This window comes from Sphingomonas populi (assembly GCF_004208535.1).
GTDB lineage: Bacteria > Pseudomonadota > Alphaproteobacteria > Sphingomonadales > Sphingomonadaceae > Sphingomonas > Sphingomonas populi.
The window spans coordinates 1-51226 of record NZ_SGIS01000037.1 but is presented as its reverse complement, the minus strand read 5'-3'; the positions used below and the strand labels follow the sequence as shown (position 1 = coordinate 51226).

The following is a 51226-nucleotide window of genomic DNA, read 5'->3' as shown; positions in this document are numbered from 1 at the left end:
CCGCTTGCGTAGATCAACCGACAGCGCCCTGGGCATGTATCAACCTCCTTGCTCGAAGGCCGTACTGAATCAGATCGCAACCGATTTGGGAATCGCCCACGATTCAATCAGATCGATTTATGCTCTAATGGTCGGCGGCACGCTGGTCATCCTTTTCAACCTTCGTACGCGCATGATGTGAAGCCCGCGTCACCGAAATGCCAATGCGAATCGGTCCAGCTCCCGACGGCGACACTCGTCGCAAGCGAGAACAAAGCCTCCAAGGAAATTGATGGTACCTTTGATGGTATTAGATTGCCAAAATCATTATTTTATGTAATTATATCATGTATTTACATTGTAGGTTTCGCTTCCGTAGGTCACCAAGCGATTTCAAGCACGTACCGGTATATACTTCGCTGTTGCATCCGGGAACGCAGACCCTGGCAGCCGCGCTTAGCCAGGCGCTTAAGCGACTCGAAGCGGACCGCACCGCTCGGGTATAGGCCGGGCAAACCGCGAAGACAGACCGCCCTACCCTACCGGCTTCGATACCCCGGACAGCTTCGCTGCGCGGAGTTGATCGATCATCCTCTTCGCCTGCGGTGGTGCCGCTTGCATGAACAGTGCGAAAAGCTGATGATCGCTCATATCGTTGCTGACGCCCATCGGCAACGCCACGGGCTGCCGCATTCGAACGCCGGGCTGCGCTTCCACGATGATGCAGCGCCACGTCATGCCCACCGGCGCCGTGCCGATCTCCTCGCTGAACTCGCCGGCCACTGCATTGCGCATCCGCACGCGGTTGTCTGGATGCGCCGCAAACCAAGCGGCGTCGCCCTCGGTGACGATCGCGGTTAGCCGCTCGTTCAGGGTCTTGGTCTCCGCCACGATATACGTCCGCTCCTACACGTCGGCTTGCGTCTCGCGGCGTGGGATAGCTGAGGCGGTGACGAATGACGAGCGGCCTGCGGTGGTGGCGAGCAGCCATTCAGCCAGCAGGCTCGCTGCCATCTCCCAGGTGTAGCTGACGACCCTGCCGAAGGGAGTGCCATGCTTAAATTTTTCTATTGAACCAATCGGGAGCTCTGAAGGGCAGTGGAAAACAACTGCTGGAGCGCCGTTATGATGCTGTCGTTCGCGGTCACGGTCTGGACCAGGGGAGAACTGTTAGCACCAGGAGATGCACAGCTCTGCAGGCCGGCGAGTACCTGATCGCTGCTCCCTGCGTTGCCGGAGGGGTATGGCGACGGCGGCGCGGGAAGAAACGGCGCGACGTTCGACTGGGACCAGTCATCGCCAGCAAGGGATTCCGGCAGGTACTGGGTATACAGGATCGCAATCTTGATGCCTTTCGCCTTGATCGCGGTACACAGTGACAGATCGCTGCTCCGCAACGGCCCGAAATACCGGCCGCTGCCATTGGGCTGATCGAGCATGCCATCAGTAATGAGAAACAGTATCTTCTGGGGCGTCGCTCCGGGGGCGCCCGTCCCGGCCGTGGGAATCTTTGAGTTCATGATCGAGAGCATGTTACTGACCTCGGTCGAACGGTCGTTGTTGTCGGTTGAGCTGGTCGGTTTCGAATTTTTCCACCAATAGTCGTCGGCCGGAAAGAGCGACGCCGCCGAGAAGCCGCTACCGTACGACGCGACGTCCGTCAGATTGTTGAGGGTTTTGACCGGTGACGTGGTGCCGGGTTTCGTCCAGTCGAACGAGAACATCTGGGCCTGGTAGGTGACATGATATTGCGCCGCCTGATTGGCCGCGAAGGGGATCAACTGCGACGCTGCCGAAACCATGTCGTCCTTCCGCAGGACAATGCTGGAAGGGTTGTTGTAAATCTTGCCGTAATTGTGCGTAAGCCAATAGCCGTCAGCCCAATATCCTGTGTCATATACACTGGTAGTTGTTGTCGGATTTCCTGGAGTTGTTGTCGTTGTCGTCCTGCCATTGGATGTTGTGGTCTTGGTCGTGGTCGGGGTCGACGTCACCTGCTTATAGATCGTGACGAGACCATCGATGATATCGTTTGGTACGGTATATGTGGTGACTGTAACTGTCGTGGTAGAGCCAGAGGATGAATTCGCCGAGCCGGAGGTCGAACTCGTCGAAGACGTCATTGAATTTCCAGAACTATCATAAACGAGTTTGCTCGCCGAATCCCAGCGATAGTAAATGTTCTGTTTGGAAGACCCGGAGGTGTAATATCCCGTCGAAAGCAAAATATGCCGCAATTGGGTATCTTTAATATAGATCTTGTCGATCTTCGGCAGTTGCGTGTGGCAGGCGAATGCACAGCCATTTTTATTATTCGAATTTGTCGTCGCCGCGAGGATACTGCTGACGCCCCCGGACGTGGCGGGCAGCAGCATTGAGGGTGAATTGTCCATCGCCAGATAGAAATCCACGTTCGGTGGCTGCGCGGCGCTCGCCGTCGACGTGCCGGTGACGGTGAGCGTGGGCACGCCGAGCACGCCTGCGAAGATGTTGATTGACTGGGCCGTGTAACTCACCGTCACCTTGCGAAGATACCCGAGCGCACCGTTGCCGGTCGATGATGCCGCCGTTATAACCGGCGGCCTAAATGTCAGTCCCTGAAAACCCGTCACCAGCGACGCTTGCGCGTTGAACATATTCGTGGCGGCGGTGGCCGCCACCTCGTTCGATTGCAAAATGATCGACGGCGACACCGCCGCCAAAGCAGCCGCGTCCGCTGCGGCATTCAGATGCGTCTGGAGGCTCATCGCACGCGAATAATCGATGGCGAAGCCGGTGACGAAGGTCAGCGGAATCAGCGCGAACGCGGTAATCATCAGGACGCCGCCTTTCCGGTCGGCTTTCAGTCGCCTGGCGAAGCCACGCGCACCGTCCTTGATCCTGCGCAATACGGAACCGTTCGTCATTTTTCCGAGCCTAATACAGACGGGGGATCATGTAGATTGTGTGCTTCAGCGTCACGGGACCGAGGGCGAGGTAGCTGACCGAGGGTGTGAACGAATATGAGATCTTGCCCATGTACAGCCAGCCGCCGGCCGTCCCGACCTGGGTCTTGGTGGCGGTGCCGGGGGCGAGATTTTTACAGACATTCGATCCGTCGGGCGATGTCGGCACCATCGTCGAGATGACCATATTGGTGAGAATCGGAATGACCGTGTTGGCGGCCTGCGCCTGATTGGCCGGGAGCGTGCCGGCCGTCTGATCGGGCGTTGTGGCTCTCACGACGCTGCCGTCGACGTTCTGCGTCTGCGCCTGCGTCCAGACGACATAGGCATGGGTCGCGTCGCACACCCTGAGCAGCGAAACCTGCTCGGTCGCGGCGTCGAGTTTATACGGCGACAGGACGACGGCGCTCGCACTTAGATAGGATTTTGCATTGGCGCTTTGCGGGTCGTTATAGACGATCGTTGGGGACATCGTGCGCGCGACCAGATCGACAAGCGTGCGGGTCGCCGTCGTGACCTTTCTGTTGCACGCGAGCATGTCCGAAAGGCAGCATCCGCCGAGATACAGCAGCAAAAGCACTGGCAGACAAATGGCGAATTCGACCAGCGCCACGCCGCGCGTGTTCGTCGCAAGACGCCTCAGCATGACGATTGCGCCGAATTGCACGCATATTTTTCTGTCGTGAACACGGATGTCGCCACGATCATGCGGTTGCCATTCGGTTGATTGATGAGATTCAACCCGAGCGGGCCGCGTCCGGTCGGCCAAAGATAGATGAGCTGAAGAATGACGATGCGGTTCGTGCCGTCGCCATTCGACTGGTAATTATAGCCGGACCCCGTCGATGTCAGAACGCCCTTGCTGTCATAGGTAAATGTCGGCGCTGCGGAGTTGTTGACATTGTAGCTGGTCGCATTGGTGACGTTCACCGTCAGCCGCGAACAGGTCAGCATAGACGGCAGGAGGACGGGAATGGTGAAAGCCTGGCCATTGGCATCCTTGCCCGACGCGCCGTTGCAGATCGCGTTTTTGAAATCGCTCGCCGACATACCGACGTTGCCGTTTGCCATTTTGCTGGTTTGGACGGCACCGGTCAGCAACAGCCGGCCCGCGCTTTGCGCTGCGGTTTCCAGCATTTGCTGCGCCAGATAGATAGACATCGTGTAGAGAATGCCGAGCAGCAGCGCGATAAAGGCAGGTCCGACGATCGCGAACTCGATCGCGACCACGCCCTTGCGATCTCTTCGCAAGGTTGTGCAAAGGCGGCGAACAGTTTTCTGTCCCCACATGCTCTTGTCCCACAGCGCCACGCAATCAGCTCCCTCCTCGCAACGATATCGGAAAGGCGTTCAACTTTGGTAAACGAGAGTCCCGCTTATCGAAGGTTGCGCCGAACATCCGTTCTCAGCGGTCGGATCGGCGCGCGGATCACCCTCGCACCCTCTTGCCAGCACGAACGGTAAAGCCGCTATTGTGGCGCGATGCGGAAAAACGATCTCGTCGCGGGCCTGTGCGTCGCCGGGCTGATACTACCCGAGGCGGTAGCCTATGCCGGGATTGCCGGACTGCCAGCGCAGCGCGCGATCTTCGCGGCGATCGCGGGCTGCCTCGGCTACGCGATCGCCGGCCGCAGCCGGTTCGCGATCGTGTCGGCGACGTCCTCTTCGGCCGTGATCCTGGCGGCCACCCTGGCGGCGATACCCGTCGGTATGGGCGACAAAGCCGCGCTCGCCACGCTCGTCGTGATGATGACCGGCCTCTTGTTCTTGGCGGCCAGCGCCGCGCGGCTTGGCGCGATGACGAGCTTCATCTCGCGTCCTGTCCTGCACGGCTTCGCGTTCGGCATCGCGGTCACGATCATCCTGCACCAGTTGCCCATCGTCACCGGCGTCGCTGTCGCCGCGCCCGACGTCGCACGCTTTGCGATCGCGCTGATCGCCTCTGCACCATCGTGGAATCCCGTGAGCCTCCTCACCGGCGCGATTGCGCTGGCCGCGCTGCTGGCGCTGCGCCGCGTGCCGGCGGTTCCAGGCGCGCTGTGCGTGCTGCTGGCCGGCGTGGTGGCGTCGCATGTCTTCCAGCTCGACCGATATGGAGTCGCCCTGGTGGGGGCGATCGATGCGCGTATGGAATGGCCATCGCTCACCCAGCCCGGCTGGAGCACGCTAGCCCGGCTGGCGCAATATGCCGTCCCGCTGGTCCTGATCCTGTTCGCCGAATCCTGGGGCACGATCCGCACGCTTGCGCTGCACCATGGGGATATGGTCGATGCCAATCGCGAACTGGCCGGACTCGGCCTCGCCAATGTGGCGAGCGCACTCGTGCAAGGCATGCCGGTTGGTGCCGGCTTCTCAGCCGGTTCGGCGAGCGAGGCGGCGGGCGCCGGAAGCCGGGCAACTGGCGTGATTGCGGCAATCGGTCTGGCGATGATGATCCTGTTCGCCATGCCGGCGATCGCGCTTCTGCCGCAGCCAGTGCTGGCGGCTGTCGTGATCGCGGCACTCACCCACGCGCTCGACCCTGCGCCGTTGCTCCGGCTGTGGCGTCTGGATCGCGATCAATATGTCGCGTCGGGTGCGGCGCTCGGGGTGCTTGCGCTGGGCGTCCTCAACGGAATGCTGCTCGCGATCCTGCTATCGCTGGCGGCCCTGCTTCGGCGGATCGCCACGCCGACCTTGGCCCGTCTGGGGCGGCTCGGCGACGGCCACAATTACGTCGACATCGCACGCCACAGCGATGCCGTGGCGCCGCCCGATGTCGCGATCTGGCGCCCGACCGAGCCTTTGTTCTTCGCCAACGCCGAACGCATGTTGGCGCTGGTGCGGATGCGGACCAGCGCCAACCCAGCGCTTCGCGGGATCGTGCTTAGTCTCGAGGAGAGCTACGATCTCGACAGCACCGCGCTCGATGCACTGATCGAGTTCGACGGTGCGTTGCAAGCGGCGGGGGTTCCTCTCCAACTCGCGCGACTGCACGATCACGCCTATGATCTGTTGAAGATCGCCGGCGCCGTCGATCTGGATCGCCGCAGCAGCTACAGCGTCGATGATGCAGTCGTCGCGCTCGAGGCGAAGCTTTCGGGCACAAAGGATCGTGTATGAAAGAGGATTTCGCCCCCGTACTCCACCCGGTCGCAATCGCTGATCTCCGGCCCACCCAAATGACGGTTGGCCTGCGCGAGGTCGCGCGCAAGCGTGCGGACTGGCGCAAGCGGGTCGAAATCGACGGACCTGACTTTCTCGGCCGCCACATGATCCCCGCAATCCTTGGACCCAAGCACGTACCGTATCTGATCGATCACCATCATCTGGTCCGCGCCCTGCACGATGAGGGCGTGACGCAGGTCCTGGTCAGCATCGTCGCCGACCTGAGTAGCCTGAAGAAGCCGCTGTTCTGGACCTTCATGGACAATCGTAACTGGCTGCATCCGTTCGATGCCGAAGGCACACGGCAGCCGCACCGCACCTTACCGCGCAAGATCGGCGCGATGACGGACGATCCGTACCGTTCGCTCGCCGGCGCGCTGCGTCGCGAGGGCGGCTGCGCCAAAGATCCGACACCCTATTCGGAGTTCTTGTGGGCGGATTTCCTGCGATATCGAATCGGGCGCAAGCTCGTCGAGCATGATTTCGAACGTGCGCTCGCAAAAGCGGTCGATCTCGCGTCAGGCCATCATGCCAGCTACCTCCCGGGATGGTGCGGTCGTTCGGAAGACACTAATCGCTAGCAACACAACGCGCGCCGACACGCTCTATCGCCAACCCAACTTGCAGCCCCGGCGCTCATGGCGTCCCGGCCCGACGGCTGTCCCGCAGGCAGCGTCATCCAGGCGGGAGTTCGGCGAGCGCACGTCGGGCATCGGCCTTGTCCGGCTCGATCGCCAGTGCGCGCCGGAAGAAACTGGCAGCTTGAGCCACGTCGCGGGTCACTCCGGCGCCTGCCTGATAGGCCCGACCGAGATTGAGACAGCCGTCGGCGTCTTCGAGCATGCACGCCTTGCGAAACAGCTCGACGGCACGGATGGCATCCTTCCGGGTGCCATTGCCACTCTGCACCAGCGTCCCGAGATTGCCGCAGGCCGCGCCGTCATCCCGCTCGCAAGCGCCTTCGTAGAGCGAGGCTGCACGCGCCGGGTCCTTCCTTACGCCAAGCCCCTGATCGAAGACGACCCCGAGATTGTAGCATCCGCCCGGATCGTCGCCGTCGCATGCCTTCTGAAACAGGCGCCGTGCTCTTCCCGGATCGGCTTTGGTACCTACGCCCATCGAATAGGATGCTCCCAGGCTGGAGCAGGCAGCGGCATTGCCGCTCTCGCAAGCCGCATCAAAATAGCCGAATGCGCGTCCCACGTCCTTCGCCACGCCGTCCCCATTAACCAGCGCCAACCCGAAATTGGCGCAGTCCGATGGACCGCCGCTCTGGCAGGCCCGCGCGAAAGCATCCGCCGACCGCTCGGCATCGCGGGTCACGCCGGCGCCGGTATGATAGGCGATGCCAAGCAAGGTGCAACTGTCGGCATCGCCGCCGGCGCAGGCCTTTTCAAAGAAGCTCGCGGCGCGGGCCTCGTCCTTCGGGATGCCGTCGCCCCCGGCCAATCGGGTCGCTAGCAGCGCGCAGTCTGCGATCGTGCCGGACTTGCACGACGCTTCGAGCCGCGCAGCTTCCTCGGCGCCGTCTTCGGCGATGGCCTGCGCGCTATCGGCGCGGACTGCCACCACCTCTGGCACGACTTTCGGCTCGGCGCGTGGCGACGCGGCGGCCCCGGTCTGGCGTGCGATCATCGTTTCATGCAGGCCGTGCGCGTCGTTCGGCCTGTTGCCGCGCGCGATCAGCGCCTTCGCGAAGGTCACTTCATCGATCGCCAACGGAAACAGATCATTCGTCACCCGATAGCCGTCGTCGCCGCAGGCGAAGTGGAATTGCGTATCTCCGAGGCTGTCCGGCGGCACCGCCTGCATCGGCGCGGGATGCGCCGGCTCGTCGCCGATTTGCCGACCTGCTTCATCATACCGGAACATCTGGAGCGTGCCGAGCCGGCGCCTGCCGCAATCCGCACGCATATGCGCCTTCGTCATCACCTCCGGCTCGCCGGGCTGAATCACGGACATGGTCCAGTAGGTAACGATGTCGCCTTTGCGCGCGATCGACTGGGCATCGACGAAGAGCACGCGATTTGCGCCGCTGTTCACATACCACCATTCCGACGCCCGGGCGGGGAACGGAAGGAGGAACAGTGCGACTACCGCCGCCAAAGCGACATTCCGTGCAGGCCGCATCACCGTCTCCTTGGAACTCATGGCACTCCCACGGGGAAGCGACACGTCCGTGATAGCGAATGCAGTGTAGCATTAAGGGCGGGGTTTAGCTGCTTCTGTCGAATGCTTCGATGATATCGGCTCAAAGATCCTCAGCGGTCGGCGCGATCGTATAGACCGTTTCGCGCTGCTCCCGCGATTGAGATGATGGACGCAGTACCAATTAAGGCTTCAGTCCTCTCCAATGATCCTACCGGCGTCAGCCGGTAGGATCATTCAGCATCTATTTGAAGATAATCGGAGCGAAATCGTTCAGATATCTACGCCAATTTATCCAAGTATGACCCCCGGAACTTTCTTTGTATACATAGGGAATAGCGTAACGGTCCATGATACGCCGCATGGGCTTTGACGAATTGAAGATGAAATCATCTTTGCCGATTGCATAATAGACGAGCTTGAATTCCTTAGCGCCCCTGCGCAATGCAGCCGCGTTCGCATTTTCATACGCAGCGACCTCGGCTTGCGGGTTTTCGATACCGATACCCATCGAAAAGATACCAAGGTAACGGAACAAATCCGAATGCGGCAGACCGAAATTGATCGTATGTGCGCCGCCCATCGAAAGGCCTGCCATCGCTCGCGACGACGCGGTAGCAATCGTTCGATAGCTGCGATCAATCGTGGGTATCAAGTCGGTCAGAAAATCATTGCCGAAATCCTGATTGGTCAAGATGCTCTGCCCGGCTTTGTACGGCGTATGCCCTGTGGGCATCACGATGATCATCGGCTTGGCCTTTCCGGCCGCGATCAGATTATCGAGAATGTACTGTGCATGCCCGACGCTCGTCCAACTGCCGTCACTATCGCCCGCGCCGTGAACAAGATACAGGACGGGATACCGCGTCGTCCCCCGCATGTAGCCCGGTGGCGTGTAGACATGCGCGCGGCGCTTAATTCCGAGGCTCTTGGACCAATATTCCACCACGCTAACCGTACCGTGCCGGACCTTCTCATCATAGGTTTGGAAAGCCCCCTCCGGCCCGGGAACCTCGAACACCGACGTGACGCCATTGACCTGCTCGGACCAAGCCGTCCCGCGCGGGTCGGGAACAGGTGCGCCATCCACCTGAAAGGTAAAGCGATACGTATCAGCCGGAACCGGACGAGCGGTCGTCCAGCTCCACAGACCTGTGGCATCGCGCGTCATCACCGCGCCAGCGGCGATCCCGTCGGTCATGCCTGTGGGAACGATATCGGGAAGATCGGCGCTGACGAGCTTGGCGTCCTTGGCCAGCGGCGCACAGACGCGAAACGTGACGCGATTGTCCGCCTGGATTTCGACCGACTTGTAACTCGGTGGCGGATCACGCCAAGTCTTCTGGAGGCATGTGTTCGACGTCGCCGATTGCTGCGCGGAGGCGGGCGCGGCACAACCGCTACCCGCGCCCAGGATCGCCAGAATTGCGATACTATTGCAGTGTTTCATCTCGCTCCTCACCCTTCTTTTCGGGCGACTCTCATCGCTCCGCTCGCTTCAACGCTTTGCCGCGTCAGATCGGTTGCGCCGTCACCGCGAACATTGCGGCGGTCGCCTTATGATTGTCGACGAGCGCACCCTTACCGATCTGTCCGTAACAAATGGCGAGGCTGCTTTCGACAATGTACCGGCAGCGCTCAAAACGACGCGCCGCATACGCCGTGAAGGCGGATTCGGGCGTATCGGCCTTGGCGATTTCCTCAGCGAGTACGATGCTGTCCTCAATCGCCATCCCCGCCCCCTGCCCCAGATGCGGCGTCGTGGCGTGCACGGCGTCGCCCAGCAGAACCACACGCCCCTTGTGCCACGGCTGATCCAGCATCAGCACTTCGAGCGGACGATAGACGACACCTGAATCGTCGGTGATCTGCATCGCCAGTTCGCGGATCGCCGGGGCGGTGTTCGCCAGCTTTTCGCGCATCGCGGCGGCGAGGCCTGCGGTTGGGTAGGTCGGATTGCCCGGCTCCGGCGTGGTCGCGAACATATACATCAGGTCTGCGCTGATCGGCACCAGGCCAACCCCGGTCGGCCCGTTATAGACATGCAGATCGCGTAGATCATGCGGGCGTTTGAAATTGTAGCGCCATACCGCCTGCCCCGTGAATTCTGGACCCGGGGCATCCGGGAACAACGCCTTGCGCGTTTTGGAGTAAACGCCGTCCGCACCAACGACGATGTCGAAACGCTCCATCCCGCCGTCCGAGAAATGCGCGGTCACACCCGTGCCGTCATCGTCGAGCCGCTCGGCGGTAACCCCGAGACGGACAATTGCCCCCGCCGCGATCGTCCGATCACCCAGCACTTTGTGCAGCGCCGGCCGCCCGATGCCGACATTGGCCGGGACTCCGTCGACCAGCCGCGGCGAAGTGACCGTCGCGACGCGCGTTCCGTCGGGAGCGTGGATTGCGACGCCGTCGAAGCCGACGCCTGCCGCCAGATAATCCTGCAACAAGCCGAGCTGCTCCATCGCCCGCACGACGTTGGCCTGCTGAATGATCCCGACGCCATAGACCGACCATTTCGGATCGCGCTCGATCACGGTCACGGCATGGCCGTCGCGTCGGAGCGCGATCGCGGCGGTAAGGCCGCCAATCCCCCCGCCAATGACGAGAATGGAAAGCGCCGCATTGGTCATAGTCTCAAGCCTTTCGGTCGCGGTCTTGCAGGATCAGTTCAGCGGCACGCCACCCCAGCATCATGGCGGGGCCATTGGTGTTGCCCTTCGCGCCGTCTGCCGGTAGATAAGCGCACCGATGACATAGCCGACTGCCGTGAGCGCCTGGACAACCCCCGCGACGGCAGGCGACGTAACGCCAAGCAAGCTGAAGACCTGCGCGATATGGAGCGGCTCGACATAATAGATGAGCGATGCGACGAGGGTCAGCGCCCCAATCACCAAAGCCTCTCTCCACGGGAACGGCAGCTTGGCGATATCGCGCTCACGCGCCCGCGCGGTCTGCTCCGGTTCATCGATGTAGATGAGCGCGAGAATTAAAGCCGGAATGGCGAGGAGATAGATGAAGAATGGTCCGCGCCAGTTCCAATCGGCGAGAAACCCACCGGCGATCAGTAAAAGCGTGCCCGACGGAGAAATGACGATCCCGACCCACGAGGTCCATTTCTGCCGGTTTTCGCCGAAATAATCCCCGATCAACGCGCTCGACACCGTGACGGCCATAGCCTCGGCAAGCCCCAGCACGGCGCGGCTGATGACGATCACGAAGATGTCGGCGGTGAAGATCGGAACCAACCCGGCCGCGACATAGAGAAACATCCCCGACAGGAAGCTGGCGCGGCGCCCGAACCGGTCGGCTAACGCCCCCGCCACCGGCGCGAAGATCGCCACCATCAGCGCCGGGATCGTCAAGATCATCGGCACCAACAGCGCGGCGTGCGGAATGCCGCCGAACTGTTGAAACAGTTTCGGGATCGCCGGAAATAACGAGACTATCGCCATCACCGGCAGGATCTGGGCGGAAAGCAGCGCGATGCCCTTGCCATTTTCGTTTTTCACGGCAGGGCGCGACATGGATTGCGAAATATCGGTCACGCGCTGATCCCCATGAGACGGCGATTGAGCGCCCGGTCGGCACCGGAAGCGGCAAAATCGTCAAAGGCTTGATCGGTCACCCGAATGTCGCCGTCATCGGCTTGTCGCTGACCACCGGAAAACCTGCGATAAGCGCGGCACGTTTCACAGCGACAGCGTCTTGCTGTCGCTGTTGATCGCAGGGAATGGCAGATACGATATCCGCAGCTTTTGGCGCAGCGACACGTTATGTTCGCCCGGGGGAAATCCGCCCGGATACTCGACGATCAGCGTCGCTGTTTCACCGAACGCCCATCGCCGATCATAGGCTGTCGCCATCTGGTCGAGCGTCAGCGGCCCTTTTCCCTCATCGAACCGAACGGCATCGCGCGGCAGTTCGACACCGTCGATCGCGACGGCGATATCCTCGATCATCGACAGGCCGAGGCCGCGATAATATCCGAGCTTCGCCTCGAACGTGAAGCCTTCAGGCGCATCCGTCGGACCAGCGTTGCGCAGCGAATGCTCGCAAATCAGGTACTTGTCGAACATCAGTTCTGCTCCCCGGTACGCTGCGAAAGCAGACGTTCAAACATGCGGTGCTGACGGCGCACCTGTTCGCGGCTGTCGACAGGCTGCACGTCCTGCACCCAGCGATTGCCCTCATATTCACTCGACAGATACCCGCTCCAGCCGCCTGCGATCAGTTCGGCAACGACCTCATCATAGGCCAGCGACGGGTCGGTATCGTCTGTATTCATTTCGTAGAATTTGGCTTGAATATGCCGGAAGTAGGGAATGAAATCCCGGATGCGCTTGGGGTTCGAATAAGGCGAATGGCGCAGGGTTTCCGCCATGCGGACCTCCACGGGCGTGCCCTTCATCTTCACTGCGACCTCATAGATCGTATATTCCGCCATGATCTTGGCGTCATGCTGATCGACGATGAATTGCGCGACTTCGGGCCGCGCGCCTTCACGCTCGAAGCGGGCGCGCCACACCGGCGGATAGTGCTTCATGAAGATGCCCATGTCGGGCAGCAGTCCGAGGTGGCGGGTTCCCAGCCGATCAGCGACTTCGATCGTCCGCAGAATCCACGCATGCTCGATGTGCCACGGCGCATGGACTTCCACGCCCATGTGCACGTCCAGATCCTCCGCATAGGGCACGCACCGCTCGAGAATGTCCGGCCGCACGAACACCAGTACCCGCATGTTGCGGATGCCCAATGTGTTGCACAGGATCAGGTCGCGTCGGATCGATTCGACCTGTTCTTCGTCGGTCATCAAGCGATCGGACCGCAGCTTGGTGTCCAGAAACATGTCGTAACAGGTCATTTCGCAACCGTGCCGCGCCATCATGTCCTTCCACGCGCCCACCTCATGGTCGGTCACGTTCGGGAAGGACCGCATGTTTTGTTCAGGCAGGATTTCGATGCCCCGCGCACCGATCGACGCGGCGAAGGATACGCAGTCCTCGACCGTCATCTGCCCGAGGAAGAGTTCTTCCTGGAAGGAGTACAAACTGACGCCGCGTTTGATGTTGTGATCCATGTGTCCTCACCTACGTATTTTCTGTCGTGCCGGCCGTGTGGAAACCGCAACGGAGCGCTACGCTAACGGTCCAGCGGGTCGATCCCGTTCTTTCCGCTTGAAAAACAGCAGCTTTTTTCCCGCCGGTACGGCCCGTCTTCGCCAATCTAATCGATGCTTAGATTTCCACCGAGCCGCTTGTCAAGAGGCTGGCATAGGGGCTAGTCGCAAAACATGGCGCGAGGCGATGGTAGTTATCACAGGGAAGACCTGCGCAGCGAATTGCTCGCGGCCGCCCGTCAATTCGTCTCGGATCATGGCCACGAAGGCCTATCGGTCCGCAAACTCGCGCAGATCGTGGGCGTATCGGCAGGCGCTCCGTATCATCATTTCCCGGACCGGCGTTCGCTGCTGCTCGCGGTTGCCCTTGAGGGCTATGATGAAATGAATGCGCTGGGCAAACGAGCCAGCGACACCGCCGTACCGGGGCGCGATCAACTCTTTGCGATGTCTCATAGTTTCCTCGTTTTCGCGGCGCGCCACTCCCGGCTGTTCGAGCTGATGTATGAGAGCGAACTTACGCGGCCCAAGGTCGATCCCATGATCGGAATCGCCCAGCGCAAAGGCTTCGAGATTCTGCATGAAGGCGTCGTTACGACCCTCGGCGCGGACACCCAGGCCGATGTCGGCGTTCGGGTTGCCACGCTCTGGTCGACGATCTACGGCTTCGCCTTACTCCGCGACCGTCATATGATGGCGCCACATGATGAAATTAGCGAACCCCGTTCCGAACGGACCGCCGATGCGATCATTTGGCACGCCATCTCCAATATCTGACGGCCGATGGTCGAGGTCACGTTCTACCAGTACTTTTAAGCTGCAGTCAGACAGCATTTGCGCGGGCTATGCCCCCTAGGACGCCCGCGCTCGCCTTGGCGGTTCGGGCAAACGTCTTTCGATCGAAGCTGTGGAGCCCGAATTGTGGCTTGTAGCCGAAGCCCCATTCGAAATTGTCGATCAACGACCAGTGCATATAGCCCTTTACCGGCACGCCCTCAGCGATCGCCCTGTGCAAATGCCCCAGCGCGGCGGGGATGAGCCGCTGCCGAACCGTATCGTCCTGGCTGTTAACCCCATGCTCCGTGACGAATATCGGCACCTTGGCGACCGAATACGCATAGCGAACCGCGCCGGCGAGCGAGGCAGAATAGACCTCTCCCCCGGCAAAGTTCCGATCACCTTCCGGCGGCGGCGGCACCCTGCCCTTGTCGTCCCACAGCGCGCGCTCGTAATTCTGCACCCCGACGAAGTCGTCACGGCGCGCTGCCTGAAGCCAATCGACATAAAGCCCCTTGCGTACCGTGTCGCGGATACTGTTGGAGCCAACCGCCTGATCATCGATGATCGCCAGGCAAACGCCCACCGGCAGATCACCGCGCACGGCCTTGATCGCCTGCCGGCCCAAATCATGCCCTTTGAGCAAATTGGCCTGCAGCGTTGTGGGATCGGGATACCAAACGTTGTTGCCCGTCAGAAACAACGGGACGCCAAACGCCGCAGCAACCTTTTCCGACACAGCCCGGTCCGCCGGCAGCAGCCATTTGCTCACCGCTGGCGGTAGCACATCGGCCAAGCGACCCGCGAGATTGGGTTCGTTAAGCGTCGCGGCGACGGCGATGCCGTCAGATAGATGCGACGCCGCCATTGCGCAGAACCTGGCGAAGAGGGTCGGTGCGTCTGGATGTTGCCAGCCGCCACGCAGAGCGAACCACAAGGGCGTCGTGAAGTGGTTGAAGGTCACGAACGGCTTGAGTCCGCGCGCGTGACATCCTTCGATGATGCGCTTGTAGTGATCGAGCATGGCGACCGAGAATTCACCCGCGCGCGGCTCAATCCGGGCCCACTCCAGACTGAAGCGATAGCTGTTGAGGCCCATCGCCTTGGCCAGATCAAGGTCCGTCGGCCAAAGCTCGAAGCCATTGGCGGCATCGCCTGCGGGTTCGGCATAGGGTGTACCCGCGATGGCTTCGACCTGCCAGACATCAGAATTGATGTTGTTGCCTTCGATCTGATAGGCTGACGTCGCGGCGCCCCACAGAAATCCGTCAGGGAATTGCCGTGTGCGGCCAGCCAGCGCAGCGGCCGGCCACATCGACGCGGCGGTGCCGAGCATTGCCGCTCCTGCTGAAAACTGGCGGCGGGTGAGCGTGACCATGAGATTTCCTAGTTCGGAAGGTCCGACCGCGCCACCGCGACCGGACTTGATTTGGGAGGGCATCTGTCCTGTCCGGCACCATACCGTTCGTGCGCGTCTTTCGTGGACCACCCGTCAGGCGATCGCCCCCGCGATTGCCGCCCCTATCATGCCGCCAAACGGGCGCGAGGTTGAACCCGGCGCCCGTCACGCAGCGAAGCGACAGCAGATTCAGAAGTTGAACGTTCCACGCAGGCCAGCAGTTCGCACCGAATCGTAGCTCCATCGCTGCGCGAAGGTGAGGACGGGCGGCCCACTCGTCGGATTGGCATCGCCGCCATCCGCACCGATCGAAATCGGCCGAACCGAATTCGTGCAATTCTTGCAGAACAGCGTGAGGCTCCAATTGTGTGACTTCACTCCGAGACGTGCGTCGAGCGTGTCCCACGTCGGGATATCGAAGATCGTCCCCAACCCGGAAGTCTGCGGCGAGCGGTGATAATACCCAAGCCCGATCACACCATCGAGACCGCGCCCGATCGGCGCTTGGTAATCGGCGCCAAGCGTGGTCGTGAACTTGGCGGACAGCGGTAGCGGATAGCCGGCCGCATTGAATACGCCGACGAAGCCTGGATCGCTCGAATTGACGTTCGCCGCACAGCCATTGCTGGTCTGTCCAGGATTGCACTGTGCCCCGGGATAATCGTCGAACTTGGCATCGACATAGGAAGCCGAACCGGACAGCGTCAGCCGTGACGACACCCGTCCCTGAAGCGATAGCTCGACGCCCTTGGTGGTCGCGGTCGCCGCGTTGCTCAGAACGAACGTCCGAAGCGATTGCACGAACGATTGGACCTGCAGATCCGAAAAGCGCGTGTAGAAAGCCGAGAGGCTGAACGTCACGCGACGGTCGAGAAGGCGCCCTTTCAGGCCGATCTCCCCGCCTTTCGAGATTTCCGGGCGAACCGCCAGATTGGCGCCGGGGCTGGGAGAGGTATTGGAGAAGCCGGGGCCCTTATAGCCTTGTCCGTAGAATCCATAGACCAGAAGGTCCGGCGAAGCTTGCCAATCAGCGCCAATCTTGAAGCTAAAATTGGTCGCCTTGGTCGATTGCTTGGTAACGTTGTTGGGCACACCGAGCGTCACGAAATAGGACCCGGTATTCTCCACCATATCCAGCGATGCCTTGTCATGCGTGACGCGCCCGCCGCCGGTGATTTTCAGCGAGTCCGTGATCGCGTAACTCAACTGGCCAAATGCCGCATAGCTGTCCTGTTTCAGCGTGAAGCGGTAGTCCTGGCCCAGAAAGGAGGTGTTGCTTACCGGGCACGCCGGTGGTGGGCCAAGTACGGTCGGATTGATGCAAAACGGGAACCCCGATGTAACGAAGCTTGGCAGTCCGTTATTGCCACCGCGAAACCCGACCTCGGAATCGGAAGAGTGATAGTAATATAACCCAAACTGCCCGGAGATAGCATTTCCACTAGGCAATGACAGGCGCAGCTCTTGCGAGATTTGATCGAATTTTATGCGATTCTGATTGAAATCGAAGAAATTTATCGGCGTATTGTCAGAATCAAACTGATAGGACGTATTTAACTTTTTCCAGGCGGTGATGCTGCTCAGTTGCATCCCGTTCGCAAAGCTATAGCTTATATTTCCTTGAACGCCGCCGGTTTCAGAAACTCGATAATTTGGCGCGTCTGCGGTATAAACAAGATTATTGTTTCCCGCCTGCAGGCCATATGCAGGGTAGACGCTATTCTGGCCGAACTGGCGGAAGGTAGCATCGTAGCGGCCTGAAATCCCTCGGCTTTTGTTGTAATCGCCGATGATGTAGATCGAAAGATCGTTGGTAGGCTCGATCAGATATTTGGCCCGGACACCCCAGTTGAGCGTATTGAGATCGTTACGAACCGCACCATTCACCATCGGATAGGTGACAGAATCCTGGGTGCTGTACAGCGCGTTGATCCGCAACGCGCTATTGGTTGAGATTGGGATGTTGATCGTATCGCGAAGCTGAATCCCCTGCCCGTCTTTGACTGGGCGGTCACGATTGACCAGCTCGACATCGCCTTCCTCGCTGAATTTTCCTAGCTTTGGCCGAGTCGTCGTTATGTTGACCAATCCGGCGGAGGCGTTCTTACCGAACAGCAGCCCTTGCGGCCCGTTCAATACTTCGACGCGCTCGACATCGTAAAAGGCGTTGGTCGCGAATTCGCGATTGCCCAACACGACTTCGTCGATTACCTGCGAAACGCTCGATTCAACCGTCGAAGCGAACGTGCCGGTGCCGACGCCACGGACCGAAAACGTGTTATCTTGCGCGACCTGAAGGCTGGGCGCGAGCTTCGTCACTGCCATCAGGTCATTGATGCCCCGCTGCAGCAGTTGGTCGCCACTTACCACGGTCACGCTGACCGGCACCTTCAGGACATTCTCACTGCGGCGCTGCGCGGTGACGATGATATCGTCAACGTGTTCTGCATCCGCTGCAGGTGACCTCCCATTGACTTGCGTGAGAGCCTGCGCGCCACCGGGAACCGCGCTTTGCGCCTGAGCAAGCGCCGGTAAGGTGATGAGCACACTTGTTGACAGCAGCGCAGCCTTTTTGAAGTCCTTCATAGCGATAGTCCCCTCCTCATACGTCGACGCTCGACAAGTGGCGTCTTTGGCACGGTTCTTTTTTCACCCGGAATTTGCCGGGCGCTTACGCGCCGGTTCGGATGTTAACACCAGTCTAATCACTGATTAGATTGTGATAGAGCGCGTTTTCTCGATTGGCAAGCATTTGATGATCGCTGATGACGAGGAGCGGCGACCCTAGTCGAAACTATCGTGACCCTCCCCGACGATGCCGTGCTGATGTTTGACCAGAGCGGTGACCAGGCTGGGCCGGCACAACCGCATAGGAAATATCATCATCAAAATACCGCCCCTTGGGTTCGATCGGGCACACGGCGGCTGGCGCGTGTCCGCGAGGGCAAGCGCTGTGTTGTTTTACGGTTGCTGTCCCTCGCAACCCGGGCAGCGCTTAGGGGTGCCGAGCGACGATCTCGCTACGGCACCGCGACAGCTCGTGACACGGGGTTGCGCCTGAGGTCGCGCTATTCGGCGACGAACGCGGCGAACGCCGCCGCGTAGTCGGGATGCCAGCGCGACAGTGCCGGACGGTTGGCGATGATGTCGTCCATCGCCCAGCGCATCCGCTTTTCGTCGGTCGCGCGATCGACGTCGTTGTCGGGGCACAGGATGTAGAAATCGCCCTGCGCGATGCGGTCGAGCATGAAATCGGCGACCTGTTCGGCCGACCATGCCGCTGCGGGCTTTTCCGGCCGGCCGGTCATGCCGGTGAAGGTGAAGCCCGGGATGAGCAGATGCGCCGAAATGCGCTCGCCGGTCGCCTCGCGCAGCGCATGCGCCAGCGACTCGGTGTAGCTGCGCACGCCCGCCTTCGACAGGTTGTACGCGAAATTGCCCGGCGGGCTGGTGATCCCCTGTTTCGACCCGGTGTTGATGACGATGCCCGGCCGATCCTGCGCGAGCATCGCCGGCACGAACGCCTGGACGCCGTGCAGCACGCCCATCAGATTGATGTCGAGCAGCGCCTGCCACCCGGCGGCATTCTCCCACGGCAGGCCGGGATTGTGGCCGGTCGCGGCGTTGTTCATCAGCACGGAGACGAAGCCCCATTCCGCGAGCACCCGATCGCGCAGACGTTCGACGTCCTGCGGCGAAGATACGTCGGTCGGCACGACCAGCACCTCACCCGCTTCGGCAAGCGCCCTGCCCGCCGCATCAAGCGTCTCGCCGCCAAGATCGGCGAGCGCGACCTTGAGGCCCATCCCAAGCAACCGCGAGGCGACGGCGAAGCCGATCCCGCTGGCGGCGCCGGTGACGACAGCGGTCGATCCGGTCGAGAAGGCGGGGGGAAGCGAATGTGTCGACATGGGTAACTCCTTAACCCGGTGCGCAACGCCTGACGCACGCAGAAGAGCCGCGCCCGGCGATCACCCCTCTGACGGTTCGATCCGCACCAGCAACGTGCCTTCGCTCACCTGCCCGCCCTCGCGCGCGTTGAGTTCGGCGATGATGCCGTCGAACGGTGCGGTCAGGCTGTGCTCCATCTTCATCGCCTCGACGGTAACGAGCTTCTGCCCTTTGCGCACAGCATCCCCCGCTGCGACCGCGACAGCAATGACGCGTCCCGGCATCGGCGACAGGATCGCGCCGTCGCCCGCGCCCTGCCCGCCCGCGCCTTCGACGCGCCACGCCCGAAGCTGCCACGTCTGGCCGTGTTCGGTCAGCAGCGTGTCTTCCAGACCACCGGCGGCACGCGACGGATCGAACGCGACCGTAACAGGCACGCCGTTGAGCAGAAAGCCAGCGTCACGCCGCACGGGCGCATTGAGCCGAAAACCGACCGGGCCGGTCGATGGCGCGACCAGACGCTCGGCGGCACGCGCGAGCACATCATTACCCGGGCGCTCGGCCGGCATCAGCGCATCGCCTTCACGCGCGATCAGCCCGGTGTCGAGCTTGGCGGCGGCGAAGTCGGCATTGTCGAGCGCGCGCACGAGAAACGCGGCGTTGGTGCGTAGCGGCCAGATGACCGTATCGTCGAGCGCCGCCATCAGCGTGCGCCGTGCCGCATCGCGATCCGCGCCGTGGGCGATCACCTTGGCGATCATCGGATCATAGAACGGCGAAATCTCCGCGCCCTGCTCGACGCCGGTATCGACCCGACAATCACCGCCGATGCGGAACGTGTCGAGCCGCCCGATCGACGGCAGGAAACCTTTGGCCGGGTCTTCCGCGTAGAGCCGTGCTTCCATCGCCCAGCCATGGATCGCAAGCTCGTCCTGCCGCCGGGGCAAAGGCTCGCCCGAGGCGACGCGCAACTGCCATTCGACCAGATCCTGCCCGGTGATCGCCTCGGTGACGGGATGCTCGACCTGAAGCCGGGTGTTCATTTCCATGAACCAGATCCGGTCGGCGCGAAGCCCCTGCGAACCATCAGCGATGAACTCGATCGTGCCCGCGCCGACATAGTCGACCGCGCGCGCCGCCGCCACCGCCGCCGCGCACACCGCAGCGCGTGTCGTCGCGTCCATGTCCGGCGCCGGGGCTTCCTCAATCACCTTCTGGTGACGGCGCTGGAGCGAGCAATCGCGCTCGAACAGATGCACGACATTGCCGTGCGTGTCGCCGAACACCTGCACCTCGATATGGCGTGGGTTGGTGATCCACTTCTCCAGCAACACCTGCTGATTGCCGAAGCTCGACGCCGCCTCGCGCTGGCAGGACAGCAAGGCGTCGGCGAAGTCCTCCGCCACATCGACCTTGCGCATGCCCTTGCCGCCGCCGCCGGCGACCGCCTTGATGAGCACCGGATAGCCGATCGCATCGGCTTCCGCCCGCAGCCGCTCGGGCGATTGATCCTCGCCGAGATAGCCCGGCGTGGTCGGCACGCCCGCCGCCTGCATCAGCGTCTTGGCCGCGTCCTTGAGGCCCATCGCGGTGATCGAGGCCGGGTTGGGGCCGACCCAGATCAGCCCCGCCGCCTGCACCGCCTCGGCGAAAGCCGCATTCTCGGACAGGAAGCCATAGCCGGGGTGGATCGCCTCGGCGCCGCTCGCCTGCGCGGCGGCGATGATGCGGTCGCCAAGCAGATAGCTCTCGCGCGCCGGCGACGGGCCGATATGCACCGCCGCGTCCGCAAGCCGCACATGCAGCGCCTGCGCATCGGCGTCCGAATAGACCGCGATCGTGCGGATGCCGAGCCTGCGCGCGGTGCGAATGATCCGGCAGGCGATCTCGCCACGGTTGGCGATCAGGAGCGATTTCATCATGATATTACATCCTGAACACGCCGAACTGCGCTCGTTCGGGAACGGCGGCGTTCAGCGTCGCGGCAAAGGCGATCCCCAACACGTCGCGGGTCTGGGCGGGATCGATGATGCCATCGTCCCACAGCCGCGCGGTCGCGTAATAGGGGTTGCCCTCTTCCTCATATTTCGCGCGGATCGGCGCCTTGAAGGCTTCCGCCTGCTCGGGCGTCCAGGTCGCCGCGTCGCGGTGGACGGTCGCGAGCACGCTCGCCGCCTGCTCGCCGCCCATCACGCTGATCCGCGCATTGGGCCAGGCGAACAGGAAGCGCGGCTGGTACGCGCGTCCACACATGCCGTAATTACCCGCGCCGAAGCTGCCGCCGATCAGCACGGTGATCTTGGGCACCGATGCGGTGGCGACCGCCGTCACCAGCTTGGCGCCGTTCTTGGCGATACCCTCTGCCTCATATTTGCCGCCGACCATGAAACCCGAGATGTTCTGGAGGAACAGCAACGGGATACGCCGCTGGCACGCCAGCTCGATGAAATGTGCGCCCTTGATCGCGCTTTCGCTGAACAGCACGCCGTTGTTGGCGAGAATCGCGACCGGCATCCCCCAGATATGCGCGAACCCGCAGACCAAAGTGGTGCCGTAGAGCGGCTTGAACGCATGGAATTCGGACCCGTCAACCAGCCGCGCGATCACCTCATGCACGTCATAGGGCGCGCGCACGTCATCGGGGATCACGCCGTACAGCTCCTGCGGATCGAACGCGGGCGGGCGCGGCGCGCGCAGCGCCAGATCGGGCGTGCGGTCGGCCGCCAAAGTCGAGACGATATCGCGCACGATCGTCAGCGCGTGCGCGTCGTTCTCGGCGAGATGATCGACCACGCCCGAGCGGCGCGCGTGGAGATCGCCGCCACCAAGGTCTTCGGCCGAGATCACCTCGCCCGTCGCCGCCTGCACCAGCGGCGGCCCGGCGAGAAAGATGGTGCCCTGATTGCGCACGATCACCGATTCATCGGACATCGCCGGCACATAGGCGCCGCCGGCGGTGCAACTCCCCATCACGCAGGCGATCTGTGCGATCCCCCGCGCGCTCATATTGGCCTGGTTGAAGAAGATGCGGCCGAAATGCTCCTTGTCCGGGAACACTTCCGCCTGGTTAGGCAGGTTGGCGCCGCCCGAATCGACGAGGTAGATGCACGGCAGCCGGTTCTCGAGCGCGATCTCCTGCGCGCGGAGATGCTTCTTCACCGTCATCGGATAATAGGTGCCGCCCTTTACCGTCGCGTCGTTGCAGGCGATCATCACCTGCCGCCCCGACACGCGGCCGATGCCGGCGATCAGCCCGGCACCCGGAACCTCGTCGCCGTACAGCCCGTTGGCGGCAAGCTGCCCAACTTCCAGAAACGGCGAGCCCGGATCGAGCAGATGTTCGACCCGCTCGCGCGGCAGCAGCTTACCGCGCGCGACATGCTTGGCGCGCGCACTTTCCGACCCGCCTTGCGCAGCCGCTGCGACCTTCGCCCGCAACGTCTCGGCGAGCGCGCGGTTGTGCGCCGCGTTGGCGCGGAAGCCGTCGCTGTCGATCGCCAGCTTGGTGTCGAGGACGGGCGCGCTCACTGCGCGACCCGCTCAGGCGCGCCGATCAGTTCGCGGCCGATCAGCATGCGGCGAATCTCGTTGGTGCCGGCACCGATGTCGAGCAGTTTGGCGTCGCGCATGAAGCGCTCGACCGGCCAGTCCTTGGTATAACCCGCACCGCCGAGCGCCTGTACCGCCTCCAGCGCGGTCTTCATCGCATTCTCGCTCGCCAGCAGGATCGCGCCCGCCGCGTCGAACCGCGTCGTGCGGCCCGCGTCGCACGCCTTCGCCACCGCATACACATAGGCGCGCGCGCTGTTGAGCGCGACGTACATGTCGGCGATCTTCGCCTGCATAAGCTGGAACGCGCCGATCGGCTTGCCGAACTGCTGGCGCTCGCGAACATAGGGCAGCACCACATCAAGACACGCCTGCATGATGCCGAGCTGAATGCCCGCCAGCACGGTCCGCTCGTAATCCAGCCCCGACATCAACACCCCGACCCCGCCGTTGAGCGGCCCCATGATGTTCTCTTGCGGCACTTCGCAATCGTCGAACACCAGTTCCGCGGTCGGCGAACCGCGCATTCCCATCTTGTCGATCTTCTGCCCGATCGAGAAGCCCTTCATGTCCTTCTCGATCAGGAAGGTGGTGATGCCCTTCGATCCTTCGCCGGTCTTGGCGTAGACGACCAGAGTATCGGCATAGGTCGCGTTGGTGATCCAGAATTTGGTGCCGTTGAGGACGTAGCGATCGCCGCGCTTCTCGGCCCGGAGCTTCATCGAGACGACATCGGAACCGGCGCCGGCCTCCGACATGGCGAGACTGCCGACATGCTCGCCCGAGATCAGCTTGGGGAGATAGCGCGCCTTCTGTTCGGGCGAACCCCAGCGGCGGATCTGGTTGACACACAGGTTGGAATGCGCGCCATAGCTCAGCCCGATCGATGCCGAGGCGCGCGCCACCTCTTCCTGCGCGACGACGTGTTCGAGATAGCCGAGGCCAAGCCCGCCATCCTCCTCCGCCACGGTGATGCCGTGCAGCCCGAGCTCGCCCATCTGCGGCCATAGCTCGACGGGGAACCAGTCCTTCGCGTCGATCTCGGCGGCGAGTGGCGCGATTTTGTCCGCCGCAAACCGCGCCGTGCTCTCGCGGATCATGTCGGCGTTTTCGCCGAGGCCGAAATCGAATGTCGTCATATCTGCTCTCCTGCCCGGCAGCGTAGAAGATTTGCCAACGCGTGAGAAATTGAAAGCGGCGCAGATGGTGGATAGATGACATCTATGATCGAACGCTATCTCGTCCGCTATTTCCTCGCCGTCGTCGATCATGGCACCTTCTCGGCGGCGGCGCAGCATTGCCGGGTCACCCAGCCGACGCTCTCGGTCGGCATCGGCAAGCTCGAAGCGTTGCTGGAGGCTCCGCTGTTCGAACGGTCCAACCGCGCTGTGCGACTGACGGCTGCGGGCACGCGCTTCGTCGAACATGCCCGCCGCATCGAGAACGCCTTCAATCTGGCGAAATGCGCGGTACAGTTCGAACCTGATGCGGGCGCCGTCCGGCTCGGCGTGCTCAACAGCTTGCCCGGCCCGGAACTGGCGCGGATGACCGCCCTCGCGCTGGCGCGCGCACCCGCCGCCACGTTCGAGCTGGTTCCCGGCACCGCGCGCGAACTCCACGCCAAGCTCAATCAGGGGCGGATCGACGTAGCGCTGACCCTCACCGCGACGGGCACCGCAACCTTCCTCGAAAGCCCGCTGCGCACCGAGGGCTTCGGCCTGTTCCTGCCCGCGACCCACGCACTCGCCGGTCGCGATGTCATCGCGGCCGAAGAGGTCGCTCACGATGTCATGATCGTGCGGCGCCACTGCGAATCGCTTGCCGCGATCAGCCGCCACTTCACCGACAAGGACGTTCGCCCACATTTCGCCTTGCGCACCACCAACGACGACCGCGTTTTGCAGATGATCGCCGCCGGCCTTGGCATCACCGTGATGCCGACGAGCTTTACGGCGCCCGGCGTTCGCTCGGCGCGATTGCAGGGTTTCGATCTCCGGCGCACGATCGGTCTCGCCTTCGCGCCGGCCGCACATCCGCTGGAGCAAGCGCCGCCGGGGATCGTCCTCGCCGCGATCGAGACCTTCTCGTCGCCTGCGAGGCCGATCATCTGATCGCGCCCTAGACACGACAATACCGAAACCGGGCCGTTGTCGGAAAACACACTGATGCGGATCAAGTCGGCACCGTGCGGCCGGAACGCGGCTTTCATCGACTCGTTCAAGGCGTCGGATCGTATTTCTGACCCGCAAAGGAGCATCTCATGTCGGTCATTGACAAGCTGGTCGCCGCCGTAACCCCACCCGAGAGCGAAGAGGCGCGGGTCGAGGCGCGCAAGAAGGCGGAGGCCGTCGCCACGCCTGGCAGTTGGCTGTCCGAAATCCTGCGGCATCACCGCAAGATCGAGGCGCTGTTCGACGCGGTGAAGATCGCCGAGACCCCCGCCGGCCGTCAGCGCGCGCAGAAAGACCTCGCCCTGCTGTTGACCGCGCATTCGATCGCCGAAGAAGCGGCGGTCTATCCGGCACTCGCCGCCGACAAGCAGGTCGGCCACGCCGAACTCGCCTATCAGGAGCAGTCCGCCGCGAAGATGGAGATGGGCCTGCTCGAACGGCTCGATCCGATGAGCCAGGATTATCTCGACAAGCTCGAACATATCCGTGGCGCCGTCATGCACCACATCTATTCGGAAGAAGGGACGTGGTTCCTCCAACTCGCCGAGGATGTCGGTCCCGACGAGCAGGAGCGGATCACCGCGCGCTACCGAGAGGAGTTCGAGCGCTATACGCACGGCGCCGCCTGAACCGGTGCAGGTCCGGGTTCGCACCCGGACCTGTCCGCCGCAATGGCGCGTAGCATCCGATGGAAAAATCGCCGCGCGTGAGATAAGAGGTGCCGTAAGCCCCTTCTCTCAGGCAGGAACGACACAGCAATGAAGATGCGTCCAGCGCTCGGCGTCATCGCCGCCCTCTGCACCCTGCTTCCGACTGCGGCCTATTCCGATGATTCGAGCGACCTGCGGCAGAGCATCCTGCAGGGCTGCGAACTCGCCGCGTGGCAGTTCGCCGTTCGCATCGAAAAGGGCGGCGCCATCACCACACAAATCTCGCCCACGATCCCCGACGAGAAAAAGACGTGCGTGCGAAAGTTGCTCGAGGACTATCGCCGCAACGGCCTGAGCTAACCAGGAAAACGCCGGGCGGTGGGCGTCAAAACCAGCCGCGCACGCCAAACACCGCCGCCGCCCCGCCGCGCCCATCCCCGTCTCGGCGCGCATAGCCGGCGGTACGGCCGATCTTCCTGTCCCACGATAGGCCAAGATAGGGCGCGAACTCGCGACGAATCTCGTAGCGCAGGCGCAGGCCGAGTTCCGCTGTGGACAAGCCTTTGCCGATGCGCTGCTCGGGCACGTCCTGCGCGGCGAGGTTGAGTTCGAGACGGGGCTGGAGGACGAGGCGCTGGGTGATGCGCTGGTCGTACCACGCCTCAGCGCGGGCGAGCATATCGCCCTTGTCCGATACGAACAGCGTGCCTTCGGTCTCGAACCAATAGGGCGCCAGCCCCTCGACACCTATCGAAACATAGGTCCGGCGCACACCCGCGCCGATATCCTGCCGCACACCGCCCTGAAGATCGTAATAGGGGCCGATCGCGCGTGAATAGAGCCATTGCACTTCCGCTACGCGCGCGCCGTGACCGAACTGCGCTTCCCCCTCGCTTTTCACGACGAAGCGGTCGATGTCCCCGCCCCACCAGCCCTCGCCATCCCAGCGATACCCCTCGCGGCCGCGACGCACCTGCACTTCGGCGAGGTTGAACAGGATCTGGTGGAGCCGCATGCCGCCATGCTCGTGGTGCATCCGTTCGCGGGCCGGCGCCATGGCGGCCGCGCCCCATATCGCATCGGCGGCGTGATCGGCGGGCGGAGGCGGTGCCGGCGGCGCGGTATCGGACGGCGACTGGTCCGTACCCACCTTTTCGGCCGAAGCGGTCGAATGCGAAGCGGCGTCGCCAATCGGTGCCGGCATGTCCATACCGGGCATGGTCTGCGCATGAGCGGGAGCGGTCGCGATCAATGCCGCGATACACGTCAACGCCTTCATGCCGCCGCCGGACGCACGCTCACCACCTGCATCATGCCGGCGTGCATGTGGTAGAGCATGTGGCAGTGAAAGGCCCAGTCACCCACCGCATTCGCGGTGAGATCGAAGGTGACCATGCCGCCGGGCTGAACGTTGACGGTATGCTTGCGTGGCGCATGATCGCCGTGCCCGGTCACCAGTTCGAAGAAGTGGCCGTGGAGGTGGATCGGGTGGTTCATCATCGTGTCGTTGATGAGCGTGATCCGCACCCGCTCGCCGGCGGTGAACGGGATCGGGTCTCTCACCTCACTCAGTTTCTTGCCGTCGAACGCCCACATATAGCGTTCCATGTTGCCGGTGAGATGGATCTGCAGCTTGCGCGACGGCGCGCGCACGTCCGGGTTGCGATTGGCCGCCACCAGATCGGTATAGACCAATATCTTTCCGCCGACGTCGGCAAGTCCCTGCCCGGGCTCGGCGGTTCGATCGGCGGGCATGGGAGCGATCGTCTGCACGCCGGGGCCGAGCGGCAACCCCGGCGCGTTGCGCGAGTCGCGCATCCCCATGTGCATCGACGACATATCGACCATGTCGGGGTCCATCGCGGACATATCCATACCCATGTCCTTCATCGTCACCACCGGCCGGCGACCGAGCGGCGGCGCTACGGCGAGCAGGCCCGGGCGCGGCGCAAGTGTGGCGAACGCCATCCCCGACCGGTCGATCGCCTCGGCGACGAGACCATAGGCACGGTCGTCAACCGGAGTGACGATCACGTCGTAGGTTTCGGCATTGGCGATCTGGAACGCATCCACCGTCACGGGACGCACCGGCAACCCGTCGGTCGCCACCACCGACATCCGCAAGCCGGGGATACGCACGTTGAAAATCGTCATGGCAGACGCATTGACGAAGCGCAGCCGCACCCGTTCGCCCGGCCGGAACAGCGCGGTCCAGCCATCCGCAGGGCCACGGCCATTGACCAGATAGGTGTAGGTGGAGCCAGTTACATCGGAGATGTCGGTCGGGTCCATCCGCATCTTGCCCCAGGCGCGGCGCTCCGCCGGTGTCTGGTCGCGGCCGGCAAGCTGCCCGGCGAGCGTCTGCTTCTGGTAATTGAAATATCCGCCCTGCTGCTTCAGCCGCTGAAAGATCGTGTGCGGGTGGATCGCGCTGTGGTCCGACAGCACGATGACATGGTCGCGATCATACGCGATCGGATCGGCACCGGCGGGATCGATCACGATCGGGCCATAATGCCCCATCTGCTCCTGCAACCCGGAATGGCTATGATACCAATAGGTGCCCGATTGGCGGATCGGGAATTCATAGGTGAAGCGGCCACCAGCCTTGATGCCGGGAAAGCTGATGCCCGGCACGCCGTCCATCTGGAACGGCACCAGCAGCCCGTGCCAGTGGATCGACGTGTCCTCGTCCGGCAGATCGTTGATCACGGTGAGCCGGACGTCCTGCCCCTCGCGCAGGCGGAGCAGCGGGCCGGGCACGGTGCCGTTAATCCCGATCGCGTGCGTCTCGCGCCCGCCGATCCGCACCATGTGGTGCGCGATGCGCAGTTCGATGTCGGTGCCGCTTACGCCCGGTGGCGCGGTGGGCAGGCCCGGCGACACCGCCGCCGCCCAGCCCGGCCACCAGGCGGTAAGCGCGCCTGCGCCGCCGATCTTCAATATGTCCCGGCGCCGTGGCGTCATGATATCCTGTCCATCAGATTGATACGCGGCGAACCGGATCACCCCTCGCCGAGCATGGCGACGAGTTGCACGCGCGCCCGGTAGAGCCGGGTCTCGACCGCCTTTTCGCTGATCTTCAGCGCCTCAGCCGTCTCCATCTGGCTCAATCCGTTCACCGTGCGGAGCAGCAGTGTCTCGCGCAGCCGCTCGGGCAAACGGGTGATCGCAGCCCAGACGCGCTCCAGGTCGATCCGCGCTCCGGCGACGATATCGGGCAGCGGCGCCTCGTCTGGCACGGCCTCCTCCTCCCGACCAACACCGAACCCAACGAGCCGGCGCAATGCGCGGCGGCGGTGCCAGTCTCGCGCCCGGTTGATCGCGATGCGCGCGAGCCACGGCCGGAGCGGGCGTGATTGATCGAAACGACCGAGGTGGCGCCACGCGGTCGCAAAGCAATCCTGCACCAGATCGAGCGCCTCATCCGCATCGCCGACATGGCCGCGGACGAGCCGGTAGAGCGGATCGCGGTGGCGGCGCATGATCTCCCGGAACGCAACCTGCCGCCCGGCAATGGCGCGAGCGACCAGCGCCCCGTCGTCCAATGCCGCAAGATCGTCACTTGCCGCGTCTGCGGTCACTGCGTCGGATCGGTAAGCTTGTCCGCGATGGCCGCATCGAAGCTCGCCGCCTGATCGGGCCGCAGCACCTGCCGCATCGCGAAGACGTGCGCCAGCGTCTCTCGCTGAAGTGCGCCCATTGCCATGTGCGACGCATTCACCGCCGCCGCGACGCGCGGGCCATATCCGTGCTCCGCCTTGATCGCCCGCGCCAGCCGAGCATTGTCGGCGCGCATTTCGGCCTCGCGCGCGTCGCGACGCGCGGCGTAGCGCACCTCAAGCACCTCGATCCGCGCCATCTGCGCGGCGTCCAGATTCATGCGGTCGTGGAGCAGCCGGTGCAACGCCACGCCGGACGTCGGCGCGCCCGGCCAGATGAGCCGGCCAACCGCCACGCCGCCGATCGCCGCGATGAAGGCCAGCACCGTCGTCAGAATGAGCCACAGGCTGCGGCTCATCCCAAGTCACCCAGCAACGTTGAAGGCGCCAACGCGGTGTTTACCAGCATGACCGACGATTCCACACCCCGCGCCGCCGGAAGAGCCGCGCCGGCGGCGCCCGTGATCGTCGCGACACATATCGCGATCAGCATCCCCCGCCGCGCCTGCCGGCTGGCGCGTGCCGTCGCATCGATCCGCGAGAACACAATGCCGTCGATCGCGGCCAGCCCTGGATGGACGGTCGATCCGGCAAGTGCGTCCAACGTGTCCTGTATGGTCATAGATATCTCCCACGCAACCATACGCACCATGCTGCTCGACCCCTTACGGATTTCGCGAGTGCGATAAGGGATGCGGCGGCGGCACGCGTATTGTGGGAACGAGCACCGGTCCAGCAAAGGAGATCACATGCGCCGCCTCATCGTCCCGTTCGTCGTCGCAGCCCTGATCTCCGCGCCCGCGTTGGCGCATGCCGATGTCGTCTCCACCGCCCCGGCCGCCAACGCGACGGTGGCGCCGATCAGCCGCATGGAAGTGAGGTTCTCCGAAAAGCTCGTCACGCAGTCCATCCGCGCGTCGCTGGACATGATCGAGATGCCGGGAATGAAGATGAACACGCCGATGAAAATGAAGATCGCGACCAGCGTCGGCGCGGATGGCATGACCCTCATCGTCACCACGGCCAAGCCGCTGCCCAAAGGTAGCTACGAGCTTACCTATCATATCGTATCAGCCGATCCGCACCGTGCCGACGGTGTTCTCGGCTTCAAGGTTCAGTGAGGTGGCATGAGCGCTGCCGTGGATGAAGGCGCTCACCGACGCGCTGGGAAATAGGGTGCGGTTCAAGCGGATGCCGGGCCATCGATCTTGCCTCGGCCATCATCAACTGCCGATGAATCCCCACACGCCCTAGCGCGATGCGATACCGGCGCTGAGCAGTTCCGACTGCGCCGCGCGGAATTGCGCAACGAACACGGATTTCGCCATCAGCCGCTCCGCGATCAATAGCCCGAGCATTTGTCCCGCACTCACATCGCTGCGAAAATGCTGCTCGCAAACGATACGGCTCTGGCCATAACGTGCGGCGCGGGCGAGCAACGCTGGCGCTTTTTCGGGCACCAGCCGCGCCAGGGTTTCCGCCATTGCGAAGGCCATCGACGTGTGGCCGCTCGGGTAGCTGGACAGTGGATCGTCGTTGCGTTTGCAACTCCTGAGCGTCGGGTCGATCGCATAGGGGCGGGCACGTTTGAACGCGTCCTTGCCGCGATCGACCGCCGCCTTCTCGCTTGCGCGGACGAGATCGAGCAGCCGCTTGGTTTGCGGCAGATTGGCGAGATCGAACCGTGGTCCCAACACCTCGGCGAAGATCGACCCGTTCTTGGTCTCGCCGTCGAGCCGCGCGGCCGCTTCGTCGGCGGACGTGCGGACCGCCTCGATCGCATGCAGTTCGGCGAGTTCGGCCCGCACCTGCGGGCTGTCGGGCGCCGGCGGTGGTGGTAGCACCAGCGCAGGATCGATGTCCTGCGCCGTCAGAAGCAGAGCGGGCTTGTCGCCGACGGGCACGGCGGCACCGAGCGCCGCCGCGACCAGAAAGCCCGCCCAGAGCATCAGAACCGCACCGTCACGTCACCGGTAAAGGCGCGGCCGGTAGCGTAAGTATACTGATCGTACGCAACCGACTTGCCGGTGTTGATGTTGGTGACCTGCCTGGAGTCGAACAGATTGTTGACCTCGATACCGAACTGGACCGGCCCGACCTCGTAACGGGCCGACAAGATCGTCGTATTGTAGCCCTTGCTCCGATAGAAATTATAGGTCGGCAGCGTCGTGGCAATGTTGCTGGTCGTCACCGCGCTGGGGTCGGTGAACCACTGCTGCCCGGTGTATTTGTCGATCAGCGAGAAGCGGATCGGACCACGTTTGTAGAGGATGCCGCCGGCTGCGGTGAATTCGGGTGCGTTGGCGACCTGCAGATGCGGCGCGCCGGGATTGTCGGTCTTGGCATAGTTGCGCGACCCGTTGGCGAAGACCGCTAGGCCGTGCGGCAGCGCATAGGTGATCTGCCCCTCGACGCCCTTGTACTGGACCGATCCCTGATTGACGAACACCGTACCGATCGTCGGATCGGGCGAGGCGAACGAGGCAAACTTGTTGCTGAAATCGATCTTGTAGACGTCCGCGTCGATCGAGAGGTTGCCGCCGTGATAGACCGCACCCGCCTGATAATTGGTCGAACGTTCCGGCGCGACCGTCGAAAAGCCAGGATGATCGACATGCAGGACGCTGAGCGCTGGAGCGAGGAACCCGCGCGCATATTGGAAATAGGCGGCGAACTTCTCGTTCAGCGCGTAGTTGACCGTCGCGAACGGCAGGTTGGCCTGATAGTCGCTGCTCGTGCGCTGCGCATAGCGCGTCGTCTGGTTGTAGTTCGCATCGATCTTGCGGTTGAAATCGACGTGCTTGAAGCCGGGCGTGATCGTCATCCCCGGCAGCGGCCGCAGTTCGAGTTCGACGAATTCTTCAGTGTGATTGGTATGCGAGTTCTGATCGAACTTGATGTTGCGCGGCGTCGCTTCGCCCGTGACGGGATTCTTCACCGCCTTTTCGAGATAATTGGGCGCGCCGGTGACGAGATCGACATCGCGCTGCTGACGGTAGGTGTCCGACCATTCGAGCCACGCGCCTGCCGTGATCGCGCCGAAGCCGAAGTCGATCCGCGTCTTGGCGATATCGCCATACATCCGGTATTTGTTGGTCTTGGTATAGCCCGGCACGCCGAAGCTGGTCGTGCCGCCCTGCGTCAGCGTGACGACGTTGGCCTTGGTCACCGCCGCCGCGATCTGCGCTGCGGTGGTCGCGGTCGGCGTTGCGGTGCCGTAGATGGTGACGTCGTTGCCGCTCAGCGTCTCGTTGTCGTAGCTGTAGGTATAAGCGCGGTTCTCGAAGGTCGAGTTGGGCGCGATATTCGCCTCGAATTTGACGATCTCGAAATCCGTCGTCTTGTGGGTGTGATTGTACTTGTAGTAATTTTGCGTGTTCGGATCGTTGTTGAGGCTGAAATACTTGCCGTACAGCGCCGACTGGCCAAGCGTGACGCCGTCCTTGTCAGGCTGGTTGAAGTCGTTCTCGTTATAGGTGCCGAGGATGGTCAGCTTCGCGTCCGGGCCGATCGGGATCATGATCTTGCCGAACACGTTGTTGGAATCGAACGGGCTGTAGGTGCGCGCGCCCGAAGAATGGATGTGCTGTCCGCTCAGCACGATCTCCGCGCCGCCCAGCGCCTTGATCGCGCCACTCTGCACGAGGCCGCGCAGCAGATAGGTGTCGAAGCTGCCGTAGCTGCCCTTGAGTTCGACGCTCGGGTCTTCGCGGGTGGCGCGGCTGAACAGGTTGATATTGCCGCCGAACGTCGCCTGGCCGAGCTGGCTGGCGTTGCCTGGGCCACGATCGACGATCAGCGTCTCGATCGTGTTCGACGGGAAGAAGGTGTTCGAATGGTGGGTCGGATCGTTGGTGTCGCCGAAGGGAACGCCATCATAGGTGACGTTGTATTCGCCGTCCTGGAAGCCACGGATCTGCGCCTTGCTCTCCGACAGGCCATTGCCGTTGGCGTTGCCGTAACCCGACACGCTTGGGCTGATCAGCGCGATCTGGTTGAAGTCCGAGGTCGCCGGCAGCGAATCCTCGATGAACGAGCGCGAGATGATCGACTGCGGCTGCGTCGTCTTGAGCGAGGCGGTGACCGGCGCGATCTCGTTCGCCCTGGTGGCGGTGACGACGATGTCCGAACCCTCGGCAATGCCGGTCTGGTCGGTCTTGTCGGCATCGCTCGCCGCCGGCGCCGGCGCGGTTTCGGCGAAAGCCGGTCCCGCCAGCATCGCCACGAGGACGCACGCGCCCGCACCCAGCAAGCGCGTGCGCGCCCGGATCGAAATGGTCATGTCTTGAAAGTCCCCGCTCTTGATAGGCCGGCGGGTAAGGAGACTGCGTGACGGTTTGATTGCAGACGTGTTGCGGTTTCGATGATTGGCACGAATCAACCTGAGTGGGTCGTCAGGCGGGATCGACAACAAGAATGCGGAACGTGCCGGGAACGGGGGCAGGTTTGCCGCCGTTCGGGTTCGGCGTGAGATCGGCGACGGGCAAATAGACTTTGCCGGTCGCCGGGTCGCAGGCGCCGGTGCGCGCGCCCTTGGCGGTGCGGATCGTCTTCAGCAAGGTCACGCCGCTCGGGCGGTCCTCGAGTACGGCGAGCGTGCCGGTGTCGCCCGAGGGGATGTACAGACGGCCGCGCGCGGGGTCGCCGATCACCGCATCGGGGCCGGCGCCGATCGTGATCAACCCGGTGACCTTGCGCGTGGCGGGATCGAGCAGCGTCGCCACGCCGTCACACGACGAGACGATCCGCTTCGCCCTCGGCGCATACGCCATGCCGGTCGGCCCCTTGCAGCCGGGCAGCGGCACTCTCGCGAGGATTTTCGCCTTGGCGAGATCGACGATCGTCACGTCGTCATCATCCTCGTTGTTGACGTAAAGCAGCCCGCGCGGATCGATCGCCGCATACTCGAGGCCCGGTCGCAGCGTGATCGTCGCGGTGACCTTCGCGGTGATCGGATCGATCGCCATGATCGTGCCGGACCTCGCGTTCATCACGATCGCGCGCTTGAGCGCCGCGTCCCAGATCGCCGCGTCCGGCTTCTGCCCGGCGGGGATCGTCGCGCGCACCGTGCCCGTCACGGTGTCGATCAAGTCAGCCGTGGCGGTATCGCCGTTGGTGACGAGCAATTGCTTCAGATGCGGAATCGGCAGCACGGCATGCGCGTGATGCGCTGGGGCGAAGGACGTCACGCGGGTCGGATGGGCGAGGTCCACCACGCCGATACTGTTGCCGTGCGCGATGAACAGGCGATTGGTCTCGGGGTCGACCTGCGCATAGTCCCAGCCGCCGTCCGGCCCCGGGATCACTGCGGTAACGTCGGCGGCGGCTGCCGGGAGGGCGGCGCAGGCGAGCAGGGCGGCGGCAAGCGGATGCGATGTCATCGAACGGCTTCCTTTGGTGCGGAGGTTCACAGGTGCGGGGCGGTTGGCGCGGGCTGATCTTCGCGCGGCAAGGTCAGACGGACGAGCACCGGCATCGCGATCAACACGAGCGGATATTGCAGGAGCAACCCGGCGATGATCGCGATCGCCAGTGGCTGCTGGATGCCCGCCCCCTGCCCGATCGCCAGTGCGAGCGGCAGCAGCGTGAGGATCGCCGCCGATGTCGTCATGGTGATCGGCCGCAGCCGGTTGCGGCTCGCTTCGCGCACGGCCTCACGCGGACTCATGCGATGCGACAGGTCCTCCAACTCGGACATGTAGAAGATCGCCATCTCGGTGCTGATGCCGATAATCATCGTCATGCCCATCAGCGCGGTGATGTTGAGTTCTACGCCGGTCAGCCACAGCGCGGTGAACACGGCGGTGGTCGATAGCAAGGAACAGGCGATGATGATCGTCGGCCGCCAGAATTGGCGGTACAACACCAGCAACAGCACGAACTCGGCGACCAGCGCCGCACCGAACACCTTGGTCAGCCCGGCGAAAGCGATCTGCTGCTGTGCGTAAAGGCCGCCCAGTTCGTAACGGATGCCGGGGCCGAGCGTGCCGGGGGTGTCGAGATACGCCTTGACGTCCGCCACCGCCGCGCCAAGCCCCCGCCCCTCGATGCGGCCGGTGACGGCGACCATCGGTTCCAGATTCTCGCGCGAGATTTGCGGCTGGCCCGATTGCGGGGTGATGTCGGCGACGCGGTCGAGCGGAAAGACATGACCGTCGGCCGCGCGGATCGGCAGCTTCGCCAGTTCGGCTTGCGTGATCGTCATCATGTTGGGCAGGCGCACCCGCACGTCAACGATCTTGGTCGGTTGCGGCACGGAGGTCGCGACCACGCCCGTCAGTGCGGTGTTGAGCGCCGCCTCGACATCGGCGGGCGCGACGCCCTCGACCGCTGCGCGGATCGGATCGACATGCACATTGATCGCGTCGCCGGCGAGTTGCACGCCGCTCTTCACCTCGACCACGCCGTCGATCTTGCCGATTGCCGCCGCGACCTTCTCCGCCTGCGGGCCGAGCAGAGCATTGTCGGAGGCGTAGAGTTTGATCTCGATCGGCTGTGGCACAGCCGTGAGATCGCCGATCAGATCCTCCATCAACTGCGCGAGTTCGACCCGCACACCGGGCACCCGCTGCTCGACCAGCGCGCGCGTGTCCGACATGATCGCTTCCGTCGGCTTGGCGCGGCCGGGTTTGAGCTTGACGAAATAGTCGCCGTGATAGCTCTGGCCGAGATCGCCGCCGAGGCCGGTGCCCAGCCTGCGCGAGAATGTCGCGACATCCGGGTTGGCGTGCAGCAGCGCGTCGATCTGGCCGACCTCGCGGCTGCTCTCGTCGAGCGAGGTGCCGGGCGGGGTGTAATAATCCATCACGAAGCCGCCTTCGTCGACCTTCGGCATGAACCCGCTCGGCACGTTCGCATAGCCGAGATAGCCGATCACCAGCAGCGGCATGAGCAGCACCGCCAGCAGCCACGGCCGCCGGATCAATCCGTCGAGCGCGCCGTCATGCCGTCGCGCGAGCCAGCCTTCGCCGGCCGCACCGGGATCGCGCCAGGTATCGAAATTCACCAGCCGCCGCGTCAGTACCGGCACGACGAACGCGGTCATCGCCCAGGATATCGCCAGCGCCGTCGCCATCGTCACCGACAGCGCCTTGGAGAAAGCGCCGGTCACGCCGCTGAGGAAGGAGAGCGGCAGGAACACGATCAGCGTCGCGAGGCTCGATCCGGTCAGCGGCGCCATGAACTCGTGCGCGGCGGGCAGCACCGCCGCCGCCCCGCCCGCCTGACCGGCGCGGCGGGCGATATGTTCGACCATCACGATCACATCGTCGATCAGCAGCCCGACTGCCGCGGCGATGCCACCCAATGTCATGATGTTGAAGCTCATCCCCAACAGGCTCAACACCAGCACCGTGGCGGCGAGCGTGGCGGGCACGATGATGACGGCCACCAACGTGACGCGCCAACTCCGCAGGAAAAACAGCAGCACCGCCGCCGCCAGCACCAGCCCTATCAGCACCGCATCGCGCACGCTGTCGACCGACTGGGTGACAAGCTCGCTCTGGTCATACCAGGTGACTATCCGCACACCGGGCGGAAGCCTGAAGCCGGCGAGCGCGGCGGCGACCTGCCTGGAAATCTGCACGGCGTTGCCGTCCGGCTGTTCGTAAATCTGGAACAATACAGCCGGCTTGCCGTCCTCGACGATGCGCAGATAGTGCGGGACCACACCGTCCTGCACCGTGGCGAGATCGCGCACGCGGACGATGCCGGCGGGATCGGCGCGCACAACGATGTCGCCGATCTGCGCGGCGTTCACCGTGCTGCGGTCGGCGATCACCAGCGACAGCCGCCCGCGATCCTGCACCTGGCCGACCGCGCTCAGCACGTTGCCGTTCTTGATGGCGGCGGCGAGGTCGCTCATCGCCAGACCGTAACTGGCAAGGCGATTGGGATCGGCGAGAACCTCGATCTCCTGCGTCTCGCCGCCCTGCACCGCGACACGCGAGAGGCCGGAGATCGACGAGAGCAGCGGGGTGATCTGATACCGGGCGAGATCCTGTAGCGCGGCCGGCGACACGGTGTCCGATTCGAGCGCATAGGCGATGATCGGGAAGACCGTCGGGTCCATCCGCCGCACGGTGTAGCTGGTGCCCGCCGGCAGGCTGGTGAGCGCGCGCGCGATCGCGCTATCGACCAGCAACGTGCTCGCCACCATGTCGCGGCCCCAGCCGAAATCGATCGAAATTTGCGCAGAACCGCGCGTCGTCTCGGAGCGCACGTCCTCCACGCCGGGGATCGCGCGGACCGCTTCTTCGACCGGGCGTGTCGCCAGAAGCGCGGTCTGGTCGGCGGGGCGGCTGCCAGCGTCGAGATCGACGACGACGCGGGGGAAAGCAGCCTGCGGGAACAGACCGACCGGCAGCGACAGCGCGGCGACCATGCCGGCCAGCGCCACCGCCAACGCGATGACGACAAACGCGCGGGACTGGCGCCCGAGCAGCCGCTCGAACATCAGCGGCCAGCCCAACGCACGGCGGCGCCGTCGTCGACCTGAAAAGCACCATCGACGATCACCCGAACGCGCGGATCGAGCGCGCCCGCGATGACATCCGTGGTTTCGCCGGACAGCAGCAGTTTGACCGGCACGCTATGAGCCTTGCCGCCGACGATTTGGAAAATATGCGCCGGCCCGTTCGCGGTGACGACCGCCCGATGCGGCACCAGCCAGCCAGCGACCTCCGCAACCGCGATGTCACCGCGCAGCGCCTCGTTGGTGAGCAGCGCGCCGGCTGGAAAGGCGAGATCGACATCGACGAGCCGGGTCTTGGGGTTGAGCAGGCTGTCAACGCGGATCACATGACCGGCGATCGCCGCGCCTCCACTCAGCCGCACGATCCGCGCAGCCTGACCGATGCGGACGCGCGCGCTGTCGGCCGGATCGACCCCGACGGTGGCGACGATGCCGCCGCTGCGCGCGACGGTGACCAGCGGCGCACCGGGCTGGGTGCGGTCGCCTTGCGCCACCGGCACGGCGGTGACGATCCCGTCGAACGGCGCGGTGAGCGTCCGCTCCGGCTGGCCGGCACCCTGCCGACGCAAAGCCGCGAGCGATGCCTGCGCATCGGCGACGGCTTTCTCCGCCTGAACGAGCTGGTCGCGCGTCGCGAGCTGTTGTGTGAGCAATTGCGCGGTCGAGGCGCGCTGCTTCCGGGCGGCGGCGAGCGCCGTGTCGGCTTGCTGAAACGCGCTGACCGCCGATGGATCGGTGGCAAACACCACCAGCGCCTGGCCAGCGCGGACGCTCGCGCCCGGCGTCACCGCCAGTCGCGAGACCTGCCCGGCTTGCGCGGTGCTGAGCGTCTGCGTGCCATTGGTCGCGGGCGTGGCGCTGCCATAGGCCGTGACATAGTCCGGCGCGCTGCCGCGTTTCGCCTGCGTCAGCGATACCAGAACGCTTGGCGTCGATGTGGCGTCGGGCGCAGGCGTGCCGCCGCACGCGGCGAGCAGCGCGAGCGGCACGATGGCGAGGAATCGCCTCACTTGACCGCTCCCGGCAGCGTATCGACCGCAGGCAGCCCCGCGCCGATCAGCGTCAGCAACGCCACCTGCCGATCGAGCAGCGCGCGCTCCATCGTCATGACCTCTTGTTCCTTGGCGAAGCGATTGGTGACGAGATCGACGTAGCTGCGCTCGTCGAGGTTGGACGCGCCGAACGCGCCGGCGGCGCGCTGCGCGGCGAGGCGCGCGGCCGGCAGATCGCGCCGCACGACGGTGAGTTGTGCTTGCAACTGCTCCATCTCGGCGAGGGTCGCGCCGACCTGGCCGGTCGCAGTGGCAAGCCGCGCGGCGTACTCCGCATGAAGTTGCGCCCGGGTCGCCGTCGCGATGGCGATGTTACCCTGATTGCGATCGAAGATCGGCAGGCCGACGGTGACATTCGGGCCGCCGTTGATGACCTTGCTGTTGTCGCTGCTACCCGCCCCGCCAAGGACGAGATCGGGGAATTGCGACAGGATCGCGACGCGCAATGTGGCATCCTGCGACGCATACCCCAGCCGCAGCGCGAGCAGGTCCGGCCGGCGATCCGCCAGCGTGTCGAGGCTCGCGCGGATCGCAGTCATGTCGAGCGGCGGCAGGTCGATCACGGTGGCGAGCGGCACCACCGCGTCCGGCGTCAGGCCGAGCAATGCGTTCAACTGGTGCCGCAACGAAAGCTGACGCTGATCGAGCGCCTGCACCGAAGCCCGCGCGGCCTGCAGCGCCACCTGCGTCGGCGCCGCCGTCACCAGCGTGGCGTTGCCCGCCGCCAGCGCCTGCTGCAGCACGGTGCTGCGACGCTGGAGGAGATCGAACGCCTCCATCAGCAGCGGCCGACTGCGCTCGCCCGCGATCAGATCGACCGCGAGCTGGCGCGCCTGTCCCGCAACCTGCCATTCCTGCCACAGCACATCTGCGTAAACCTGCCGCGCGGCATATTCGGCCGCACGGCGCTTCGCGCGATAGGTGACGAGCGCCTTGATGTCCTGGGAGATGCCGATGCTCCATGCCGGCACCGTCCCGATCCCCGACAGCAGCGGCAGGACCGCGCCGTTCAACATGGGGTTGGGCAGAATGCCCGACTGGAGCAGTTGCGCGTCGGCGAGGCCATGTCTGGCCCGAACGGCACGCACATCGGGATCGCGCTCCAGCGCGAGCGCAGTGACCTGCGCCAGGCCAAGCGGCGTCTCCGGCAGCACCGTCAGCGCAGGTGCGAGCGGCGGCACACGATCGAGCGGCAGCGGCGTGTACGGCGCGCAACCCGGCGCCGCCACGAAGGCGATGGCAAGCGCGGCGCAACAAAGGGTCTTCGACGATCGATGCAACCGTGGCTCCTGCGTGAACGCTCGGTTCCCCGTGGCTCCTAGCTTCACGTAGCCTCGGCCCAACATTGGAAATTGCCAACGTGGCTGGCAGGCCGGGCCGCCAACCTCTATTGCGGTCACCGGGGACCGGAGCGCCGCACGACGATGAGGCTTTTGCTGCTTGAGGACGACGAGGCGACGCGAACCTATGTCGCGCGCGCGCTCACGGGCGCCGGCCATGTCGTCGATACGTGCGAAACCGGCACCGAAGCCACCGTGTCGGCGTCGAAGACCGAATACGCTGTGCTGATCTTCGATCGTATGGTGGCGGGTATCGATGGCCTCTCCGCGCTGCGCGAACTCCGCGCCGCCGGTGTCTCGACCCCGGCGATCCTGCTCACCGCGATGGACGGCGTGAGCGACCGGGTCGAAGGTCTGAATGGCGGCGCCGACGACTATCTCGTCAAGCCGTTCGCCGCCACCGAACTGATCGCGCGGGTGGCCGCGCTCGCCCGCCGCCCGGCCTCGATCGAAACGGTGACGACGTTGCGCGTCGCCGACCTCGAGATGGACCTGATCCGCCGTACCGTCACACGCGGGGGCCGCCGCATCGATTTGCAGGCGCAGGAGGCGAAGCTCCTCGAATATCTGATGCGGCACAAGGGCGAGATCGTCACCCGCACGATGATGCTGGAGACCGTCTGGTCGCTCCATTTCGACCCGCAAACCAACCTCATCGAAAGCCATATGAGCCGGCTTCGCGCGAAGATCGAACGCGGCGCGGACGTTCCGCTGATCCACACCGTTCGCGGCGCCGGGTATCGGATCGAAGCGCCAGCGGTGTGAGGCCAGCGGCATCGTTCAACAGCGGCGCGTTCCGCTTCGCGTTGATGATTGCGGCGCTGTTCGCGCTCGGATCGGTCGCGCTTCTGTTCGTCGTCGAACGCACGATCCGCAGCTATGCCGACGAGGCGACCGCCATCGGGCTCAAGTCCGAACTGGCAACGCTCGCCCACGCGCTGCCCGACACGGGCATGGCCGGGCTGGTCGACACGATTTCGCATCGGCAATCGACCGACTATGAGCAGCCGTTTCAGTATCTGCTCGTCGATGCGCGCGGGAAACGGCTTGCGGGCAACCTTCCGGCAAACGCCGCGCGGCTCGGCTGGGGGCAGTTGCAGTTCGCGGACGATCCGGGCGGGACTGGAGCGGCGGGCGGCGCCGAAACCTTCCAGAGCCTGGGAACACGGCTCGGCAACGGTGCGATCCTCGTCGTCGCGACCGACACGTTCGATGTCCAGAAGCTGCGCCAGCGGGTCGATGCCTTTACGATCTGGTCGGGCATCGGCATCACCATCATCGCGCTGATCGGCGGCTATGTCATCGGCAACCTTTTCCTGCGCCGTCTGGAACGGGTCAACGAAGCGGTCGCGCGGATTATGGCCGGCAGCCTGTCCGAACGCTTGCCGAGGATCGGCATGAGCCCGGAGTTCGACCATCTCTCGAAGAACCTCAACCTGATGCTCGACCGGATCGGCGAACTCATGGAAGGGCTGCGACAGGTCTCGACCGACATCGCCCATGATTTGCGGACACCGTTGACGCGGTTACGGCACCAACTGGAAGGGCTGCGAGACTATGATTCCCTCGACGCCTATCGAAACGGCGTCGCGGCCGCCCTGGATCAGACCGACGACATTCTCGCGATTTTTCGTGCCCTGCTGCGGATCGGCTCGATCGAAGGCGGCGCCGGACGGCAGTTGCTTGGCCCGATCGACCTTTCGGAAATCGCCGAGCGGGTCGCAAACCTCTATCGCCCGCTCGCGGAAGATCAGGGCAAGGCGTTCATCGTGCGTATCGAACCCGGCGTTGTCGTGGTCGGCGACGCAGAATTGATCGCGCAGGTTTTCGCGAACTTGCTCGACAACGCGCTCAAATACACACCGATCGGCGCGATCATCACGGTTTCCGTCGATGAGGCTGACAGGCTCCCCACTGCGATCATCGCTGACAATGGGCCTGGTGTCCCCGCGCTTGAACGCGACAAGATTTTACGCCGCTTTTACCGTGTCGATACGAGCCGTGGCCTGCCTGGTGCCGGCCTCGGACTATCTCTCGTGGCGGCGATCGCACGCATGCATCAGGCCGATGTGCGGATTGGGGATAACAACCCCGGGTTACACGTCCAATTGACGTTTCAGAAAGATGTGGACCTTTCCCGTAAGCGCGATGTGGAGTTTTGAAGGATGTACCGGGGTATTCCGGGTCCGCGATCGATAGCAAGCTTCATGGCTGCGATGGGGTGAAGATCAAGATCGAGGCAGCGGTGATCGACGGCAATTTCCCGCTTGCGGATCGTTCCGCGAAAGACGAAACGTGGGCATAAGCACTGGAGGCGGGGGCCGGCAGTGCCTGATCGAAACGTTCGGTAACGGCGAATGCGTTGGCGTTGATGCTCTCCAGCGGGTCGTCATGTGCGCGCGCCCGCACCTCGACGATATTGTCTTGCCGATCGCGGGGCAGTGCTTGCGGCGGGGTATCACCTCAGTGGCTTGACGCGCATAATCCTGCGGCTGCGCTCCTGTGGAAAATGGTCGCAATGTAGTGCGTAGGACGAACTGCGGTGGCGTCGCTTGACGGCGTCTTAGGAGCAGCCAGGGGGGGCGAGCCAGCGATGCACACTTCAAGTCTCGATCCGTGTCAACAATCCCTTCCGCGAAATAGGCTCGCCGATTTTCTCCCCCAGTCCGCAGCCGTTGCTCCCAAAGCCGCCATTGCACCGCCGCCCTTGATCACGCTGGTGCTGCCGTTCTTCAACGAGGCAGGCTATATCGAACGCACCATCGCCAGCCTTGCGCGCCAAAACGACCGGAGATTTGCGCTCCGTCTTGTCGATAATGCCTCGACTGACGACAGCGTCGCCCGTGCAGAAGCCGCCTGCGCGCAGCTTGTCGATGTCGAGGTTCGCTTCATGTCCGAAGCCACACCCGGCAAAATCCATGCTTTGGTGACGGGACTGGCGGACATCGAAACGCCCTTCCTTGCCACACTCGACGCCGATACCCTCTACCCCCCCGAGTATATCGGCACCTGCATCGCGCTGTTCCACGCGAACCCCGGGGCGGCGGCGGTCATGGCGATCGGCCTGTGCTGCACGCTTGGCCCGGCAGCGCGGCGGCGCGCGATCTGGCTCACGCGGCTGCGCTCGACGCTATTCCGATCCAAATGCCACAGCGGTGCCTACGCGCAATCGTTCCGAACCGCCGCTTACAAGGGGGCCGGTGGATACGATCTTTCGCTATGGGATTATGTTCTGGAAGATCACGAGATCGTCCACCGCATCAGCCGGTTCGGGCACCTCGTCTATGATACCGGCCATTCCTGCACCACGTCGGACCGCCGCACGGACCGCACGACGGTCAGTTGGTCGGTCGGCGAACGACTGCTGTATGCGGTGATACCGATTTCGATGATGCACTGGTACTTCGATGTATTCCTGCGCAATCGCTTCCAGCGCCGGGAATTGTTCAACCTGAATTTGCGCACGCTCGCGCCACGTCCCGCTCATGGTATGGAGGGCGACGTTGCAGCCTTCTGCACGACGCCGCAATACGGGAAGCCGGCCTCGGCGCCGAGCCCCAACACTACGGAACCGACAACGCACTGAGCGTAGAGCGGCCCCGGACGGTGACACGCGATCGCTGAAGCGGCGACGCGAGCGTCTATCCAAGCGTTGCGTGAAACAGATGGCCGGCCGCTGCGGTTATCGCCATCGCCACCGACCCCCACAGCACGACCCGCAGAACGCCAGGCGGAACCGATGCACCACCCGCCCGCGCACCAACGGCCCCCAAGGCTGCCAAGCTCAAGACGGCGACGATCGCTATCGCCCAAACAACCGTTGCCACAGGCGCCAGCACCGCAGCGGCAAGCGGTGGCAGGCCGCCTGCCAAAAACGACGCGGCCGATGCAATGGCTGCCTGGAGCGGGTTTGCCGTCGATGTGTCGGTGATGCCGAGTTCGTCGCGCGTGTGCGCCTCCAGCGCGTCATGCGCGGTCAGCGCCTCTACGACTTCGATGGCAAGCGCTTTTGGCAGGCCGCGATTGATGTAAATGCCGGTAAGCTCGCGCTTCTCGTGTTCGGGGTCGTCGCGCAACTCCAGACGCTCGCGCGCGATATCCGCTTTCTCGGAGTCAGCCTGTGAACTGACCGAGATAAACTCGCCCGCCGCCATCGACATCGCACCCGCGACGATCCCGGCGACACCGGTCAAGACGATCTGCGAAGACCCGGCTGCCGCAGCGGCGACGCCGACCATCAGGCTCGATGTCGAAAGAAGCCCGTCGTTCGCGCCGAGCACGGCAGCCCTCAGCCAGCCGATCCGCGTGACGAAATGCGCTTCGCGATGCGGCAGGTTGACGGGTCGATGCATCGCAAGCTCGCTCCTTCCAAATAGCATCTCGGATGTCCGATCGTGACGACAGTCAGATCATACATTGAAGTGTTCGATCCCGTACCACGACCGCATGATAGAGCGGCCAAAGGTGAGAGCCTTTCCTTGCCGCCAAAATCCTACGTGTAGCGCCAGGATTTCGTGCCGCTGGCGGCAACATGCAGATAGAAGCCGTGTCGGTCGGAAGGCTTGTACGGTTTGCCGCGCAGCAAAGCCGCGTTGATCGCTGCAAAGGAGAGAGGCATCGATACTCCGTTTTCGGATCTCGATACCCCGCCAAATGCCCCTGATTCGCGGGAAGCCATGATCGGGAGGGATGGTGGGCCCGGCAGCTACCGGATCGAGCGTGTTAAGTAATAGAAAAAGCTGAGTTTTTTTATCAGCGATTTCTGGCGATACCCCGAACGATACCCCGAAACCTCGAAGGTACTGATCAGGAGGGTCTTTTCCAACGAACCGACCCATACGCCACCCTCCCCCTTCCCTCCTTCCGTCGGAATACGTGGCATTTTCTGCATAACCGAGGGTGATCTCGTTGGACAGGCTCTGACGCGGCGAGCCTCGACTGGGTCGACCTCGTAGAACGGGGGTAGTCTAACCGGGCAGAAAATCCGCAGGGATCTCAGCCCCTCACCGATGCACGCGCTTAAACTTCTAGCCCGCGTCCCGTGTCGAAGGATACCATTTAGCATGCCTGGGAAAAGAGTGGATCTGATCGACAGGCATCGGCGCCTCGTGGGACATTCCAGGTAACTGCTCAGGTGGTTGGCCAAAGGGGCTTGTGCGGAGCGGCGGTGGGTGATTCAAGCTTCGGATGGCGCCACCCCCGCTTCATGTTCTGACGGAAGCCGAGAAGAACGAACTACTGCTTGCGCAGCACGAGATGATCGAGCGGATGGCGGCGCGGATTTCCGAGCTTGAGGCGCTGGTGGGCAGGCCGCGCAAGACGTCGAGCAATTCGCATATTCCGCCGTCGAAGGACGGGTTTGGCCGTGGCAAGGGGCGGCGCAAGGCGTCGGCAGGCAAGCGGCCACCACGGGAGGGGAAGTCGCGGCCTTTGGCGGATACGCCGGACAAGACCGAGCGCGTCATGGCCGATGCCTGCGGTCATTGCGGGACCGATGTGTCGGACGGGCTCCAGCGTTGCCGGCATCGCTACGACCATATCGATCTGCCGCCGATTGCGCCGATCGTGACCCGGGTGGAGCTTTTCGGTGGTCGCTGCCGGGGCTGCGGTCGACGCTACCGCGCGCAAGCGCCGGCAGGCATGCCGCCTGGCACGCCATTTGGCCCGGGTATCCGGTCGCTGCTGACCTATCTGCACCACAGCCATCATGTCAGCTTCGAGCGGCTGTCGCGGATCGCGGCCGAGCTGTTCGGGCTTGTCATTTCCGAGGGCGCCATTGCCAATATCTTCCGGCGCATGAGCCAGGACATGACCGCCGCCACCAAGGCGATCGGCGACAAGCTGCTCTCAGCCCGGATCATCGCTTCGGATGAGACGACGACCCGGACCAATGGCATCACCCAGTGGCAATGGGTGTTCATCTCGGACACGGCGGTCCTGCACAAGATCGCCCCACGCCGGGCCCGCAGCGTTGCCGAGGAGGTGCTCGGCGATCACCAGCCCGACGTGTGGGTGTCAGATCGCTATGCCGGGCAGCAGGAACTGGGCAAGGCGCATCAGGTCTGCCTCGCTCACGTGCTGCGCGACGTCCAATATGCCATCGACTGTGGTGACACGATCTTCGCCCCGAAAATCCGCGATCACCTCAGGTGGGCGATCCGGGTCGGCAAGCGACGACACCAGCTCAAACCCTCCACCCTAGCAAGCTACGCCGCCAGAGCTGACACGAAACTCTCTCAACTGATGCGCGCGCCGGTCGCCCATCCCGCCGGCAAGATCCTGCTCAGGCAGATCAAGGCCTGGAGGACGAAGTTCTTCGTGTTCCTCACCAACCGCGATGTGCCCGCCACCAACAACATCTCGGAACGCGAAATCCGACCCTCCGTCGTGTTCCGAAAGGTCACCAACGGCTTCCGGTCCGACTGGGGTGCCCAGATCCACGCCGGCTATCGTTCCGTCACCGGCACCGCGCGGCTCAGCGGCCAATCTGCTCTCGGCGCCATCCGCGACCTCGTCGACGGCACCTTCGCCGTCGCCTGAGCACCACACTCACCAACCACGTGAGCAGTTACCATTCCAGTCCTTCAAACCGGGTTTGCAGAACGACGGCTTCGGCCAGAACCGGTCATCCTTGGCAAAGCCAATGCCCGCCAGTGTCCGCAAAGATCGGCGGACTGCGGTCCGGGAAGTTTTGGGAACGCGATGGCTGTAATCATGCGACAGCCACCTTTCCCGAAATGCTATGAGAGTCGCATTTCGGGAAAGCGGCGCGAGATCAATTCTTGGGCCAAGACGTAGTAACATCTTGACAAAATGACAGTCTAGACTTTTCCGACATCGCAAGTCTGACCATCTTCTTTTGAAAGAGGCTGTATCGAGCGGGATCGGATACGATACTGGTGATGTTGGCATTAAAGTAGTCCGCTTCAGTGGCCGTGACGCCTCCGGGTACGAGATCAGGCGTGGGCGTACGCTGCGCGACGAAATTCGCCAGACGTAATTCGGTTGGGGTAGTGCCGGGATGGTCCCGCCAGAAAGCGACCATCATCCGGTTGGCCTCGTACTCGGCCTGCCACCGCTGCAAGGGGCGACGCGACACTTCCTGTACCCAATGACCAAGTTCGTGCGCTACGAGCAGATTATTGAAAACCTCGACATATTGGGCCCGACCCAAGAGGCCGAGCGTGCCAATTGCCGCGAAGCGGTCCATCGCTGCACGCGTGCTGGGATCGAGAATGTCGTAGGGTACTATCACGATCGCGCGTTCCTGCGGGTCGTATCGGGTAGCTCCCGGCGAAGCCGCCAGTTCGACAACCGGTTTAAACGGAGGCTTTCGACCGCAGGCGATGACCGCCGCGTAGAAGGTGAGGCGCTGGCAATAAAGCGGGAAATCCCGCGCTTCTTCGCCGCTGGTGGGTAGCCAATCACGGTAGAGGTACAGCGCGGCAGGCTCCAGATCGTCGGTGTTGCCGACGACACGTAGCATCGCGCAACGCCCGCCGGGGATAAGTCCGGCTTTGACGCCATCGCTGTTCGCCTCGATCTGTCGATCGCTGCCGACGCACAAATCCATGCGATATTCGGCCGGAGGCACCGTCCGCGGATCGGCATGAAAGACGTTGAACGTCGGATTAGTCTTGGGCGGCAGACCGGTCGCCTCGCGCCAGGCGATGAACCGCTGGATGGTCGCGCCGATCGTCGCCGGATCGCCGCGATGCTCCATGATCGCCACCGGCGTCGGAGCCACATCGCGGATTGTCACGTCATTGGGTGCGTAATTGGTCTGCATGAGCTTGCTCCTCGCGTTGCTGAGAGGCCCGAAGGCCGCAAGCCACGGTTCCCAATTGGGACCCTTCCTGAACGACGTAGGGGATTGTCCGAACCGTTGCCGAAAGGCGCGGGCGAAGGTATCCGGAGCGTCGTAGCCGGCATCCATCGCTATGTCGGTGACGCTCTGTGCGTCCCGATAGGCCAGCCGGTAGGATGCCGGCTTCATACGGGCCAACTGGACGTAGCGATGCACGGAAAGCCCGAAGGTCGCCGTGAATTGTCGGTGGAAGTGAAATTTTGAGAAGGCGGCGACGCCGCTTACCGCATCGAGGTCCAGATCATCGTCCAAATGCCGTTCGATGTGATCCAGCACCCGCTGCATGCGGGCATGGTAGTTGTGAAGCGCCGCCTTCATCGTCCTGTCCTCCGTAGCGTCGCCAGCTAGGCGATCCCGGTTATGACGCGCTCGACCGATCTTGCGGTTATCGCATAGCCGGCCTCGTCTTTCTCGACCAGGAACCGTGATTGAGGAGACTGCGGCTTCCCAAAAAGATGGACCTTCGGAGTACCCGAACTACTCTATATCAAAATTAGTTATTGTTTTGAGATAATTTATCCAGCATAGCCTGCCGTGCGGAGGCGGCATGATTCGGCATCAAGGCAAGGTGAGCGTTAGCGATAGTTCGGCACCAGGCGATAGGCTCGCGCGTCGGGGGCGGTTGTTCTTCGTCATTGCGTGCGCCGTCATGGCGCTGATGGCGGGGACCGCAGCGCTTCAGGTGCTCTTGCTGCTTTTCCGTGTCGGGGATCGCGCCGGCATGATGAATGGCGGCTTCTCCTTCATCGTCACAAAAGACGATCCGGCTGGCATACCCGCCGGCTTCGTTGCGATCTCCCGCTATACGATCTGGCAGTCCACACTGGCGGCCGGCCTGCTGACATTGCGCCTAGTTCCCGGTCTGGTGATCCTGTCCAGTCTGGTCGGCCTGTTCCGTCTTTATGCGAGACGTCTAATCTTCACGGTGAACAATGAAGTGCTGATGCGTCGGGTCGCATGGGCGCTTATTGCCTATGCCATCGTTCCGCTCATCACCCACGCCGCCCTGTATCTCGCTGGCATGAGCCCTGTCGCGGTCAAGTTGGAGCTCCGCCAGCTTGATGCGGCGGTTCTTGGCATTCTTCTATTCGCGTTCGTGAACGTCGTCGCTTTCGGCTCGGAGATCGAGCGCGACCGTGCCGGTTTCTTTTGATGGCGATCGTCATCCGGCTCGATGTGATGCTCGCAAAGCGGAAGATGCGGTCGAAAGACTTGGCGCGCGCGATCGGCGCTACCGAGGCCAACCTGTCGCTGTTCAAATCGGGCAAGGTCAAAGGGCTCCGGTTCGAGACGCTGGAAGCGATATGCCGGCATCTCGACTGCCAGCCGGGCGACCTTCTCGAATACGATCCCGATACCACGACCGACACCTGATCCAGCGGCGGTCCCGCCGCACTCTTACCCTTGATGATGGAGAAAACGATGCGTCCGATTACGGCGATTGCAGCCTCATGCCTGTTGCTTAGCACCTACGCCGGAGCAACCGTCCTGCTGACCCCGGCCGGGAACGGCCATCTGGTCGTCCCTGCCTTCGTCAATGGGAAAGGGACCGTTCCCTTTATCCTCGATACCGGAGCGGACGATTCCGGCGTCTATGACTGGTTCGCCAAGCAACAGCGTCTTCCAGCCGGCACGGCAATCAGCGTGACAGGAATGACCGGTGCCGCAATGATGGCCACCTATCATCTCAACAGCATTACCGTGGATGGCCGGACCATTCGCAATGTCGAGGTGACGGGCCTTCCCGATCGCAAGGATGCCGCGATCACTGCCGGCGTGACGGGCAATGACCTTATGGACGGTGCGATCGCGACGTTCGATTATCCGTGCCGCACGGCGACGCTCACCCCCAAGCCGGCATCCATGCGGAAGCTGGTTTCGTCCAAGGCCGTGATGGTCGACGGGGGATCCGTTCTCGACGGAACACAGCTCACCTTCCCCGTCACCATCAACGGCGTCACGGGAACGGCGATCCTCGACACGGGTTCGCGCGGCACGCAGATAAACGGGTTGTTCGCCCGATCGGCAGGCCTCAACGTGAACGGCCCCGACTTCGCCTCGGGCGAAACCCTGTATGGGGTGGCATTGCGCGCCACGGAGACGCGGGAGGGCAAGGTTGCGAAGGTGGCCTTTGCCGGCAACACGATCGAAGGGCTGACGGTGCGCGTCGCTGATCTGGCTGTCTTCAAAAGCTGGGGCTTGGATAACAAGCCGGCCATGATCTTCGGCATCAACGCGATGCGGGGATTGCGAGTGATCTACGATCATGAGGCGAAGCGGTTCTGGTTCGATCACTCTCGATGCAAGGTGCCAGCATGATCCAGCGCAAGGGTAGTGATCGAAGCGGCTGACGCCTTCCCGATTGAGAAGGACGATCGACGACGGGCGTTCTTGGAATCGATCGAGAAAAGAGAGCGGTGCGAGCTTCCCGAAATCCCGGGGCTGATGAGAATGGAAGCAGCGTAAGCGTCGGGCAGCCAAGCTTTTGGATCTCAAATCTTGTGCAGTGATGGGCCGCCGCATCGCCTTCATGCTGACATCCAAGACGGTGATCCGATGCAGAAAGTTCGGGCAATTACCCCTTGCCGGGACGCGGCTTCATCGAAAAGTAATCGCCGTCCACAGAGCCGTTCAGCCCGCAATATCCCGGCGTCCAACTCGCTTTACCCGCTGGTGCCTCGGCCTGGACCTTCAACGTTTGCCCGACCCGCGTCAGTCTGAGCGTAGAGCCGTCCTCTTCGGACGTGATCTCGAGCACGCCGCCGACCGGCCGGCCGATGCTTTGAATGTCGCAAACCCATCGCGCGGTGACCGGCTCGTTGGTGTTGATCCGGACTTCGAGCTTGCCACCGGGAACCGGCGCTATCGTCAGCCCCCCCGTCACATTGTCCCAACGCCCCGCCAGCCCCTCGCCGGACGGCACTGTAAGGCGGCGCAGGAAATCTGCCCTGCCTGCCAGAACATCCCCCAACAGTTCGGCGGAGTCGGTATAGCCATAGCCGAAAATGCGCTCGCGCGAGCTGAGCAGATAGCGTTGGTCATTCGCCAGCAGCG

Annotated in this window: 45 protein-coding genes and 1 pseudogene; 15 read left to right on the top strand and 31 right to left on the bottom strand. The window is 63.3% G+C overall.

Annotation, left to right across the window (positions count from 1 at the left end):
* Positions 1-181: pseudogene (locus EWE75_RS25320) on the top strand (hypothetical protein); the annotation flags it as partial.
* Between the two features lie 332 nt (positions 182-513).
* On the opposite strand, the gene EWE75_RS19380 reads toward EWE75_RS25320, so the two are convergent.
* The 4 genes from EWE75_RS19380 to EWE75_RS19365 form a co-directional block, all read right to left on the bottom strand.
* On the bottom strand, positions 514-870 hold the full coding sequence (locus EWE75_RS19380) for a hypothetical protein (protein ID WP_130159756.1): 357 nt from the start codon (positions 868-870) through the stop codon (positions 514-516).
* Positions 871-1046: 176 nt separating this feature from the next.
* The gene (locus EWE75_RS19375; RefSeq protein WP_130159755.1) at positions 1047-2885 is read right to left on the bottom strand and encodes a TadE/TadG family type IV pilus assembly protein; all 1839 of its coding nucleotides are present in this window, start codon (positions 2883-2885) and stop codon (positions 1047-1049) included.
* A gap of 10 nt (positions 2886-2895) precedes the next feature.
* Complete coding sequence (locus EWE75_RS19370) at positions 2896-3570, bottom strand: TadE/TadG family type IV pilus assembly protein (protein WP_130159754.1); 675 nt, start codon at positions 3568-3570, stop codon at positions 2896-2898.
* Positions 3564-4235: a TadE/TadG family type IV pilus assembly protein gene (locus EWE75_RS19365; protein ID WP_130159753.1), complete on the bottom strand. Its 672-nt coding sequence runs from the start codon at positions 4233-4235 to the stop codon at positions 3564-3566. The genes EWE75_RS19370 and EWE75_RS19365 overlap by 7 nt, the downstream gene beginning before the upstream one ends.
* Positions 4236-4406: 171 nt before the next feature.
* Here EWE75_RS19365 and EWE75_RS19360 point away from each other — a divergent pair, with 171 nt between their 5' ends.
* Positions 4407-6026, top strand: coding sequence for a SulP family inorganic anion transporter (locus EWE75_RS19360; protein ID WP_130159752.1), 1620 nt, complete (start codon positions 4407-4409; stop codon positions 6024-6026).
* Positions 6023-6652: a ParB-like protein gene (locus tag EWE75_RS19355; RefSeq protein WP_130159751.1), complete on the top strand. Its 630-nt coding sequence runs from the start codon at positions 6023-6025 to the stop codon at positions 6650-6652. The genes EWE75_RS19360 and EWE75_RS19355 overlap by 4 nt, the downstream gene beginning before the upstream one ends.
* A 94-nt stretch (positions 6653-6746) precedes the next feature.
* Here EWE75_RS19355 and EWE75_RS19350 read toward each other — a convergent pair whose 3' ends face one another.
* The 6 genes from EWE75_RS19350 to EWE75_RS19325 all read right to left on the bottom strand — a co-directional run bounded on the left by EWE75_RS19350 (position 6747) and on the right by EWE75_RS19325 (position 13302).
* A complete protein-coding gene (locus EWE75_RS19350) occupies positions 6747-8201 on the bottom strand; it encodes a tetratricopeptide repeat protein (RefSeq protein WP_165388452.1) in 1455 nt (484 codons plus the stop codon).
* 262 nt (positions 8202-8463) lie between these two features.
* On the bottom strand, positions 8464-9669 hold the full coding sequence (locus EWE75_RS19345; protein ID WP_130159749.1) for an alpha/beta hydrolase: 1206 nt from the start codon (positions 9667-9669) through the stop codon (positions 8464-8466).
* A 64-nt stretch (positions 9670-9733) separates the two neighbouring features.
* Complete coding sequence (locus EWE75_RS19340; RefSeq protein ID WP_130159748.1) at positions 9734-10855, bottom strand: FAD-dependent oxidoreductase; 1122 nt, start codon at positions 10853-10855, stop codon at positions 9734-9736.
* Positions 10856-10915: 60 nt separating this feature from the next.
* Positions 10916-11770 (bottom strand): MFS transporter, encoded by an 855-nt coding sequence (locus tag EWE75_RS19335; RefSeq protein ID WP_130159747.1) that lies wholly within the window; start codon positions 11768-11770, stop codon positions 10916-10918.
* Between the two features lie 144 nt (positions 11771-11914).
* Positions 11915-12301, bottom strand: a complete 387-nt coding sequence (locus EWE75_RS19330; protein WP_130159746.1) for a C-glycoside deglycosidase beta subunit domain-containing protein — start codon at positions 12299-12301, stop codon at positions 11915-11917.
* On the bottom strand, positions 12301-13302 hold the full coding sequence (locus tag EWE75_RS19325) for a sugar phosphate isomerase/epimerase family protein (RefSeq protein WP_231708456.1): 1002 nt from the start codon (positions 13300-13302) through the stop codon (positions 12301-12303). The genes EWE75_RS19330 and EWE75_RS19325 overlap by 1 nt, the downstream gene beginning before the upstream one ends.
* 213 nt (positions 13303-13515) lie before the next feature.
* Between EWE75_RS19325 and EWE75_RS19320 the strand changes: the two genes are divergently transcribed.
* Positions 13516-14118 carry a TetR/AcrR family transcriptional regulator gene (locus tag EWE75_RS19320; protein WP_130159745.1) on the top strand — a complete coding sequence of 201 codons (603 nt, stop codon included), beginning with the start codon at positions 13516-13518 and terminating at the stop codon, positions 14116-14118.
* Positions 14119-14164: 46 nt separating this feature from the next.
* Here the strand turns inward: EWE75_RS19320 and EWE75_RS19315 are convergent, their stop codons facing one another.
* The 6 genes from EWE75_RS19315 to EWE75_RS19290 form a co-directional block, all read right to left on the bottom strand.
* Entirely contained in the window at positions 14165-15496 is a 1332-nt protein-coding gene (locus EWE75_RS19315; protein ID WP_130159744.1) for a family 1 glycosylhydrolase, read from the bottom strand.
* A 210-nt stretch (positions 15497-15706) separates the two neighbouring features.
* On the bottom strand, positions 15707-18103 hold the full coding sequence (locus EWE75_RS19310; protein WP_130159743.1) for a TonB-dependent receptor: 2397 nt from the start codon (positions 18101-18103) through the stop codon (positions 15707-15709).
* A gap of 482 nt (positions 18104-18585) precedes the next feature.
* The gene (locus tag EWE75_RS19305; RefSeq protein WP_130159742.1) at positions 18586-19428 is read right to left on the bottom strand and encodes an SDR family NAD(P)-dependent oxidoreductase; all 843 of its coding nucleotides are present in this window, start codon (positions 19426-19428) and stop codon (positions 18586-18588) included.
* Positions 19429-19488: 60 nt separating this feature from the next.
* Positions 19489-21330 carry an acetyl/propionyl/methylcrotonyl-CoA carboxylase subunit alpha gene (locus EWE75_RS19300; protein ID WP_130159741.1) on the bottom strand — a complete coding sequence of 614 codons (1842 nt, stop codon included), beginning with the start codon at positions 21328-21330 and terminating at the stop codon, positions 19489-19491.
* Between the two features lie 4 nt (positions 21331-21334).
* Positions 21335-22936, bottom strand: coding sequence for a carboxyl transferase domain-containing protein (locus EWE75_RS19295; RefSeq protein WP_130159740.1), 1602 nt, complete (start codon positions 22934-22936; stop codon positions 21335-21337).
* Complete coding sequence (locus EWE75_RS19290; RefSeq protein ID WP_130159739.1) at positions 22933-24096, bottom strand: isovaleryl-CoA dehydrogenase; 1164 nt, start codon at positions 24094-24096, stop codon at positions 22933-22935. Before EWE75_RS19290 ends, EWE75_RS19295 begins: the two co-directional genes overlap by 4 nt.
* Before the next feature lie 84 nt (positions 24097-24180).
* On the opposite strand from EWE75_RS19290, the gene EWE75_RS19285 reads away from it, so the two are divergent.
* From EWE75_RS19285 to EWE75_RS19275, 3 genes are all read left to right on the top strand, one after another.
* On the top strand, positions 24181-25068 hold the full coding sequence (locus EWE75_RS19285; protein WP_130159738.1) for a LysR family transcriptional regulator: 888 nt from the start codon (positions 24181-24183) through the stop codon (positions 25066-25068).
* 149 nt (positions 25069-25217) lie between these two features.
* The gene (locus tag EWE75_RS19280) at positions 25218-25757 is read left to right on the top strand and encodes a hemerythrin domain-containing protein (RefSeq protein ID WP_130159737.1); all 540 of its coding nucleotides are present in this window, start codon (positions 25218-25220) and stop codon (positions 25755-25757) included.
* Positions 25758-25886: 129 nt separating this feature from the next.
* Positions 25887-26138: a hypothetical protein gene (locus tag EWE75_RS19275; RefSeq protein WP_130159736.1), complete on the top strand. Its 252-nt coding sequence runs from the start codon at positions 25887-25889 to the stop codon at positions 26136-26138.
* Between the two features lie 25 nt (positions 26139-26163).
* On the opposite strand, the gene EWE75_RS19270 is transcribed toward EWE75_RS19275, so the two are convergent.
* From EWE75_RS19270 to EWE75_RS19250, 5 genes are read right to left on the bottom strand one after another with little or no spacing between them, the layout of a single operon-like run.
* Positions 26164-27057, bottom strand: coding sequence for a copper resistance protein B (locus EWE75_RS19270; RefSeq protein WP_130159735.1), 894 nt, complete (start codon positions 27055-27057; stop codon positions 26164-26166).
* Positions 27054-28745, bottom strand: coding sequence for a copper resistance system multicopper oxidase (locus tag EWE75_RS19265; RefSeq protein ID WP_130159734.1), 1692 nt, complete (start codon positions 28743-28745; stop codon positions 27054-27056). The genes EWE75_RS19270 and EWE75_RS19265 overlap by 4 nt, the downstream gene beginning before the upstream one ends.
* Positions 28746-28783: 38 nt before the next feature.
* Entirely contained in the window at positions 28784-29362 is a 579-nt protein-coding gene (locus tag EWE75_RS19260; protein ID WP_231708454.1) for an RNA polymerase sigma factor, read from the bottom strand.
* A complete protein-coding gene (locus tag EWE75_RS19255; protein ID WP_130159733.1) occupies positions 29359-29799 on the bottom strand; it encodes a periplasmic heavy metal sensor in 441 nt (146 codons plus the stop codon). Before EWE75_RS19255 ends, EWE75_RS19260 begins: the two co-directional genes overlap by 4 nt.
* Entirely contained in the window at positions 29796-30062 is a 267-nt protein-coding gene (locus EWE75_RS19250) for a hypothetical protein (RefSeq protein WP_130159732.1), read from the bottom strand. The genes EWE75_RS19255 and EWE75_RS19250 overlap by 4 nt, the downstream gene beginning before the upstream one ends.
* Positions 30063-30189: 127 nt before the next feature.
* Here EWE75_RS19250 and EWE75_RS19245 point away from each other — a divergent pair, with 127 nt between their 5' ends.
* Positions 30190-30561: a copper resistance protein CopC gene (locus tag EWE75_RS19245; protein WP_165388451.1), complete on the top strand. Its 372-nt coding sequence runs from the start codon at positions 30190-30192 to the stop codon at positions 30559-30561.
* A gap of 129 nt (positions 30562-30690) precedes the next feature.
* Here EWE75_RS19245 and EWE75_RS19240 read toward each other — a convergent pair whose 3' ends face one another.
* From EWE75_RS19240 to EWE75_RS19215, 6 genes are all read right to left on the bottom strand, one after another.
* A complete protein-coding gene (locus EWE75_RS19240) occupies positions 30691-31389 on the bottom strand; it encodes a phosphatase PAP2 family protein (protein ID WP_130159730.1) in 699 nt (232 codons plus the stop codon).
* The gene (locus EWE75_RS19235; protein ID WP_130159729.1) at positions 31389-33722 is read right to left on the bottom strand and encodes a TonB-dependent receptor; all 2334 of its coding nucleotides are present in this window, start codon (positions 33720-33722) and stop codon (positions 31389-31391) included. Before EWE75_RS19235 ends, EWE75_RS19240 begins: the two co-directional genes overlap by 1 nt.
* A 112-nt stretch (positions 33723-33834) precedes the next feature.
* On the bottom strand, positions 33835-34821 hold the full coding sequence (locus EWE75_RS19230; protein ID WP_130159728.1) for a beta-propeller fold lactonase family protein: 987 nt from the start codon (positions 34819-34821) through the stop codon (positions 33835-33837).
* A gap of 26 nt (positions 34822-34847) precedes the next feature.
* Entirely contained in the window at positions 34848-37895 is a 3048-nt protein-coding gene (locus EWE75_RS19225) for an efflux RND transporter permease subunit (protein WP_130159727.1), read from the bottom strand.
* Positions 37895-38923 (bottom strand): efflux RND transporter periplasmic adaptor subunit, encoded by a 1029-nt coding sequence (locus EWE75_RS19220; protein ID WP_130159726.1) that lies wholly within the window; start codon positions 38921-38923, stop codon positions 37895-37897. Before EWE75_RS19220 ends, EWE75_RS19225 begins: the two co-directional genes overlap by 1 nt.
* A complete protein-coding gene (locus EWE75_RS19215; protein ID WP_427915799.1) occupies positions 38920-40245 on the bottom strand; it encodes a TolC family protein in 1326 nt (441 codons plus the stop codon). The genes EWE75_RS19220 and EWE75_RS19215 overlap by 4 nt, the downstream gene beginning before the upstream one ends.
* Before the next feature lie 144 nt (positions 40246-40389).
* Between EWE75_RS19215 and EWE75_RS19210 the strand changes: the two genes are divergently transcribed.
* The 3 genes from EWE75_RS19210 to EWE75_RS19200 all read left to right on the top strand — a co-directional run bounded on the left by EWE75_RS19210 (position 40390) and on the right by EWE75_RS19200 (position 43891).
* Positions 40390-41070, top strand: coding sequence for a winged helix-turn-helix domain-containing protein (locus tag EWE75_RS19210; protein ID WP_130159724.1), 681 nt, complete (start codon positions 40390-40392; stop codon positions 41068-41070).
* Positions 41067-42467 carry a sensor histidine kinase gene (locus EWE75_RS19205; RefSeq protein WP_206364817.1) on the top strand — a complete coding sequence of 467 codons (1401 nt, stop codon included), beginning with the start codon at positions 41067-41069 and terminating at the stop codon, positions 42465-42467. The genes EWE75_RS19210 and EWE75_RS19205 overlap by 4 nt, the downstream gene beginning before the upstream one ends.
* Before the next feature lie 380 nt (positions 42468-42847).
* Positions 42848-43891, top strand: a complete 1044-nt coding sequence (locus EWE75_RS19200) for a glycosyltransferase family 2 protein (RefSeq protein ID WP_231708453.1) — start codon at positions 42848-42850, stop codon at positions 43889-43891.
* Between the two features lie 55 nt (positions 43892-43946).
* On the opposite strand, the gene EWE75_RS19195 is transcribed toward EWE75_RS19200, so the two are convergent.
* Together EWE75_RS19195 and EWE75_RS19190 are read right to left on the bottom strand one after the other, a co-directional pair.
* Positions 43947-44657 carry a VIT1/CCC1 transporter family protein gene (locus tag EWE75_RS19195; protein WP_130159723.1) on the bottom strand — a complete coding sequence of 237 codons (711 nt, stop codon included), beginning with the start codon at positions 44655-44657 and terminating at the stop codon, positions 43947-43949.
* Positions 44658-44797: 140 nt separating this feature from the next.
* The gene (locus tag EWE75_RS19190; RefSeq protein WP_130159722.1) at positions 44798-44923 is read right to left on the bottom strand and encodes an Arm DNA-binding domain-containing protein; all 126 of its coding nucleotides are present in this window, start codon (positions 44921-44923) and stop codon (positions 44798-44800) included.
* A 569-nt stretch (positions 44924-45492) separates the two neighbouring features.
* Between EWE75_RS19190 and tnpC the strand changes: the two genes are divergently transcribed.
* Entirely contained in the window at positions 45493-46845 is a 1353-nt protein-coding gene (tnpC, locus tag EWE75_RS19185) for an IS66 family transposase (RefSeq protein WP_130159721.1), read from the top strand.
* 235 nt (positions 46846-47080) lie between these two features.
* On the opposite strand, the gene EWE75_RS19180 is transcribed toward tnpC, so the two are convergent.
* Positions 47081-48490: an AraC family transcriptional regulator gene (locus EWE75_RS19180; protein ID WP_130159720.1), complete on the bottom strand. Its 1410-nt coding sequence runs from the start codon at positions 48488-48490 to the stop codon at positions 47081-47083.
* Between the two features lie 229 nt (positions 48491-48719).
* On the opposite strand from EWE75_RS19180, the gene EWE75_RS19175 reads away from it, so the two are divergent.
* From EWE75_RS19175 to EWE75_RS19165, 3 genes are read left to right on the top strand one after another with little or no spacing between them, the layout of a single operon-like run.
* The gene (locus tag EWE75_RS19175; protein ID WP_130159719.1) at positions 48720-49325 is read left to right on the top strand and encodes a hypothetical protein; all 606 of its coding nucleotides are present in this window, start codon (positions 48720-48722) and stop codon (positions 49323-49325) included.
* Positions 49325-49546, top strand: coding sequence for a helix-turn-helix domain-containing protein (locus EWE75_RS19170; protein ID WP_130159718.1), 222 nt, complete (start codon positions 49325-49327; stop codon positions 49544-49546). The genes EWE75_RS19175 and EWE75_RS19170 overlap by 1 nt, the downstream gene beginning before the upstream one ends.
* Positions 49547-49594: 48 nt before the next feature.
* Positions 49595-50491 (top strand): aspartyl protease family protein, encoded by an 897-nt coding sequence (locus tag EWE75_RS19165; protein ID WP_165388450.1) that lies wholly within the window; start codon positions 49595-49597, stop codon positions 50489-50491.
* Positions 50492-50747: 256 nt separating this feature from the next.
* Here the strand turns inward: EWE75_RS19165 and EWE75_RS25130 are convergent.
* Positions 50748-51226: hypothetical protein (locus EWE75_RS25130; RefSeq protein ID WP_165388449.1), on the bottom strand; the 479-nt coding region annotated here is incomplete at its 5' end.

Excerpts from the sequence above, each read along its gene's own strand:
- EWE75_RS19245 (WP_165388451.1), top strand. The coding sequence starts at position 30,190 with ATGCGCCGCCTCATCGTCCCGTTCGTCGTCGCAGCCCTGATCTCCGCG.
- EWE75_RS19315 (WP_130159744.1), bottom strand. The coding sequence starts at position 15,496 with ATGGTCACGCTCACCCGCCGCCAGTTTTCAGCAGGAGCGGCAATGCTC.
- EWE75_RS19320 (WP_130159745.1), top strand. The coding sequence starts at position 13,516 with ATGGCGCGAGGCGATGGTAGTTATCACAGGGAAGACCTGCGCAGCGAA.
- EWE75_RS19240 (WP_130159730.1), bottom strand. The coding sequence starts at position 31,389 with ATGCTCTGGGCGGGCTTTCTGGTCGCGGCGGCGCTCGGTGCCGCCGTG.
- EWE75_RS19285 (WP_130159738.1), top strand. The coding sequence starts at position 24,181 with ATGATCGAACGCTATCTCGTCCGCTATTTCCTCGCCGTCGTCGATCAT.
- EWE75_RS19235 (WP_130159729.1), bottom strand. The coding sequence starts at position 33,722 with ATGACCATTTCGATCCGGGCGCGCACGCGCTTGCTGGGTGCGGGCGCG.
- EWE75_RS19290 (WP_130159739.1), bottom strand. The coding sequence starts at position 24,096 with ATGACGACATTCGATTTCGGCCTCGGCGAAAACGCCGACATGATCCGC.
- EWE75_RS19165 (WP_165388450.1), top strand. The coding sequence starts at position 49,595 with ATGCGTCCGATTACGGCGATTGCAGCCTCATGCCTGTTGCTTAGCACC.
- EWE75_RS19330 (WP_130159746.1), bottom strand. The coding sequence starts at position 12,301 with ATGTTCGACAAGTACCTGATTTGCGAGCATTCGCTGCGCAACGCTGGT.
- EWE75_RS19275 (WP_130159736.1), top strand. The coding sequence starts at position 25,887 with ATGAAGATGCGTCCAGCGCTCGGCGTCATCGCCGCCCTCTGCACCCTG.
- EWE75_RS19305 (WP_130159742.1), bottom strand. The coding sequence starts at position 19,428 with ATGTCGACACATTCGCTTCCCCCCGCCTTCTCGACCGGATCGACCGCT.
- EWE75_RS19255 (WP_130159733.1), bottom strand. The coding sequence starts at position 29,799 with ATGAGCCGCAGCCTGTGGCTCATTCTGACGACGGTGCTGGCCTTCATC.
- EWE75_RS19210 (WP_130159724.1), top strand. The coding sequence starts at position 40,390 with ATGAGGCTTTTGCTGCTTGAGGACGACGAGGCGACGCGAACCTATGTC.
- EWE75_RS19195 (WP_130159723.1), bottom strand. The coding sequence starts at position 44,657 with ATGCATCGACCCGTCAACCTGCCGCATCGCGAAGCGCATTTCGTCACG.
- EWE75_RS19175 (WP_130159719.1), top strand. The coding sequence starts at position 48,720 with ATGATTCGGCATCAAGGCAAGGTGAGCGTTAGCGATAGTTCGGCACCA.
- EWE75_RS19325 (WP_231708456.1), bottom strand. The coding sequence starts at position 13,302 with ATGGATCACAACATCAAACGCGGCGTCAGTTTGTACTCCTTCCAGGAA.
- EWE75_RS19360 (WP_130159752.1), top strand. The coding sequence starts at position 4,407 with ATGCGGAAAAACGATCTCGTCGCGGGCCTGTGCGTCGCCGGGCTGATA.
- EWE75_RS19280 (WP_130159737.1), top strand. The coding sequence starts at position 25,218 with ATGTCGGTCATTGACAAGCTGGTCGCCGCCGTAACCCCACCCGAGAGC.
- EWE75_RS19250 (WP_130159732.1), bottom strand. The coding sequence starts at position 30,062 with ATGACCATACAGGACACGTTGGACGCACTTGCCGGATCGACCGTCCAT.
- EWE75_RS19350 (WP_165388452.1), bottom strand. The coding sequence starts at position 8,201 with ATGCGGCCTGCACGGAATGTCGCTTTGGCGGCGGTAGTCGCACTGTTC.
- EWE75_RS19340 (WP_130159748.1), bottom strand. The coding sequence starts at position 10,855 with ATGACCAATGCGGCGCTTTCCATTCTCGTCATTGGCGGGGGGATTGGC.
- EWE75_RS19265 (WP_130159734.1), bottom strand. The coding sequence starts at position 28,745 with ATGACGCCACGGCGCCGGGACATATTGAAGATCGGCGGCGCAGGCGCG.
- EWE75_RS19355 (WP_130159751.1), top strand. The coding sequence starts at position 6,023 with ATGAAAGAGGATTTCGCCCCCGTACTCCACCCGGTCGCAATCGCTGAT.
- EWE75_RS19225 (WP_130159727.1), bottom strand. The coding sequence starts at position 37,895 with ATGTTCGAGCGGCTGCTCGGGCGCCAGTCCCGCGCGTTTGTCGTCATC.
- tnpC (WP_130159721.1), top strand. The coding sequence starts at position 45,493 with ATGGCGCCACCCCCGCTTCATGTTCTGACGGAAGCCGAGAAGAACGAA.
- EWE75_RS19180 (WP_130159720.1), bottom strand. The coding sequence starts at position 48,490 with ATGAAGGCGGCGCTTCACAACTACCATGCCCGCATGCAGCGGGTGCTG.
- EWE75_RS19375 (WP_130159755.1), bottom strand. The coding sequence starts at position 2,885 with ATGACGAACGGTTCCGTATTGCGCAGGATCAAGGACGGTGCGCGTGGC.
- EWE75_RS19230 (WP_130159728.1), bottom strand. The coding sequence starts at position 34,821 with ATGACATCGCATCCGCTTGCCGCCGCCCTGCTCGCCTGCGCCGCCCTC.
- EWE75_RS19300 (WP_130159741.1), bottom strand. The coding sequence starts at position 21,330 with ATGATGAAATCGCTCCTGATCGCCAACCGTGGCGAGATCGCCTGCCGG.
- EWE75_RS19370 (WP_130159754.1), bottom strand. The coding sequence starts at position 3,570 with ATGCTGAGGCGTCTTGCGACGAACACGCGCGGCGTGGCGCTGGTCGAA.
- EWE75_RS19190 (WP_130159722.1), bottom strand. The coding sequence starts at position 44,923 with ATGCCTCTCTCCTTTGCAGCGATCAACGCGGCTTTGCTGCGCGGCAAA.
- EWE75_RS19310 (WP_130159743.1), bottom strand. The coding sequence starts at position 18,103 with ATGAAGGACTTCAAAAAGGCTGCGCTGCTGTCAACAAGTGTGCTCATC.
- EWE75_RS19270 (WP_130159735.1), bottom strand. The coding sequence starts at position 27,057 with ATGAAGGCGTTGACGTGTATCGCGGCATTGATCGCGACCGCTCCCGCT.
- EWE75_RS19345 (WP_130159749.1), bottom strand. The coding sequence starts at position 9,669 with ATGAAACACTGCAATAGTATCGCAATTCTGGCGATCCTGGGCGCGGGT.
- EWE75_RS19170 (WP_130159718.1), top strand. The coding sequence starts at position 49,325 with ATGGCGATCGTCATCCGGCTCGATGTGATGCTCGCAAAGCGGAAGATG.